Source organism: Paraburkholderia sp. J11-2 (genome assembly GCF_905220185.1).
Lineage (GTDB): Bacteria > Pseudomonadota > Gammaproteobacteria > Burkholderiales > Burkholderiaceae > Paraburkholderia.
On sequence record NZ_CAJMYY010000017.1, the window covers coordinates 1 to 56,965 of the forward strand.

A 56,965-nucleotide genomic window follows, 5' to 3' on the forward strand; every position below is an offset into this window, starting at 1 on the left:
TAGATGACCGAGGCCGACGTGGCCCGCGTGTGCAGTGCGGTTAACGAGATTTGCGTGAAATTCTTAAAATAAGCATTTCTAAATAACTCGCAATCTCCCGTCAAATACGGAACTTCGTCACCGACTCGACGAGCCACGCCGCCTGCTGCCGCAAACTCTCGGCGGCGGCGGCGCTTTCTTCCACGAGCGCGGCATTCTGCTGCGTCGTCTGGTCCATCTGGCCAACAGCCGCCACCACCTGCTCGACGCCAACGCTTTGCTCGGCGCTGGCCCGGCTGATCTCGCCCACAACGGCCGTCACGCGATGAATCGCCTCGACGATCCGGCTCATCGTTGCTCCAGCCTCGCCGGCAAGCAACGAGCCCGACTCCACGCGCGCGACGCTGTCCACGATCAGCGCCTGGATTTCCTTGGCGGCGTGGGCACTGCGCTGCGCGAGGCCGCGCACTTCACTGGCCACGACCGCAAAGCCGCGGCCCTGCTCCCCCGCGCGCGCCGCTTCCACCGCCGCATTGATCGCGAGAATATTGGTTTGCGCGGCAATGCCTTCGATGACGCCGATAATGTCCGCGATCTTGCGCGCACTCTCGTCGATGCCTTTCATGGTCTCGACGACCTGATTCACGACCTCGCCCCCTTGCGTCGCGATCGACGAAGCGCCCGCGGCCAACTCACGCGCCTCGTGCGCGTTTTCGGCGTTCTGCCGGATGGTCGCGCTGAACTGCTCCATCGACGCAGCGGTTTCCTGCAGCGCGCTAGCCTGCAATTCCGTGCGCTGGCTAAGATCGGCATTGCCCGTAGCGATCTGCGCAGAGCCGGTCGCGATCGCCTCGCTGCCGTTGCGCACCTGCTCGACGATCCCGGTGAGCGAGGTGGCCATCGTGCGCATCGCGGCCATGAGGCTATCGGTGTCGCCTGGTCGCACAGGCAGATCGATGTCGAGCTTGCCCGTAGCCATCTCGCGTGCGGCGGCGCGCGCATCGTCGGGCTCACCGCCAAGCTTGCGCGTGATCGTGCGCGAGAACACAACGGCACCGGCAATGCCCGCCAGCACGGTAAGCGCCATCGCACCGGCGCTCGCCAGCATCGCGCTACGCTGCAGGCTTTTCGCTCGCGCGGCCGCGGCGGCGGTCTGCTCGACGATCCTCGCGCCGGTTTCGCGCAGCAGGATCACCGGCTCGCGATCGAGGCCATCCATTGCAAGGTCGCCGACCGCCGTGTCGTAACCCGAGGCCTTGAACCGGTCGATCGCGTTGCGGTACGCAACCCCCATTTGCGCATGTAACGCGTTGAAGCGCTCGATCTTCGTGCGCGCCTCGCCAGGCGGCAGTTCACGCGCGAGTGCCTGGGTCGTGCCCTGGCATGTCGCTTCGAACTTCTGGAACGCTGTCCAGTACTTGTCGAACTGACCGGGGTTCTTCCCGCGCAGCACGATGTCCTTGCCGTTCTGCACCTGGTTCTTGAACGCGACCATCGCCTCGGAGACCTGGCGCGCCTGTGCGCCGTCCACGCCGATCAGCCGCGCGTACGCATCTGCCGCGCTGTTCATTTCGGCGATACCGAACACGCCCGCCGCCGATGCGCTCAGCAGCGCGACGCCCAACGCCAGCGGGAGTTGATGGACCAGCTTCATGAATCACCCCTTCGAATGGTGCAGAAAGCGGCGCACCGGCGCAAACGCCATGCGTTTGCCGTGTACCGCGCCTCCTGAATTTATTTTTCTATTAGGAGTTCGAATAACACTGAATTTGCGGACCCGCGTTTCTCCGCAAGGACGGTGCGTCGCACCGTCCCGCTACCCTTGCGTCACTTCACGAACGCAATGGCGACCGGTGTCGGCACTTCGGCCGACTGCCCGGTATCCGACACGAGGCCCGTTGCGGTGTCGATGCCGAAAACATTGACCTTGCCGCTACGCTGATTGGCGACGAGCAGCCACTTGCCCGACGAATCGATGCCGAAGCCCCACGGCTTCTCGCCGCCCGACGATGTGCGTTGAATTTCCGTCAGTTCGCCCGACGCCGGGTCGACGCGGTACACGATCAGCGCGTTTTCCGCGCGATTCTCGACATAAACGAAACGCCCGTCGGCGCTCACGGCCACTTCGGCGCCGCTCTTCACGCCCTGGAATTCGGGGCTCGTGGTCTCTACCGTTTGCACGAGCGTCAACTGTCCCTGCGAGGCGTCCCAATGCAGCACCATGATCTGCGCGCTCAGTTCGGTCAGCAGATAAACGTACTTGCCGTTCGCGCCGAATGCCAGATGGCGCGGACCGCTGCCCGGCGGCAAGACGAACTGGTGTGCGCTCGCACCGTCCGCAGGCGTGAGCGTGCGCGTGGCGCGATCGAAGCCATACACGAAAACACGATCCGCGCCGAGATCCGGCACGAGCGCGTAGTGGCCCGAGGGATCGACGACAGCGTTGTGCGCATGCGCGCTCGCCTGCCGGCGCGTCGGCCCCGAGCCCGTTTCCTTGACCGTCGAAGTGCGCGCGCCGAGACTGCCGTCGTGATTCACGGCGACGCTCGATACGGAGCCGCCGCCATAGTTGGCCGCCAGCAGCGTCATCGAGGGCAGGTCCAGCGAGAGGTTCGTGGTCCCGCTGCCGCCCGTTGCGACTTCGTTGATTCGCGCGAGCATGCCGCTCTCGCGATCGACGGCATAGGCGGTCACGCTGCCTTCGCGCGAGTTGTCGTCATCGACTGCATACAGCACCGGCAACCGGGGGTTCGTCGTGACCCACGTCGAGCGCGGGCCCGCGCCTACCGCGCCGATCATCGTGAGCTTGCCGCTCGACGTATCGAAGCGCAGCGCGCGCATCTCGCGCTCCTGCGTGCCCACGTAGACGAGTTCGGTTGGTGCGCCGGACGCCGGTGTCGTGGCGCTACCGGGCGCACTGTGAAAAGCCGTCGCAAGCGCGAGCGGAATGAACGCCGCCGTCAATCGGCGCCGCAGGGCAAAACGCTTGGGGAAGCACTGAACCATAGTCGGTGAACGGACGCAATATGAGTGTTATTGTGCGAGCCCCCTTCACGCGGCCAGGCTGCGTGCGGCGGACTGCTGCGGCGAGCGGCGTCTCCTGGCCGCTCACGCGTTCGCGATGCCACGATGATGGCGTCAAGGGCGCCCGTGCGTGACGGACGCCGGCAAGGCAAGCGCGCAGATCAAGCGTAACCGACGTGTGCGCGCGTGTCCCTGCACAAAAGAAGGGTTCGCCAGCACTTTTCTGATGCGCACCTTTATTGCGCCGCGCTTTGGAGCGCAATAAGGGCGGCGGCGCTCGTGGTTGCGTCCTTACTGCGTCTGGGCCCGGGCCGTGACGCGGAACTGGCTCGGCGTGTCGCCCACTTCGCGGCGGAAAAACCGCGTGAAATAAGCGGCATCGGCGAAGCCGAGCCCGAAGGCGATCTGCTCGACCGACATTTCGCCGAAGATGAGATTGCGCTTCGCCTCGGTAATGATGCGCGCACGGATCATCTTCGTGGGGCTCTGCTCCCCCGCGGAAGCGCATGCCGCGCGCAGTTGCACGAGCGACACCGCCATCATCGAGGCGTAATCCTGCAGCGCGAGGTCCTCGCGGTAGTGCTGGTCGATCAGCTTACGGAAACGGTCGACGAGCCGCACGTTGTTGCGCGTTTCGCCTTCGCTGCCGGGCTGATCCAGACGCGCCTCGCGCACGAGCATGAGCAGCAGCGTCGTGAGCAAGGCTTCCGTGCCGATCACATGGCCGACTGCGCTAGATTCCGACTCCTGCTTGAGGCTTTGCACCATGCTGTAGAACTGCTCGCCGCCGTCGGCCATCTCGCCGAGCGGTATCATGCGCGGCGACGTCCACAGTTGAATGAAGTCCTGCAGTTTCCCGTTCACCTGCGCCAGATACGCCACTTCGATCGTCACCACCCAGCGGTCCACGTCGATCGCGTAGTCGAGACCGTGCACGCACTCGGTCGGCAACAGCAACGCGCACGGGGCTTCGAACGGGACAGCACTGCCTTCCAGATTCATCACGCCGCGGCCGCTGCGCACGAAGATGACCTGGCCATAGGCGGGGTGCGCGTGAGGCTCGGTGCGCCAGCGGCCCCGGTCGGTCACGTGCCCGACGTGCACGAACCAGTTTTGTCTCTCGGGGCGTTCAACGTACAAGCGGACTTTGGGTACGGTAGTGCGCTTCGTTCTGGCTTTGCCGTCGCGGTGGCGTTGGTCGGTTGCCATGGCGGTGTGTGTCATAAAGTCTCCTTGGCGGCCCGGTCGTTGCGGTCGCCATTGAAATTCAGAGTTCGCGCCCTGGTTTTCCAGCACGAGTGTCCGCCTGAATTTCATTTTTTTCTGGACGAAGGTACGGCGTCTTCATCCGGTGCACGGAACGCACAATATATCGCAAGCCAGGGTGCCCGGACAAAAGCACAACGATGATACGCGAACGCAGAGGCGCGTTCAGCGCGGTCGACAAAACGGAGGGGACGCTCGATCGTTGTCGAGACAACAAGACACGCTACAGGTGTCTTGCGCAAAGGCGGGAATTTTTTCATACCTTCGGGCAAACCGCGACCTGCGGCTTACCCGAATCCGGGCGCGCGCGGGCTCGCACCCGCGCCGCCGTCATCAGAACGTATGGACGAGGCCGAGCACCACGCCGCGCGTGTCGGCGCCCGGCGCGCCCGCGATGCCGCCATACGCGGTCCCATTGAGCGTGAACTGGGCCTTGTTGCGGTTCTGGATGAAGCCGGCCGACGCATACAGGGTAGTCGCCTTCGAGAAGTAATACTCGTAATTCAGGCCGATTTGCTGGGCGTTGTTGCCCTTTCCGGTGCGGTCGTGCGCATAGCCGTAAAGCAGCGCGACCTGGTTGGCCGGATCGATGCGGTACGACGTGGAGGCTTCGTAGACGTCGCGCTTGACGCTGTTGTCGGTCTGCCGCTCCGTGTGATACGCGAGATAGAAGCGGGCCGCGCCGACGCCGAGCGACGTGCCGGCGTTGAACACCTTCAGTGTCGACGTACCGGCCGCATTCGCAGCCTGCTCATAGCCGGCCGCCGCGCGGAATGTGCCGTTCGTATAGCGCACCGCCGCGTTATAGAACTGGAGTCCGTTACTCGGTTTGGTCGTCGAGTCGCGCATCGCAACCATGAACTGCGCCGTCAGCCCATAAACCGTTGGGGTGAAATACGAAATTGAATTGTTGACCCGAACGGTGAGGCTGTTGAAGTTGTTCATCGGCGAAGCGATGCTCATGACCGCGAGCGGATCGAGTTCGGGGTTCATGAAAATATACTGTGGCGTATTTTGCAGGCCAAAGCGCGTTTCACCGAATGCCCCGGAAAAACCCACCCAGGCCTGGCGATTGAATGCTTCGGCCGCATTCGATGCGGCACCTGTCACGCCGTTGAAGCCCTGTTCGAGCTGGAAGTTGACGTGAATGCCGCCGCCAATGTCCTCGCTGCCTTTCAAGCCGTAACGGCTCGCAAAGAGACCACCCGAAACCGCGCGCACCACCGAACCCGAGCCCGCGTTCTGATATTCGATTCCATTGTCGATGACGCCATACAGCGTGACGGACGACTGCGCATGCGCCACGTTGATACAGCACGCAGCGGCCACACCCGACAAGGAAATCACTGACCTTTTCATTCTGTCTCCATGATGAAATCTTATTGGTTTAACTCCCGTCTTTAATTGCACGGGTTAGCGAATCCGCAGGTTTCCCGTTGCGGCACAACTTTCAGATCGATCGTTCGTATACCTTATTGATTGGAACAACCAAAGGCACCAAACAAACGAATTCGCGAGACGCGCTCGCGTCGTCACCCTCGCTGGAGGGGGCGTTCCATGCGAGAGGCGTCGAAATCAGTCGGGAATAAAGCTTGATAGCGCCGCGGGAGACCGGCGCGCAGCGATGCGAAGGAGGCGACGTGTCCGCGCAACTGCGCGGCGCCAAAGAAGATATCAACAGCCAGAGGGTTCATTCCGGTCAACGCTGTCTCCTTGTCTGACCTCGCCTCTCGATAACCAGGGAAAAACACCTGGCCCTCAAGGCGCGGTCTGTCTTATGGGTCAAGCGTAGGGGACGATGGCGCGCGCGTCCCTACACAAAACGCAGGTTCGCTTGCATTTTTTCAAGGTCATACCGGCTTCGCGCACGGCTGCGCCGACAAAAACTTTCGCGATGCCAGCAAAAAGTGCCAGCGAATCTCATTTTTGTGTAAAGGCAAGCGCCAACGCGCCACTTATATTCCTCACCACCGTAACAGCGTTTTCCTGCGCCGGATGGTTCAACCATACAGCCAGGGCGGGCGGTGCGACCGAATCGGCAGTCGCAATGCGGCTACGCGCCCCGGTCGAAGACATCAACATAAATAGAGTCTGGATGGAGACATGAAAAGCCTAACGCTAGCCTTGCGTGCGCCTGCCCTTGGCGCTGCCCTGTTTTGCTGCCTGGCGCAGTTCGCTCACGCCGAGGTCTTTACCGCACCGAACTCTTCCGCGCCGCCAGAGCGCCAGGAAGTCCCGAACGGCGCCGCACCGCCCCAGACCGTCGGCCAGGCCGACGAACCGCCCGCCATCTGGAACGACACGTTCATCGGCTATCGCTGGGGCACGGATTTTCACTATCCCGGCATCGATTCGACGGTGATGCAAAACATCGGCTACCTCACGACGATCGGCGGATTCCGGTTCGGCAGCTACGCGTTCAACGTCGACTACCTCGTCTCCAACGCGGCCAACCCGGAATCGGGCGGTCCGCGAAGCGGCGGCGCACAGGAGGTGTATAGCGTCGGGCGCGTGCAGTTCAGCGCCGGCAAGATCTTCGGCCGCTACCTCGGCATTGGCCCGATTCGCGACTATGGTTTGACGATCGGCTACGAGTTCGGCGTGAAGAACGATTCGTACTCCGAGCGCGCGCGCATGCTCGTGGTCGGGCCAACGGTCGAGTTTGCGATCCCGCATGGCTACTGGAACCTCACGGCCGGGCTGCGCACGGAAAGCAATCACAACGGCATTGCCGGCGTCGATGTGCGCTTCAACACCGCATGGCACCTCGAAAGTTCGTGGCTCTATCCGTTCCGTGTCGGCCCGGTGCCGCTCATGTTCCGCGGCTTCGCAAGCGTGACCGGCCCCAAGGGACGTGACGGCTTCGGCGTGGAAACCACGACCGAGTTCCTCACGCGCATGGCGCTGCTCGCCGACCTCGGCTCGTTCGCTGGGCACCCGCGTGTGCTCTACGCCGGTCTGGGCTACGAGTACTGGTATCACATGTACGGCACGCCGACGCACGCGGCACCGGGAACCATCACTTCGGTGCCGATGCTCCAGGCTGAAATTCACTTCTGATCCGTTTGCCAGGAGAAAGCGGCCATGGGCGACCCGTCTTGCGGGTTGCGCATGGCCGCTTGATGCATTTCAGCGCGGCGCATTGTCATCACCTGCACGGCCCTCGGACGTGCCGTATGCATTCACATGAAACATCGAGCTGTTCCCTTCCTTTGGAGTACTGATGCAGATTCAAGACCATAGCGCCGCGCATATTCACACAACCGTCACGGCGGCAGCCAATATCGCCGACGACTGGGCTCAGTCATCCGCTCACACGCGCGCGACGCTGTTGCGCGCCCTGGCCAGCGCGCTCGACGCCGAACGTGAGACGCTCGTGCGCATCGCCGCTGAGGAAACCTCGCTCGGTAGCGCTCGGCTTCATGGCGAAATCGACCGCACGCGCTTTCAGCTAGGCGGCTTCGCCGATTACGTCGAGGCGGGCCACGCGTTCGCCCTGACCGACGACCCGGCTATTGCCGAGGCTCCGCCCGCCGGGCGCCCGCACCTGAGCCGCGTGCGTATTCCGCTCGGCCCGGTTGCGATGTTCTCCGCCAGCAATTTTCCGTTCGCATTCTCGGTGCTCGGTGGCGACACCGCGTCCGCGCTGGCGGCGGGCTGCCCTGTCGTGGTCAAGGCGCATCCGGGGCACCCGAAGCTCTCGCGCAAGGTGTTCGAACTCGCGCGCGCGGTCATCGCCGGGCAAGGACTTCCCACCGCGCTGCTAGGCTTGGTGGAGGGCGCGGGCGTCGAGGTCGGCACTGAACTGGTCAATCACCCCGACATCGCGGCTGTGGCGTTCACCGGCTCGTTCAAGGGCGGCGCGGCGCTGTGGCGCCTCGCGAATGCGCGGCCGCGCCCCATTCCGTTCTATGGCGAGCTGGGATCGATCAACCCTGTGGTCGCGCTGCCGGCGGCGCTCGCCACCCAGGCACAGGCGCTCGCGCAAACGCTCGCATCGTCGATCGAATTCGGCTGCGGCCAGGTGTGCACGAGCCCGGGACTCGTCGTGCTGTTCGAAGGTGCGGATGCACAACGCTTCGAAGATACGCTGCGCGACGAACTGCGCGAAAAGCCGACGCATCGCATGCTCACGCCCGCCATGAAGCGCACCTTCGACGCGGGCGTGGCGCGCCTGCTCGGCACGCCTGGCGTGCAGACCCTCCTTGCCGGCAGCGCCGATCACGATGAAATGGCGCCGCCGCGCCCCGTGCTCGCGCGCACGAGCGCGAAGCACTTTATCGCCACGCCGGCGCTGCACGAAGAGATTTTCGGCCCTGCTTGCTTGATCGTGCGCGTGGGTTCGATCGACGAAATCGTCGATGTGCTGGGCGCGGTTGGCGGCAGCCTGACGGTGACGCTGTGGGGCGCGGACGAGGACACGCCCGACGTGCGCCGCGTCGCGCGCCGCGCCACGCAGATCGCCGGGCGCGTGCTCTTTAGCGGCGTGCCGACCGGCGTGGCGGTGACGCGCAGTCAACAGCATGGCGGTCCGTGGCCCGCTTCCACGCAACCGTTCACGACCTCGGTCGGCTACGAGGCGCTAGCGCGCTTCCTGCGGCCGGTCGCGCTGCAGAGCGCCCCCGCGTGGCTCAGCGCGCGCGCCGGGCAGCCCTGTTGAGCACGCGCGGCATGGCATTCGACATCTGACTAACTGTACGCGTACGGCCGCCGCCAAGCCTGCCAACACAGTTGGGCAGCGACCGCGCTCGGTTCCCGAGATATCGCACAAGAGACACACACCCATGGACACCTGCCAGGTCAAGCAGCCGGCAGCCGAGAACCCGTGGAGCATTCTGGTCCTGCTCTCACTCGGCCTGCTGATTTCGTTTGTCGATCGAACGAGCTTGTCTGCCGCACTCGCGGACAAAGCCTTCGTACATGAGTTTTCGCTGTCGAGCGTGCAGCGGGGCTGGCTCAATTCGGCCGTATTCTGGTCGTATGGTCTCGCACAGATGCCCATGGGCTGGATCGTGGACCGTTACGGCGTGAAGCGGCCCTACTCGATCTGCTTCGTGATCTGGTGCCTCGCGGCGGCCGCCACCGGGCTCGTCACGACGCTTGCCGCGCTGATCGTCATGCGTCTGCTGATCGGGCTCGCCGAAGCGATCGTCGTACCCGCGACCTATCGCTACCTCGCGAACAATTTCGAGGAAACACAGAAAGGCACCGCGCTAGGCATCTTTTCGATTGGCGGCAAGATGGGCCCCGCGCTCGGCGCGCCCATTGCGGCGTGGATGATCGTCGCTTATTCATGGAAGGCGATGTTCATGGTGACAGGGCTCATCGGCCTTGTGTGGATGGTCCCCTGGCTTCTGATGGTCAGGAACGACTACCCTACGCGCGACGAATTGAAGGCGGCCGCACGGCGCGCTTCGTCCGTGCCGCTCAGGAATCTGCTCGCGAGCCCCGTGGTTTGGGGTGGTCTCATCAACAACTTCTGCTACAGCTATTTCGCGTTCTATTGCATGACCTGGATGCCGGCCTATCTGGTCGAACAGCGCGGCCTCTCTCTGGAGAAGTCCGGCATCTATACGTTTTTTAGTTTCGCCGGTATCGCGATCGTCGCCGCTCTCGCGGGTTGGTTGGCAGACCGTATGATCGCGCGCGGCAAAGACGCCGTAGTCGTGCGCAAAGCGTTTATCGTCGCGGGATTCATTGGCGGTACGACGGTTCTGCTCGGCGCATACACACGGTCGCCTGGCATGGCGCTGTTCTGGAATGTGCTCTCGCTTTCGTTGCTGGGCCTCGCGACCGCCAATAATCTGGCGCTGTGCAAGCTCACACTGATCCCCAAGCCCGCGGTCGGATTGAATACGGGCCTGCAGCAGGTCGCTACCAGTCTCGCGGGCGGTGTTTCCGCCAGTTTGTCCGGCTGGTTGCTTGATGTTGGCAACGGCAATTACACCTTTGCCATGATGGCAGTCTTCGTGTTCCTGCTGCTGGGCGCAACGAGCACGATGGTGCTGATGCAGCGGAAGTGGGCGCCGAGGGTCAACAACCTCGGCGGCGCTAGCCAATAACGAAGGTACTTCGCGGCTTTCGGGAGATCGATTGCGCACGGTGTGCGGTCAATAAGTGGCGACTCATGCAACGCGAGGCTATTGCCGCTTTATTCGTGGACGCCCTTACTGTAGACATCTGGCATCGAGACAGGATCATGAAAGTTTCGAAACCACGACGAAAGAAGGCATGGCGATATTTGTGAGAAAAATGGTTCACGCTGAACTACACTGCGTGATCGATCACTGTTCGTTTTGACATTCAATCGGCATAACCGCGGCGAGTCATTGCGGTAAATCCCTTTTGAATATTTTCGAGGGCGACGTCGAAGTCCGGAGTTGCGGTTCAGGCAGATGCGTCGCCGATGCGGCAATCGTGCGGCGCGTTATCGAATGAAGCTGTAGCACGCAACGTGGAGGTGGCTCACATGTGTGTTGATCTGAACGACATCACGAAAGGTAGAGTCCTGATGTTGAACCCAGTGAACCTCGCCGGTGGCTATGAAATTGGAGCCTACAAGGGGGTCAACCCGCTGGGCGGCAATTCGCCACATTACTTTATGTGTGTGGGTAGAGACGGCGCCTATAGCTATTGGAGTCCACTCTCCTCGAACAAGAAGCCGACTGGCATAGGCAGTGCCGATGGTCAGGGCGTCATTCCGAAGGAGTCAAGGGCCGGGTTCACCCACTTCGCCAGCGGGCAAACATGGTATGACACGAAGCAGGTTTGGAAAATACAGAACGACTTCGTGATCCATGCGGCGAACACCGAAAGATCCAACAGAAGAGAGGGAGAGATATTTAACCAGATTGCATCCAGTTTCATTGACAGCGTTTTTTCAGGGGCGCGCGAACTAAAATAATAGATTCCGCCATGGTCCGTCTGACACAGGATGGTGTAAAAACTGACAACTTCAAGATGGAATTGACATGTGCACGCCAACTAACGTCATCCGCATACCCAGAGGGTTGTCACATTCCTGCGATGCCGTTGCGTCGTTTTATTTGCATGACAGGACCCCTGCCCAGCAGAAGCTGTTCCAGACCGCTGACGTCGAGTTCTTTCAGAAACGACAGGATCTGATAGAGAGGCTAAAAGAGGCCGCATATCGGGATCACAACGTGAAAAGTACGCTCGACATGTGGCTATGGGGCAAATCTCGCGTGACGGAAATCTGGACCGAAAGAACGCTCGCGTCGTTGCAAGGCGATCTGCAATCGGTTGCGACAACCGATGGAACGCAGTGGTCGCTTCAGCTACTCCCTCAATCATTTTCCCAGGCCGGGCATCATATGGCTTTCGGGAAATCGCCGAATAAGGTCAATTGGTGGCTCCTTGATCCGGCTACGGCTATGTATACTTTTGACAAAGTCGAAGACCTTGCGTGCTTTGTTCAAAAACATCTCACCGAATCTGCTGGCCTCAATGCGGCGACACGCACGGTACTCTTGAGAATCGACTAACATTTTTTGCAGGGTAGTTCCGCACCCACGCGCCAATGGTGTTCAGCCGCTGGTTAGGGCCATGACTAGCGGTCCACATGCCTGCAACACGCAGCATATCGATGCCGGCGGAACAACAGCTAATGCGACGCAATTTCCTTTGCCCTATTTACCGTCGCCCTCCGAAGTGGCAAGCAGTGGCAGCGCGCGTTGGAACTGCAACAGATCGTCCTGCAGCAATGGGTCGGACAGCGCCCTTCACCGAATATTGCCAGGAACCATATAAAAGCACCGCGCCCAAGCGCGGTGCCTTTGCCCTATCTGCCTGAAAAACAGCCTTACTGTTTGGGAATATAAAGCGGCATCGAATCTTCCCAGACCGTGTCAGTAATCGCATGCCGATCGCTGCCGTCCGCATTCATCACCCAGTTCTGGCCGTCGGGCTGGAACGTCTCGTCATAGAGCGAAAGCTCGTCGCGGAAGCCATATTCACCGGAGCTGTACGCAATACGACCGTCCCACGTCCAGGTCGCATGAGCCTGATTCGAACCCTGCGGCGTCAAACGCTTCACATCCGTACCGTCCGGATTGATCGTATACACGTCGTAGTGGAACTTGTTGGGGTCGTCCTGATTGATCTCCTTGCGCGTGAACACGATCTTCTTGCCGTCCGGCGACCAGCCCGGCAGGTTATCCAGCCCGGTGGTCAGGACCGTGGTCTTGTGCGTTTCCAGGTCGAGAATCCGCAGGCCGTTGTCCGTGTCGCTCCACACGCGGTAGACGATCCTCGTGCCGTCCGGCGAATAGCTCGGGAAGCCCGCATTCTCCTTGCCGTCAGTCAGCACTTCCGGCTTGCCGTCCATGCTGCCGTCGGCCTTGATCCGCATGATCTGGCCTGGCATGTGGTTGCGCGTGAAGAACCAGCCGCCCACGCCGAAGGCCACCCATTGCTTGTCCGGCGACCAGGTCGGCTGGAATGCGCCCGCGAGCCCCATCTTGATCAGCTTCGGATCGAGCCCGCTGGTGAGCGGGTCGTAGATATGGCGCGCATCGCTGAAGTCGGTATTCGCCACCACGATCGACGAGCCGACCGCCTTTTCCGTGTACACGAGCGACTTGCCGTCGCGCGAGAGTTGTGGGAACACATCGACGAAACGGTAGTTCCATTGCGGATCGAAACTGTAGAGCGGCGTGGCGTTCGGGTGGAACGGCTTGCCGTACACCACCTTTTCGTAGACGACCTTCTTGCCGTCCGCAGAGTAATGCGGCGAGCGAATGCCGCTGCCCGCCGTGGCATGCGAGGCACCGTCCGTCGTATAGAAGCCTTCCTGCCCGCCATTCTTGATGTGATACGCGACGTCGCTCGCGCCCACATATTGCGGGAACACCTTGAATCCCGGCGTGTCCGTCAGGTCCTTGCGCTCGCCGGTGGCCACATCGACCTGCACGATTTGCGAGCTGACCTTGCCGATCGCCTCGGGACGGTGCGCGCCCCACGTCGATTCGACCGGCGTTTCGTAGAACACCACGTGCTTGCCGTCCGCGGACCACGACGGCGAGCCTTCGGCGAAGCCAGCGCGCGCGGTGATCTGCTTGAAGCCCGTGCCGTCCGGATGGATCTCATAGATGCCGCTTTCCTGGGTGCGCTCCCAGCCGACCGGCAGGTTGTGACCGCGCCAGTCGGTACCGATATCGGAAGAGAGCGCGATCCACTTGCCATCCGGCGACCACGAAGGCCGGAAGAAACTGTGCGGCTTGTCCGCGTCGAACTTGATGTTGCCGGTTACGTTGTGCAGCGCGCCGGTCTTGATGTTGAGCGTCCAGATGTTGGTCGTGCCGTAAGTGGACTTGCCGCGACGCGACGACACGAACGCGATCACATTCGGATTGGCCGGGTTGTAGACCGCGCTGTCGCTAATGCCGACCCAGTCAGTCAAACGTTGCAGCCCCGTGCCGTCCACACGCACGCGGTAGAGGCTCGCATGACCGAGACCGTCACGCTCCGAGGTGAAGACGATCCATTTGCCGTCCGGCGAGAAAGAACCGTGATAGTCGAAGCCATCGGACGGGATCAGCCGGTGTTCGTCGCTGCCGTCGGCATTGGCGACATAGAGTTCCGAGGTCGTCGGGCCGATGCGATAAATCAGCAAGTCGCCCTTGGTCGCCGTTGCGGCGCCCGCGCCCGGTACGAACGTGGCGACGGCGGCAATGGCGACGCAGGACAAAACACTCTTTTTCAACTGAAGCGAGGGACGCACAATACTAGTCTCCATTTTTTATTCGCATCACTGCAATCTTTTAACCGTCGACCGGCATGCCGGCCGACGCACATGCTCATTGACCGAGACTGCCGGTCACATCGTCGAACAGCTCATCCACCGAAAGCCGGTGCGGAATGATCTTCTGGTCGAGCGCCCAGTCGATGGCAAGCTGAATGCCCTTGCGGTTCGCTTCGAGCCCGATCGGCGGGAACACGGCCGGCACGCCGCCTTCGGTCTGCGCGCGGCTTTCCACGATCATGCGGTAAATTTCGCGCACAACGTCCGGTCGTTCCTTCGACACCCGCTCGTGCACGACGAACATATGGTTGATCGGCACGACGCCTTCGCGCGCGAACCAGCTCTTCGCTGCCGCCTGCGCGTCGGGCACGAGCGTGCGCACGCGCGGGTCCTTCGGCATGTCTTCGCCAAGGAGCGCGGCGGCCAGCTCGCCGTCGAGCATCATCTGCGGAATCGACGAACCTGCGGGCAAACGCTGGCAGTTGCCCGGATCGCTGTATTCGGCGAGGTGGCCCTCGCCGAGCGTCATCCACGTGACCTTGTCCAGATCGACGCCGTATTCGTGGCGCAAGATGCCGCGAATCCAGAGCGCCGTTGTCTGGCTATAGGTCCGCACGCCGACCTTCTTGCCCTCGATGTCCTTGGGGTCGAGCTGCCCGAAGTCGATGTTGAAGCCCGCGCAATGATGCTGGAAGCGGCCCGAGATCGGCGCGGGCAGCAGCACATAGGGCTTGCCGTAAGCCTTGGCCTGCAGGAACGTGACGATCGCCAGCTCGCCGGCGTCGAAGGCATTTTCGCGCACCATCGCCTTGAAGCCGTTGTGGGCGGGCGTGGGGCCGCAAAAGTCGAGCGTGACGAGGTCGGATTTTACCCGGCCGTCGCGCAGGGCCTTGGTTACCGCATATTCGGCCAGGTTGGTGCGCAGCGTCGGCACCCCGGTCAGCGTAGTCATTGATGCCACTCCTTATGCATGATTGGCGGGTATTGCTTTTTCAGTTTCATCAGGATTGCAGACGAACTTCGATCAGGCACGGACCACTCTCGCGCACCGAGTCGGACATCGCCTTGTGGAAGGCTTCGGCCGTGTCCACGGCGACCGAGCGCACGCCCATGCTTTTGGCCATGGCCTGCCAGTCGATGCGCGGACGATCGATGTCGATCATCGAGAGCGCGCGCTCACCCGGTGTGCCCGCGCCCATATTCGCGTACTCGGCCTTGAGAATCGCGTAGCTGTTGTTCGCGAAGATGATCGTCGTGACGTTCAGGTTCTCGCGCGCCTGGGTCCACAGCGACTGGATCGTGTACATCGCGCTGCCGTCGCCGACCATGCAAAACACGCGGCGGTCCGGGCACGCGAGCGCCGCGCCGGTCGCAACAGGCGTGGCATAGCCAATCGAGCCGCCCATGTTGTTGATGAGGTCGTGGGGCGCCGCGCCCATCGTATAGCCCATCGTCTCGCGGCCCGTCGTGAGCGATTCGTCAACCACGATGCAGTTCTCGGGCAATGCCGCGGCGAGCGCATGCGCGATGCTCACCGGATTGAGCGCGCCGGTCGGTGCGGCCGTTTCGACGCGCGGCTGCACGAGCGGCGCCGTCGCGTTGGCGCCGAGCGCTTCGAGCAGCATCTCGAACGCGAGCGCGCTGTCCTCGTCGGCCTCGACGAGCGGATGCACGAGTGTGCCCTCTTCCTTGAGCAGGCTCGGCTTGTCGGGGTAGCTGAAGAACGCGACCGGCTCGCTCGTCTCGACCGTAATGATGTGCTTGAAGTCCTTCAAAAATGCACGCGCGGGCGCGACCGCATACGGAATGCGGGCAAGCGGCACGCGCCCCGCGCCGCGCTCGATGCGCGCAGTGAAGAACTGCGAGCCCAGGCGCGCGCCAGTCGCAGCCGCCACCTTGCCCGCGCGTTCGAGCGCGAGACCGCGCGTTGCCTTGTTGCCGAGAATAATCAGCGCAGGCTCGCCCGAGCGCAGCACACGCGCCACGTGCTCGATGCGCGCGGCGTCGGGCGTCCTGCGCGCCGCCGTTTCGCGCGGCGGCACGATCGTCGTGCCTGCTTCGCGCCACGACGTGTCGCCGGGCAGAATCAGCGTCGCGATCTGGCCCGGATGCTCCGAGGCCTTGTCCACCGCTTTCGCGGCGTCCCAGGCGATCGCACTCGCGGAGTCGGCGCGGCGCACCCAGTGGCTCAACGGCCGCGCGAGTCCTTCGATATCCGAAGTAAGCGGCGGATCGTACTTCAAATGCGAAGTCGAATGTTCGCCGATGATGTTGACCATCCCCGACGACGCGCGCTTCGCGTTATGAATGTTCGCAAGCCCGTTGGCAAGACCCGGCCCCAGATGCAGCAGCGTGGAGGCCGGCGTGTCCTTCATGCGATACCAGCCGTCCGCGGCGCCCGTCGCCACGCCCTCGAAAAGGCACAGCACGCTGCGCATCTTCGGGTTTTCGAGCGCGGCGAGAAAATGCATTTCCGACGTACCCGGATTGGCAAAACAGATGTCGACGCCCCGATCGACGAGCGTAGCAACGAGGCTTTCTGCACCGTTCATTTAGTACCCTGCCATCTCGCGCGCAAGGCCCACGACACCGTAGCTGCGCGACGGCGCCGACATCAGCATGCGATAGCCCTCTTCGATCAGTCGCTTGTGATTCTTGGCCGTCACGTGCGGATGGCCAACCACGACATTGTGCTTATGGCAGGTCTCGACGATCTTGCGCATTGCGTCAAGCACGATCGGGTTTTCGTAGTCGCGCGGGCAACCCAGTTCCTGGCTCAGGTCGCCTTCGCCGATCAGGATGAAGCCGATGCCGGGCACGTTCGCGAGAATGTCGTCCAGGTTCTCGATCGCCTGGGTGCTCTCACACATCAGGCCGACGAGAATTTCGCCCTGCGGCGCGAGCGGCCACACATCGGCCTTCTTGTAGTAGTCGGCCATGGTCAAGCCCCAGTAACGCGAAGCGTTGGCCGGGCCGTCGCCGCGCACGCCCTTCGGCTCGTAGAGCGGCGCGCCCTTCGGACGCGCATAGCGGCACGAGGCCACCGCGTTATAGGCCTGCTCGACCGTCGAGACATGCGGCCAGATCACGCCGTAAGCGCCGCGATCGAGCACCTGCTTCGCAAACGACTGGTTCATTTCCACGCCGTTGGCGGGAATGCGCGCGATCGGCGTCACGCGCGGGGCGACCGAGCCCGACTCGGCAATCTGCTTGCGGCTCAGCATGTATTGCAGCGCGTCGCCGAGCGCGGCCACGTCGTAGGGGTTGTGCTCCATCTCGAAGACGATGCCTTCATACGGCGCGTCGCTCATTTCGATGGCGTTTTGCTTGTCGAGCTTCGAGAACGCGGTGAAGGCCGGCTTGCCGGATTCGAACGCGCGAATGATGCTGTTCAGACGGGTGTCGCTCATGATCTTTCTCTCGTTGAATTGGGTTGAAGCGGGCTCAGTCGGCTTTCCAGTACATGAAGCCCATGCCTTCGCCGGTCCCGGCGGGCGTGCGCCAGCACGGCACGTAGTCGACGAGCGTCATCTCGGCGCCGGTTTCCTGCAGTGACTTCATCACGCTCGCGTAGAGCTTGATTTCCGAGGTGCCCGACTGGTACGAGCGGTTGTCCACGGCGGCGAGGCCGTCGTAGTCGTACTCGGCCAGCATCTTCATGATGCGATGATCGAATTCCTCGTCGTTGACGAAGTGGGACAGGCCGCCCGACGCGAAAATGCCAACGCGCACATCTTCGGGCCACGCCTCGATTGCATCGCGCAGCACTTCGCCGAACTCGATGCAGCGCGACATGGAGGGCTGCGTCGGCGGGTAGAAGCAGTTCATGATGACCGGCACATGCGGCGGCGGGTTGTCGCCCATGATCTGGTGGTAGACGAAGCTATAGGCGTGCGGCACCACCGGGTACTCGGGCAACGGCTTCATCCACACGTTATCGGGCCACGCGAACAGATCGGTCAGGTCGAAGCCTTCGTTCTGGAAACGCTCAACGAGATACGTCGCGAGCTTCGGATGGCACTGGTGCGTGACGTGATGGTCAGGCGCGTAAACCGCGCGCTGCGGCGGCCCGTTGTGCACTTCCTCACCGGTGTAGATGGCGATCGACGGCGAGAAGTCGGTGAAGATCTCCTTCTGGTCCTTGCCGAGAATGATCGCGACATCGATGCGCGCTTCGCGGTAGGCGGCGGCCATCTTGTCGAGCGCCGCACGGCAGCGGGCGGCGCGCGCGGTGCGCTCCTCCATCGTGAGGAAGGGCTCGAACGCCGCTTTGCGATGGGCTTCGAGTTCCGGGTAGGTCCACGTGCGGTTCTGGAACCACAGTTCCGGGTTGTTCCGGTCCCGCTCGCCGTTCTTTAGCCAGTCCTCCGGTGCCTGCCCGAGCATGCCGCTGTGCGGCACGGCCATTCCGAATACGATCTTCGCCATGTGTGATTTCCAGTCAATTACCACCGGCCGTGCCGGTTGCCTAATATTGGGTGTTTCTTGAAGCTGTTTATTACTTCGGAATACAGATCAAATCGAATAGAGGCTTCGATCTCGTTCGTCTTCGATGTCGCGGTGCTCAGGCCTCCTGAAGCGACGCTTTCGGGTCCGAGACCTTCGGCGCCCATTCCGGACGGAAGAGCACCGCGGTCGCCGTCGCTCCGATGAGCAGGAAAACGAGGATCACCATCATCGGCAAAACGTAGTTGTGGCTAACGTGCAGCAGCCAGCCCGAAAGACTCGCGGCAACGCCGCCCGCCAGACTCGTCGCGACCTGCTGCACCCCGGTCACGAGGCCGATCGCCTGCTTCGGGATCAGCGTGAGACGCGAGAGCACGAGGTTGTTCGCCGTTGTCATGCCGAGCAGCGAGAGCGACAGCACGTTCCAGAACAGCGCGCCTTCGAGCGTATGGGCATACGCACCGAGCAGCACCGTGCAACCGCCCACGAAGCCCGCGATCGTGAACGATTTGCGCACGAGGATCGCGTTGTAGCCCGCCGCGACGATCCTGTCCGCCGCCCATCCCGCCACGGCCGCCACGATCGCGATGCCGGCGAAGCTGAAAAACGTGTAGATACCCGAGCGCTCGAGCGACAGGCCACGCTGCTCGACCAGATAGGAAGGCATCCAGGTCATGCAGTAGAACGTGAAGTAGCCGTAGCAAAAATTCGTGATCATGCCGCCCCAGACCACCGGGCTCGACAGGATGCTCGCCAGCGACACCGTGCGGGCACTGCGGCTTGCCTGCTTCAGCGCGGCGCGCGACGGAAAGTCGTTACGCACGAGCAGCAACCACGGCACGAGCCAGAGAAGACCGACCAGCCCGGTCACGATGAACATCAGCTGCCACGAATAGTTGACGATGAACCAGGCGCCCACCGGCGCGCCGAACGCCGGGCCGAACTTGTTGCCCATGGCGAGGATGCCTACGGCGAGCCCGTTCTGGCGTTCGTCGAAGTTGTTGCGAATCCAGCGGTAGCTCGCCGGAATCACGATCGCCTCGGTCACGCCGACGATCAGGCGCATGACGATCAGACTTTCGAGCGCCGTGACCGCGCCCATCAGCGTCGTGGCGATACACCACAGCGCAAAGCAGATCGCATAGGGCCATTTCACGCCGTAGCGGTCCGCCACCCAGCCCATCGGCACCTGGAACACGCCATAGGACCAGAAAAAAGCTGCGTTGATCCAGCCGCGATCGACGCTGCTGAGATCGAATCCGTGAATGAAGCCCGGGTCCGCGAGCGCGCTGGAAATGCTCGTGCGATCGACGAACGAAATCAACACGCCGAGTGCCAGAAGCGCAAGGACGCTCCATCGGCTTGCTGTCACGCTTCGCTCTGGTTGAGTTGTCTCCATCTGCTTCTTCTTTCTCGATCAAACGCTTTGTTACTCAGCCAACGCGGCACATGCATGCGCCGCGGCAGCTGCCCGGATGCATCGCTTCAGGCCAACGCCGGATAAAGCGCGAGCGCTGTCTTGCCGAAAATCCACTCGCGGTCCTGCTCGCTCAGGCTTTGCAACCCGGCCTGTGCGGTCGCGAGAATCTCCGAAAGCTTGCCCGGCGACGTCGGGAAATTCGAACCCCATGCCATGCGCTGCGCACCGAACGCCTCGACCACGCGCGGGAAGAACGTCTCCGCGCTCGCCTTCTCCTTCTTCACGTCGCCGAAAATGCGCGGCGTGAGTTTCAGATAGATGTTCTCGAGCGAGGCCAGGTCGAACAGGCTCTGCGCCTTCGCGTACGGTACACCGTCCGCGACCTCGGGACGGCCGAGGTGATCCAGAATGATACGCACGGTCGGGAACCGGCGGGCGAGCGTCGTGATCTGCGGCAAGCCGACCGGACCGGTCTGAATGCACATCGGCAGATTGAGTTCGGCGCACAGCTCCCAGGCCGGGAACGAGCGCGGGTCGTCCAGCTCGCTCGGATCGAACTCCTTGGTGCTGCCGCCCGTGAAGAGACGCAGGCCGCCGAGACCGCGATCGGTCCACTCGCGAATGCGCTGCGGCGCATCCGGTTGCAGCACGTCCACCGAGCCGACCGCGACGAGACGGTCCGCGTACTTCGCGCAGCCGTCTACGACATAGCTGTTGTCGAAACCGTACGTGGTCGACGAATGCACCACCGCAGCCTTGGCAACGCCCGCCTCGTCCATCGCGGCGATCAGCGTTTCGACCGTGGTCGGACGCTCTTTCGACCACTCCGAGCGCTTGCCGAACAATGGCGCGGGCGGATAGCGCGTTTCGTCGTCCGAGATGATGTGAGGATGAATATCAACGATTTGAGAAGCCATGCGTGCCTCTGTACTTTTCCGTTTCTGCGCGGCTCGCGCCGCGCTTGTTAACCACGCTTGTTAATCGCGCTTACTTGCCGCGCGCCTTCAGGCGGGCGTCGAGGCGCGGATACACGCGGCGTGCGTTGCCTTCGAAGATCTTGTAGCGGTCTTCGTCGTTGAGCGCCGGGCACGCGTCGATATAGCGCTTCGTGTCGTCGAAGTACTGGCCCGTGATCGGGTCCTTGCCACGTACGGCGCCGATCATTTCGGAACCGAACAGCACGTTGTCGGACGGAATCACCTTCGTGAGCAGCTCCACACCCGGCTGGTGATACACGCACGAATCGAAGAAGATATTGTTCAGCAGTCCTTCAAGCGGACGCTCGCGCATTTCCAGCGACATGCCGCGATAACGGCCCCAGTGATAAGGCACCGCACCGCCGCCGTGCGGAATCACGAGACGCAGCGTCGGGAAGTCCTTGAACAAGTCCGACTGCAGGATCTGCATGAACACCGAAGTGTCCGCGTTCAGATAGTGCGCGCCCGTGCCGTGAAAGCACGGATTGCACGAGGCGGCCACGTGAATCATCGCGGGCACGTCGAGATCGACGAGCGCTTCGTAAAGCGGATACCACTCGCGATCGGTCATCGGCGTGCCGGTCCAGTAGCCGCCCGAGGGGTCCGGGTTGAGGTTGCAGCCGATGAAGCCCAGTTCCTCGACACAGCGGCGCAGTTCGGCAATGCTGTTCTTCGGCGCGACGCCCGGCGACTGCGGCAACTGGCACACCGGCGCGAAGTTGTCCGGATACAGCTCGGTCACGCGGTACACGAGGTTGTTCGACACTTCGGCCCATTCGAGGCTCGTGCGCTCGTTGCCGAGGTGGTGGCTCATCAGGCCCGCGATGGGCGAAAAGAGCGTGAGGTCGCTGCCACGCTCTTGCTGCAGCTTGAGCTGGCCGTTGCCGATCGCGTCGCGAATCTGGTCGTCGCTCACATGGGCGCCTTCGAGCGACGGCGCGTTGGCCGGGTCGTTGGCAAATTCAACCTGCTTCGCGCGCCAGTTGCGAAACGATGCAGGCACGGTCGTGAAGTGGCCGTGGCAATCGATAATCATGATGTCTCCGTTCGTATCAGCGGGCCAGCGGGTCGACGAAAAGCTCGTCGATCGCCATGCGGCGCGGCGTGAGGCCCTGCTTGAACGCGGTCTGCTCGAGCGCCTCGATCGTTTTCAGGTTTTCCGCGAGGCCGTACGGCAGCGGGTCGTTGCCGACGATCTTGCGCAGCGCGAGGTACTTCTTGTCGCCTGCGGTCGTCGCTTCGCCGGCATCGAGGCGGGCAAGCCACTGCTTCTTCGCTTCGGCGAAGGCGTCGTAGATCGACTTCGCGATCCACGGATGCTCGGCGAGCACCGAATCCTTCACGACGATCGTGCCGTGCATCGGGTAGATGCCGGTGCGCGCGTAGTATTGCGCTTCGAGTTCGGCTGCGTTGGGCAGCAGGTCCGGGTAATCCGCCTCGACTTCCTTCCAGCCGCCCGTGGGCGCGCCGGTGCGGCCAATGCCGGCTGCGGCGGCAAAGCCTCCCACCAGTTCGCCGGTGGCCATCATGTCGGCAAGCGACTTGCCCTCCGGTGCGTGAATCACGTTCGAAGGCAGCTTGAGCTGCGTGACGTGTTCTTCGTCGTCGACGACCCACGTCACCTTCGACGAATCGAGCCCGAACTCGTCGATCAGCACCTGGCGCGTCCACACGCCCGTCGTGACCGAGTAGGCGCGCACGCCAACCTTCTTGCCTTCGAGGTCCTTCGGATGGCGAATGCCCGCTTCCGGGCGCACCAGCAGCCCGCTATGGTGGAAGCGGCGCACCACGAAAATCGGCAGTGCGACGAACGGCGCGCCGTAAGCGCGGGCGATGATATAGGTCGTCGGCGCGAGTTCGCACACGTCGAATTCGACGTCGCGCACCATGCGGCGGAACGCGCCGATTTGCGGTTGTACGGTGACAAATTCTGCGTCCACGCCCTCGATGGGAATGGAACCATTGCGAATGGCCGACGTGTGCGGATGCTCAGCGATTGCGATCTTGAGCGGGACTTTCTTGGTCAACATCCTCTCCTTTGGATTGCGCGGCGCGGCTTACCCGATGGATTTCGCTGCGCCGGACGTATCGTCTCGATGGAGTGAGAATAGGGGAGGCGCCAGGCAGCGTCCCTATACAAAACGCACATTCACTGGCACTTTTGTCGAAGCCGCCCTGCCTGAATCCCGGTCACTGCAAAGCGTTGCGGCCGACACGCGCAACGGACGAACCGGCGATCGCGGCGCAAGCGGCGCGAGTGGCGACTTGATCGCACCCCGGGAAAACCACCATTGCGCAAAGGCGCCCGCGCCGCCCTTCAGTTCCCTCGCGGCGCGCCGTAAACATGTCCTGAGCGTGTTCAGTGCTTCGCCGTCTCGCGCGCGAAGGCACTGCCGTTTTTCTGCAACATCGCCCCTCGCGTTCTGGAGCCATCCTCGTGTTTGCACGACTCTCTATCTCTGTCCGTCTGCGCATCGCGGTCGGGGTGCTGGCCTTGCTGATCGTGGCAGCCGGCGTTTCCGGCCTCGCGGGCATGTCGCGCACCAATACGGCGCTCGGCTATGCCTACTCGAACCAGCTCGCCGCCGCCATCAACATTGGCAAGACGAACCTGAATCTGACCATCGCGCGCACGACGCTCGACCGCATCCTTTTGCACCCGGACACGCCCGACACTCAGGCCCTGCTCGACAAGGCGCAGACCTACCTCGCCACCTCGAACAAGGCGTGGGACGTCTACCGCTCGCTGCCGCACGCCCCCGAAGAACAGGCGCTCGCCGACGACGTTCAGACCGCCCTCACCGGCATGCTGGAGCAAGGCATCCAGCCGCTCATGGCCGCGATCAAGCAAGGCGAACGGCAGGCCCAGGATGACATTGCGATGAAGCGCATTCCGCCGCTCTCGGTTGCGCTCACGAAGGCCTCGAGCGCGCTCGAGGCATGGCAGAAGGCGCATGGCGAGCAGGCGTTCGACCACGCGCAGGACCGCTATTCATCGCTGCGCGCCGGCAGCATCGCCCTGATCGTGCTCGGACTCGCCGTGGCGCTCGTGTGCGCCGTGGGCCTGCACCGCGCGATCGCAGCGCCGCTGGAGAACGTGCAGGGCGCGCTCCAGCGCATTGCGGACGGCGACTTGACCGCGAACCTCGACACGCGCTCCAGCGACGAAATGGGCCGCCTCGTGACGAGCCTGAAGGCCATGCAGGACGCGCTTGCACACACGGTGCGCAAGGTCAGCCATAGCTCCGAGTCCATTTCCACGGCAACGCGCCAGATCGCCGCCGGCAACGACGACCTCTCTCAGCGCACCGAAGAGCAGGCGGCCTCGCTGCAGGAAACGGCCGCGAGCATGGAGCAGCTCACCGCCACGGTGAAGCAGAACGCCGAGCACGCGCGTACCGCGCAAACACTCGCCAATAGCGCACAGGAAGTCGCCGATCGCGGCTCGCAGGTCGTGAGCCACGCCGTGCAGACGATGGAGCGTATCGACGGCAGCTCGCAGAAGATCGCCGACATTACCGGCATCATCGAAGGCATTGCTTTCCAGACCAATATTCTCGCGCTCAACGCGGCGGTGGAAGCCGCGCGCGCGGGCGAACAGGGCCGCGGATTCGCCGTTGTCGCGAGCGAAGTGCGCTCGCTTGCGCAGCGTTCGGCGGCGGCCGCGAAAGAGATCAAGACGCTGATCGCCGAATCGGTCGAGCACGTTTCCTCGGGCTCGGAGTATGTGCGCTCGGCGGGCGTGACAATGAACGAAATCGGCGAATCCATTGGCCGTGTGACGACCATCATGCACGAGATCGCGAACGCGTCCGAAGAGCAGCGCGACGGCATCGAACAGGTGAATCTCGCGGTCTCGCAGATGGACCAGGTCTCGCAGCAGAACGCTGCCCTGGTGGAAGAAGCGGCCGCGGCCGCCATGGCGCTCAGCGAGCAGGCCGACGCGCTGCGCGATGCCGTTGGCGCTTTCAGGCTCGCGCGCTAAGGCGCAGTCGAGGCGCTCGCGGCAACGATCGATCGAGGTGTGCCCCGCGAACCGGCCACCTCAATTCCTTAGGATGACCTTACAGTTCGCCATACGGGCACGCTCGCACGTATAGCCCTGCGCGACTCAACTCGCGCAGGCCAGCGCCCGCATCCGGCGCGACGCATCGAAGTCCCGCGCTTTCATAGCGGCCGCAGCGCAGCCCCGCTTGTCCAGCCGCTCGGCGAGCAGCCAGCAAAACGCGTCCAGTTCGGCCCTGCCGTGCGTCGCAATGAATTCGCGCATGACTTCATGCACGGCGCTTTCCTGTGTCGCCGCCGAAAGCATGCTGGAAATGTGCGACGCGCCGCGCGCAAGTTCGAGCGAATACGCCGCTTCGTAGTAGTACAGGCCGCCTTGACGCGGCTTTTTTTGGGTCTTCTTCATGTTTCCCCCGTTTGCCCGAATCTCGCAGGCGCCTGCATCTTTGCAGGTGGCGCATGACGCGGCAATGAATCGGCGGTGCCTGAAGCCAAATCTGTCGTTACGTCTCAAATACTTGTTGTTTTGTCTCACGCGCGCTTGCACGACACGCGCGTTTCATGCTCAACGCATCAAGGCCATCCAGTAGCGCCAGTCGTCCACGCCGGACTCTTTCGCGAGTTCGGTCTCGCCATTGAGCGCCAACATACGTACCGCGCGTGGCGAGAGGCCAATCGAGCGGCGAAATGCGCGCGTGAAATTCGCGGCATCGGTAAATCCATGCGCGGCGGCAATATCGGCAATCGACATGCTGCGTCGCGCCGGGTCGGCGAGCATGGCGCGGCAACGCCGCAAGCGGCGCTCGCGCACGTAGGTCGCGAAGCCGCCCTCCTGCTCGAAAAGCCGGTACAGCGTGGCGCGCGACATGCCGAATGCGCGCGCAACCCGCTCCGCGCTTAAGTGCGGATCGGTCAGGCGCTTCTCCACATACCGGCATATCGATACGAACGCGCATTCCTGCACCGCCGGCATGTGTTCCGGGCTCACGCTCGCATTGAGCGCGCTGGCCGCGAGCTGAAGCGTGGCAGGCATGACGGCCTGGGCGTTGGCGAGCGTCATTTGCGGGGCGTGCCGGTAAAGCGCGCCCAGATGCTCGCGCAGCAGCGCGACCGTGGGATCGGCACCGCGAATCACACGCATGCCCTGCTGGTCCGGCGCATGCAGCAAAGGTGCGAGCAAGCGCCGCGGCACCGCCAGATTCAGGAATTCGCTTTGGGTGGTTTCGGTCGCGAGCGGCTGCGCCGCGTCGACGATGAACATGTCGCCCGGTTGCGTACACCCTTCCGGACCGCCGTCGCGCACCCGGCATTGGCCGCCTAGATAGAACTGCAGAACATATTGATCGTGGCCATCGCGCCCGATCTTCGCGTTCGAGCGGTCGTAGCGCTGCGCGCCCGTGCGTATCGAACCCAGCACTACATCGCCGAACAGGTAGCCGCTCACGGCGGAGCCAAAACCGGCATCGCGCGATTCGGCGGTCTGCGTGTCGAAGAGGACGTTCACCGCCTCTCGCCACGCGGAAAACTGCTGATCGCGTGGCAAGACGCTCGTATCGAACGCGGAATGCGGCAGGGAATTAGGCGTTGGGCTCATGGGCCACCTCGGTATGCGAAATGACTACGGGATCGGAATCCTCCACTCGATTACTGCGCTATCGGTTGCGCGCGCATATTCTTTAGGGTGCGCGCGGCAATGTTTGCGGTCAGTTCACGGAACGCCCCGCGCGGGTTGCAGTGCACAACGTTCGCCACCGTCTTCGAACAAGAGGAGAAAGGTCCGATGAGCCCGCTTCATTCGCTTCATTCCGTTGGCTGTCCATGCTGCGGCGGCCTTCTGCAGGGTGCCTTCACGCGTCGCCAGTTCCTCGCGGCAACCGCCGCCCTCGCCGCCGCGCCGGCCTTCGGCCAGACGCAAACGGTTCCGTCCATTGCTTACGATTCCATTCCCAACCCGGTTCGGCTACCGGTGGACATGTATTTCGGGGAATGTTCGGGCGTCGCGGTAAATTCGCGCGGGCACATTTTCGTGCTCTCGCGCGGCAATAGTATTGGACCGGCCTACGGCGCCGCAGCAGCGCAATTGCTCGAATTTGCGGCAGATGGACGGTTTGTCAGGGAAATCGGCCACAACCTGTACGCGTGGTCGTTCGCGCACACCGTGAAGATCGATCGGCAGGACAACATCTGGGTGACGGACAAGGGCTCGGACATGGTTATCAAGTTCACGCCGGAAGGCCGCGTGGCAATGGTGTTCGGCCGCAAGCAGGAAGCCGCGGACGAAGAAACGGGACCGCTCAAGCATCCGAACCCGCCCTTGCCTTCCGAGCCCGGACGCTTTCGCCAGGTCACCGACGTCGCATGGGACGCCGCCGGCAACACCTACATCAGCGACGGTTATATCAACTCGCGCGTGGCGAAAGTCGACAAGGACGGCAACTGGCTCAAGTCCTGGGGCGACCGCGGCACCGGACCCGGACAGTTTCATACGCCGCACAGCATTGCCGTCGATGCGCAGGACCGTATTTATGTGGCAGACCGAAGCAACCGGCGCATTCAGGTGTTCGACGCGGATGGCAAGTTCCTGAAACAGTTCACGATCGACGTACCGGTGCCGCAGGGCGCGCGTCCCGCGATTGGCAACGTGCCGGACGAAGCGACGATCGCCGCGGGCACGTTCGCGCCGGGGTCGCCGTGGGCGATCTGCATCTCGCCGGGTCCCGACCAGGTGCTATACAGCTCCGACGCTTTCCCTGGGCGCATTTACAAATTGAGCCTCGATGGCGAGTTGCTCGGTGTATTGGGCGAATCGGGCAAGCAGCTGAAGCAATTTGGCTGGATCCACGAAATGGCGTGCCCCGCGAAGAACGTGCTCTTCGTCGCCGAATTGCTGAACTGGCGCGTGCAGAAGCTGGTGCTTCACGCTTAACCCGACGGCGCGCTCATGCACTCAAGCGCGCACCACCGTCACGCCCGCCGCCTCGATTGGTTCGATTAGCTTCGCGTCCGTCGAGCGCTCGACAACGATGGTCTGCGCCATGCCGATCGGGCCGATGCAGTAGGGCGAGGCGGCATTGAGCTTCGCCGCCGAGGCCAACACGACCGTTTCCGCGGCGCGCGCGGCCAGTGCGCGCTTTACATAGGATTCCTCGAAATCTCCGGTGCTGAGCCCCGCTTGCGCGTGAACGCCCGTCACGCCCATGAAGTACAGGTCCGCGTGAATGTGCGCAATCGCCTCCACGGCCGCCGCGCCCACCGTGACCACCGAGTGCTTGTACAGCTTCCCGCCGATCAGCACGACTTCGATGGTGGGATGCTCCGCGAGCGCGACCGCCACGCCGGGGCTATGCGTGACGACGGTCGCCCGCAGGTCGCGCGGCAGACACTCGACTAGCAGCGCGGAGGTCGTCCCGCCATCGACGATCGCCACCTGCCCCGGCGCGATCATGCCTGCGGCCTTTTGCGCAATGCGCCGCTTGGCCGCCACCTCCATGCCACGCCGCTCGGCAATGGGCGCCACCGCCGGCGAAGCCGGCAGCGCGCCGCCGTGCACGCGTTGCAACAGGCCTTCGGCCGCCAGCTCGCGCAGATCGCGCCGCACCGTGTCCTCGGAAACGCCGAACTTCGCGCTCAGTTCGCCCGCGAGCACCTGGCCTTCGCGTTTAAGGGCTTCGAGTATCGCTTTCTTTCGTTGATCTGTGAGCATGAGAATCGCACCAATCTGCTTGCACGAATTTTCTTGATTTTGCACGAAACTGCACGATACCATGAATGGCGAATCCTGACCAATGGGGAACGAGATGACGGCAATTGCAACGAAAGACCGTGTGCGGATGATCGAAACCACCGTGCTGTCCGACGACTGGTATGTGCTGCGCAAGGTGACCTTCGACTTCCTGCGCAGCAACGGCAAATGGCAACGCCAAAGCCGCGAAACCTACGATCGCGGCAATGGCGCGACCATCTTGCTGCACGACCCGCAAAGCGGCAACGTCGTGCTCACGCGGCAATTTCGCATGCCGACCTTCGTCAACGGGCACGACGGCATGATGATCGAGGCGCCAGGCGGCCTGCTCGACGACGCCGCGCCCGACGAGCGCATTCGCGCCGAAGTCGAGGAAGAAACCGGCTATCGCGTGCGCAATCTGCGCAAGGTATTCGAGGCGTACATGAGCCCGGGCTCCGTGACCGAGAAGCTTTACTTCTACCTGGGCGAATACGACCCCGCCGAGCGGCCCGGCGCGGGCGGCGGCGTCGAGGAGGAAGGCGAGGATCTGGAAGTGGTCGAAGTGCCGCTTGACGAAGCGCTACGGATGATCGAGCGCGGCGAGATCGTGGACGGCAAAACGATCATGCTGCTGCAGCACGCTGCGTTGCGCGCAACACGCAAAGAGGTCGCGGCATGACGCCTCAACTCATTCTGATTGCGGGACCGTGGCGCGGCGGCACCCACGGCGACCCGGCGCTCATGGCCGCGAACCTCACCAGGCTCGAAGCCGCCGCACTGGACGTTTTCCGCCTCGGCCATACGCCGATCGTTGGTGAATGGCTGTCGCTTCCCCTCGCCGCCCAGGCGGGCTCGAAATGCGTTGGCGACGCCATCAGCGAAGCGTTCCTGTATCCGGTGGCCCACCGCATGATCGCGCATTGCGATGCCGTGCTCCGCATACCTGGCGACTCGCGCGGCGCCGACGCCGATGTTGCGCTCGCCCGTGAAGCCGGCAAGCGCGTGTATTTCGACCTGGCTGAGATACCATACGCGTCTTGCGCCCTCTCCGACCAGACGCCGCCATGTACATCGTTTCCCTGACCTACACTGCCCCGCTCGAGCGCATCGACGACGCCCTTCCCGCGCATCGCGCCTACCTCGATGCGCAGTTCGAAGCGGGCAATTTCGTCGCCGCCGGTCCGAAAATGCCGCGCGACGGCGGCGTGATCATCGCCTCGCATATGCCGCGCGAGCGGCTCGATGCGCTGCTCGCTGCCGATCCGTTTGCGCAGCAAGGCGTCGCCGGCTACGAAGTGACGGAATTCAAGGCCACGCGCCTCGCGCCCGGCCTCAATCTGCCGCGTCCCGAAACGCCGTGAACGCGGCCGTTGCGGGTTTTTCAGCTCGTTGAGCCCGCAATCGGCGCCACCATGCCCGACCAGACGATCTCCAGCTCCACGGCAATGGATCGCGCGAGCCCGTCGAGCCCCGGAAACAGCGACGCATTCGTGATGTTCATGCGGTAGAGCCACTTCATCGCATCCATGCGGATGCGCTCGGGCAGCACGATCTTGTGCAGCAGCTCCTCGTGGCTCTCGTAGCCTTCGAGGATGGCCTGCAACGGCTTGTCGATCACGCCCGGCACGACGAAGGTGCCCGACTGCGCGACGAGCCGGTCGTCCATCTCCGTGGGCTCGCCCGACCAGAGAATTTCGTTCGTGTTGCTAAAGAAGTAGCGTTCGAAGTTGTCGTGCGCGCGCGGGTCGATCACGTCGCGAGTCAGCGTGGGATTGGTCTTGGGCAACGCGCGGCTGTTCCAGAGCGCGGGCGTGTTCAGCGCGTAGACGGCCGCGTCGCCGGTTGCGCGCTCCAGCGCGAAAAAGGCCGCGACAAACGGGCTTTTCGTGAAATCGAGCAGCCGCGTGGGCGCACCGTGGTGCTGCATGAGCGCGAGGCAGCGCAGATCGTCCTTGAGCAGGTCGGGATGCGCAAGGAAGTTGTGCGCCTTGCGGCGAAACACGCGAATGGCGCGCTCCTCGCGCTGGCGCCATTGCAGCCGGTCGCCCACGTAGTCGCGCATATAGCGCGTGAGCGAGCTTTCGAGGTGCCACTGCGCGTTCTGCTGGCCTCGAAACGCCCAGCCGTCGAGCTGCGTGGTCAGCGCCATGAACTGCTGCCAGTCTGTGAGTACCGTGGTCTGCATCGTTGTTCCGGAAGCGTTTGTCTTTGCGTGGCGACGGGCCCATGAAGCGCGCGCCGCGCAGAGCACGCTAGCACATCGACAATGACAACATCACGAAGCTTGCGTCACGCGCCTCGGGCAAGCTCAGGCGAATGCGCGCAGCATCGCGATCTGCTCGCGCCAGCGCGTCAGTACGCGATCAGGCTCGTAGAGCCGGAACGTCACGCCGCTGCGCACCTCGGCATATTTCGCGCGATGCTCGGTGACAGACTCGATTTCCACGCGAAAGACGCTCAGTTCGAGCGCCATTTGCCGTTGCGCCACGGCGTGAGCGCGTGCGCGTATCTCCAGCAGTGCGCCGTCGTGGACGAGCGAAAGCGTGAGGCGCGCGTCGCGCACGAGATTGGCCGTGGTGCTGGACTGCGGCCAGAGCGCGATGAGCAGCGTGTTGGCGTTCACGGCCAGGATCTCGCCCGCGCTCAGTTGCGCGCCGTGCGGCCAGCCGTCCTCGCTTACGGTCGAAAGGCGGATCGCATCGGAAAGGTGCGCTTCGAGGTGGTCGCCGTCGAATTCGCGCACGAGCGCGGCGGGCAGTTGCGTGGCGGGCTGGATGGGCCGCGGGGTCGGTTCGTTGTGCTGCATGGGGCGTTCCTTGCGGGCGTGACTTGCGTCGGGTCTCCCGAAATTGGACCGTAGCGCCGCGCCGAAGTCAAATCGCCCCGCCTTTCATCAACCGTTCAGCCCTTGGTCGCGCCGAACGTGAGCCCCGCCACGAAGTGCTTTTGCATCGCGAAGAACATCATCACCGAAGGCAGGGCCGCGAGCACCGATCCCGCCGAAACGAGGTTCCATGCCGTCGTCCACTGCCCCTTGAGGGCCGCAACGCCCACGGTGATCGGCGCGGCGTCGTCGCCCTGGGTCAGGCACAGCGCCCAGAAGTAGTCGTTCCACACGAACGTGAACACGAGAATGGCAAGCGCGGCGAGCGCCGGTCGAATGAGCGGCAGCACGATGCGCACGAACACGGTCCATTCGTTCGCGCCCTCGATGCGCGCGGCCTCGACGAGTTCGAACGGCAGTTGCTTGATGAAGTTGCGCAGGAAAAGTGCGCAAAAGCCGGTCTGAAACGAAAGATGAAACAAGATCAACCCGCCCACCGTGTTGTAGAGCCCGAGCTTGAGCGTGAGATCGCGCACCGGAATCATCAGCACCTGGATCGGCACGAAGTTGCCCGCCACGAAAGTCGCGAACAGTGCCGAATTGCCCGGAAAGCGGTAGATGGCCAACGCATAGCCCGCCAGCGCCGCGAGCGCGATGGCACCGGCCACGGCGGGCAGCGTGATCTGCACGCTGTTCCAGAAGTAATGCAGCATGGGCGAAGTCGTGAGCGCGTCGCGATAGTTCTCGATCATCGCGAAGTGCTTCGGCCAGCCCCAGTAGTTGCCCTCGCTCAGCTCTTCGGTGGAACGTACTGAGGTGACCAGCACCGCAATGAGCGGCAGCAGCCAGATGATGAGCGCCACGGGCAGCGAGAGTTTGTACAGGCGGCGCGACGCGGGCTTCCATTTGTCGACCGGAATCGGAAACATGTGCGGCTCCTCGTGGCGGATTCAGTGCTCGCTGCGCAACAGGCGGCGCAGGTGATAGACGATATAGAGCAGCATAATCGCGAACAGCACGACGGCAATCGCGGCCGAATAACCGAGCCGGTAGTATTTGATTGCCTGGTCGTACATGTAGTACGCGAGCACCGTCGAGCTTTCGAACGGGCCGCCGCCCGTCATCACGGAGATGAGGTCGAAACTGCGCAGCGCGCCAATGACCGTGACCACCACGGCCATGAACGTGACGGGGCGAAGTTGCGGCAGGATCACGTGCCAGAGCATGGTCCAGCCCTTCGCGCCTTCCATGCGCGCGGCCTCGATCTGCTCGCTGTTGAGCGTGGTGAGGCCGGTGAGGTAGAGGATCATGCAGTACGCGGTTTGCGGCCACAGCGCCGCGAAGATGATGCCGGGCGTGGCGTAATTCGGGTCGCCGAGCACGGGTATGCCGCGGCCCAGCATGAGCGCGAGCAGGCCGAACGTGGGGTCGTAAAACCACGAGTAGATGAGGCCCACCACCACGCCCGAAAGCACGAATGGCGCGAAGAACAGCGACTTGACGATGCGAATGCCGCCCACCGCCTGGTTGAGGTACAGCGCGATCGCGAGGCCCATGGGCGGCGCGAGCAGGAACAGCACCAGCCAGATCACGTTGTTCTTGAGCGCCGTGTAGAACGTGGGCGCGTGGAACAGCTCGACGTAGTTGGCGAGGCCCACGAAGCTCGCTTCGGTCATGCCGTCCCAGTTGTAGAGCGACAGACGCAGCGTGGAGAGAATCGGCCAGATCACATAGACCGCGAACATGATGACCGCGGGCGCGAGAAAGAGGCACGCGGCACGGCGCTGGCGCCGTGCGGTGGGCGACACGCGGCGGCGCGGTTGAATGCCCCGCCCGCTTGCGTGCGGCATGCCGCCGTTCTCGCCACCCGCCGGTGCGGTTGCGTCCGCGCGATGCGCAACGGTGTGAGTCACTGCCTGTCTCACGGCAAAAACCTCCTGTCTACCTGCACGTAGGGCAGACGGCGCAAGCATGCACCGCCCGCCCCACTTCGAACTCCTTACTTCTTGTAGATCCGCTGACGCGTCTGCTCCAGCTGCGCAAGAATCGAGTCCAGCTTCGTCGGATCGGACACGAACTGCTGCATGCCCTTCATGCCTTCGTCGGCCATTTCCTTCGTCATGTCGCGATCATAAAACTGCGCAATGCCGCCCTTCGTGTTCGAAAGAATCTGGAAGCCGATCTTCGAAATCGGGTCTTCCGGCTCCGGCGACTTGCTGTTGGCCGAAAGCGAGCCCAGGCCCTTCGCGAGTTGCGCGCCCACTTCCGGCGTCTCCGCAAACGCGAGGAACGCACGCGCATCGGCCTTGTTCTTCGCCTTGCCCGGGATATGCAGCGATTCGACCGGGCCATCTTCGGCGGTCGGCACGTTCGGGTCGATGATCGGGAACTGGAAGTAACCCATCTGCTGCTTGACCGTCGGGCTGAAGCCGCCCGTGATGAAGGTGCCCATGAGCATCATCGCGGCCTTGCCCTGGAACAGGAACGGCTGCGCCGCATCCAGATCGTACGAGAGCGAATTGGCGATGAAATCGCCGTCGTCGAGCAGTTGCTTCCACGTGACGTAGACCTTCTTCACGCGCGGGTCGGTGTACGGGACTTCGCCCGCCATGAGCTTCTGGTGGAACGCGTTGCCGTTCAGGCGCAGGTCCAGATAATCGAACCAGCCGGCCAGCGTCCACGCGTCGCGACCAGCCACCGCGATCGGCGTGATGCCGGCGGCTTTGAGCTTCTTGCAGGCGTCGAGGAATTCATTCCACGTCTTCGGCTCGCTCTTGATGCCCACCTTGTCGAACAGGTCCTTGCGATAGAACATGCCCCACGAGTAATACACGGTGGGCGCGGCGTACTGCTTGCCCTGGTAGGACGAGGCCTCCTTCGTCGAGGCGTACATGCTGTCCCAGTTGTTCTTCTTCCAGTCGTCCGAAAGGTCCGCGAACAGGCCGCGCTTCGCGTAGTAGGCCATGCGCTCACCGTCGTGCCAGTTCACGATGTCGGGCGGCGCGGTCGTGAGCCAGTTCGGCAACTGCACCTTGTAGGCTTCCTCGTCGACGAACGACACCTTCACGTCGGTGCCGGGATGCGTTTTCTTGAACTCGTCGATCACCTGCTCCCACACGGCGCGCTGGCTTGCGCCCTTGTAGGCAATATTCATTTCGAGCGTGCCGGCCTGCGCTGCGCTTGCGAACGTGCCTGCAAGCGCGCCCGCCGCCAGCGTCGCCGCAACGAGCAGGGTGCGTGGTCTGAAGGTCTTGCCGATCATGCGTGTCTCCTTGGTTATACGTCGTTGTCGATGCTGCATCGGAAGGAACTGCGCAATGCGTCTGTTTCTCGTCCCGGCTTCTCGTCCCGGCTTCTCGTGCATTACGAACGGTAGGCGCTCACGCCCTGCGGTTCTATCGTACGCGAGCCGATTACGATTGCCTCGTCGGGAATATCCGCAGAAAGCGTGTGCGTGCCCGGCCCATAGTTGAATACCCAGGTGAAGCCGCCGCGCCGGCTCACGCGTATTGCGTCGCCGAGCGGCTGCGGCATAAGTCCCGCTTCGCGCGCCACACGCGCAAAGAGCGCCTGCGTGCTCGCCTCGTCGAACAGGCTGGCCAGGTAGTGGACCGCGCCGCTCTTCACATAGGCGGGATGGCCGTCGCTGAACGTCGCGCGCACTTCCGGCACGGCCCATTCGCTTTCGCCGGCGACGCTCACCACCGCACCGAGTTCGATCAGATCGCGCCAGTGGCGCGCGTGGCCTTCGTGCGCGTCGTCCATGTCGAAGCGCACCGGCTCGCTGATATTGGGCCGCAACGACTCCACGCGCCACACGCGCAGCGGCAGCAACGCCGCGAGCGGCCCCGGCGGCAGGTTGGCGGGAATCTGCAAGTCGACGGTTTTCGAGCCCGTACGCGGCCCGATCACCACTTGCGCGCCCGAACTGACGAGGCGCTGCGCGAAGTCGTCGGGGACAATGGGCAGCGGCGGCACGACCACGAGACGGTAACCGTCGAGCGGCGCGTGCACCGAAACGATATCCACATCGAAGCCGAGCGCGCGCAGCGCCGAGTAGTACTCCACAGCAAAGCGCGGATAGTGGAAGTCGGCGCCCTGCGGATGAATCTCGAAGAGCCACTTCGCCTCGTAGTCGAGCACGAGCGCAACGGGCGTCTTCACGTCGAAGTCGCGGCCGCCCTTTGCCGCCGCGAGCACGGCCTCGATTTCCTCGGCCACGCGTGCCGCCTCCGCACTGCCAAGGTCGGGGCGGTTGTCGGGCGTATTCAGGCCCGCGTGCATCTGCTCCTGCGCGAACGGCGCCTGGCGCCAGCGGAAATACGACACGCAGCCCGCGCCATGCGCGAAGGCTTCCCAGCTCCAGAGGCGCACCATGCCAGGCAGCGGCGCGGGGTTCCAGTGCGCCCAGTTCACGGGGCCGGGCTGCTGCTCCATGACCCAGAACGGCAGCTTCGACATGCCGCGATACACGTCGTGATTGAACGAGGCGAAGTCCGGGTGCCCCGTGCGCAGATAGCGCGCCTTGACCTCGGGCGCGAACCACTGCTGATCGAGCGCGCCGAGCGGATAGCTGTCCCACGTCGCGACGTCGAGATCGGCGGCGACCTTGTAGTGATCGAACTCCATGAAGAGCTGCATGAAGTTGTGCGCGATGGGCCGCCCCGGCGAATGCGCGCGCAGGATATCCACCTGCATGCGGTTGTAGCGCCGCACTTCATCGGAAGCGAAGCGCTGGTAGTCGAGCCGGTGCGACGGATGCGCCTCGGTCACGGTGCCAACGGGCGCGTCGATTTCGTCGAAGCTGCGGTACTCCATGCTCCAGAACACCGTGCCCCAGGCGGTATTGAGCGCGTCGATACTGCCGTAGCGCGCCTTGAGCCATTCGCGAAAGCGTTGCACCGCCGCGGGCGAATAGCTGACCACCGTTTGATGGCAACCGTACTCGTTATCGGTCTGCCAGTACGCGACGGCCGGATGCTGGCCATAACGTGCCGCAACCGCCTCGCAGATGCGGCGCGAAGCCTCGTAATACACCGGCGACGAAAAATCGTAATGCCGCCGCGAGCCGAATCCGCGCACGCGGCCATCGGCGCCCACGGGGAGAATCTCGGGATGCCGGTCGATCAGCCACTTCGGCGGTGTGGCCGTGGGCGTGCACATCACCACTTGCAGGCCGGCGGCGCCGAGCGTGTCGATGGCGCGATCGAGCCAGCCCCAGTCGAACTCGCCGGGCGTGGGCTCGATGCGGCTCCACGCGAACTCGGCGATCCGCACCTGCGCGATGCCGAGCGCCTTCATGCGCGCGGCGTCGTCTTTCCACATGGCCTCCGGCCAGTGCTCGGGGTAGTAGCAAACTCCAAGACGCATGCCTGTGTCCTCGTTTGTTGTTTTCATGCGGGTTGATCGGCGGTGGCGAGCGGCGCAACGGCGAAACCGTCTTCCGCAAACAGATGACAGGCGTTGGCGCTCGCACGGAACTGCGCGGCGTCGCCGCTAGCTAGCCGTGCGTCGCCGGGCGCCTTGGCGACGAGCACCGCCCCGCCCGGCTGATCGAGGTGCACGTAGCTGTGCTCGCCCAGTTCCTCGACCAGCGTGATGGCACGTGTGATCGTCAAGGCATCCTGATCATTGCCCGACGTGCGTGGCACAACCCCTTGCCCCACCAGTTCGAGATGCTCGGGCCGCACGCCGAAGGTGACAGGCGCGCCCACAGCAAGCCGCGCGCCCTGCACCGGCAGCCGCAGCGTTTCGCCGCTTCCGTCGAGCGCGATGCTCACGCCGTTGGCCTCGATGGCCGTCACGCGCGCCGGCAGAAAATTCATGCGCGGCGAGCCGATGAAGCCCGCCACGAAGCGGCTCGCGGGCCGATGATAAAGCTCGAGCGGCGCGCCGACCTGGGCGATGCTGCCGTATCGTTCGGTATCCTTACCACTGTGCAGAAGAACGATCTTGTCGGCGAGCGTCATCGCCTCGATCTGATCGTGCGTCACGTACACCACGCTCGCCTGCTCGAACTGCCGATGCAGGCGTGCAATCTCGATACGCGTCTGGCCGCGCAACGTTGCGTCGAGATTGGAAAGCGGCTCGTCGAACAGGAACACGCCGGGCTCGCGAACGATCGCGCGGCCAATCGCCACGCGCTGCCGCTGGCCGCCCGAAAGCGCCTTGGGGTGGCGCTCGAGCAGCGCTTCGAGTTGAAGAATGCGCGCAGCTTCGCGCACCTTGCGATCGATCTCGGCCTTCGGCGTTTTCGCGAGCTTCAGGCCGAACGCCATGTTCTCGTACACAGTCATGTGCGGGAACAGCGCGTAGCTCTGGAACACCATGGCCACGCCGCGCTGCGCGGCGGGCACGTCGTTCACGAGCTTGCCGCCGATCGAAATATCGCCGTCGGTCACGTCTTCCAGGCCCGCGATCATGCGCAGCAGCGTGGACTTGCCGCAGCCCGATGGGCCGAGAAATACACAGAACTCGTTCCTGCCGATCTCCAGATCGACGTTGCGAATCACCGGCGCATTCTCGCCGTATGCCTTCTGAACGCCGCGCAACGAAATGCTCGCCATCGTCCCGTCTCCATGTTCTAATCGGCACGACACGGAGATTAAGCGCTTAATCAGCAGGCCATAAAAAAGCGATCGCGTGTGCGATCTGGCTGCCTTGTCTCCGGTAATCGTTTTGATTGTCGGGCCAATGTTGCAGTGCCCGTCACAATCATGCAAATGTTGAATCGCCTTCCCATATTTTGAGATCGCATGCCGACCCTCAACGAAGTCGCGCGCCGCGCCGGTGTGACGCCCGCCACCGTCTCGAACGTCTTGCGCGAGCGCGGCCGCGTGGGCGAAGCCACGCGCCAGCGTGTGCTCGAAGCAGTCGAGGCGCTCGGCTATCGCCCGCATTTGTCGGCGCGCGCGCTCGCCGAAGGGCGGCCGCCGACCATCGCGCTCATGGTGTCGAGCATCGCGAACCCGTTCTACCCGGAGTTCGCGCTCGCCGTGGAAAATGCGCTGCGGCGCAGTGGGCGCTTTCTCATCATCTGCAATACGGACGGCGACCCGCAAACGGGCCGCGCCTACCTCGAACAGATCGCGGGCACGCTCTCGGCGGGCGTGCTCGTGATGAACGCCAATCTCGACTTCTCCGACCTGCGCGCCACCGTGCGGCGCGGCGCGCCGGTCGTGCTGTGCATGTGGGAGCGCCCGCTCGACCCGCCTGGCCTGCCGTGCGTGGCCGTGGATTTCCGCCGCGCGGGGGAGCTTGCCGCACAGCATTTGCTGACGCTTGGGCATCGGCGCATTGGCGCGATCGTCGGCAGCAAGGTTTCCGGCATTCACGCGGCGCGCTATGACGGCTTCGTCGCGGCCATGCAGGCGGCCGGGCTCGACGGCGCGGGCGCGCCCGTGCGTTATGCGCCGGACACGACGCAAGGCGGCTACGCGGCCACGAGCGAATTGCTGGCGCGGCACCCCGACCTCACCGCAATCTTCGCGACCAACGACCTGCCCGCGCTCGGCGCGATGCAGGCCGCCGCCGATCTCGGCCTTCACGTGCCGCGCGAGCTTTCGGTGGTCGGGATCACCGATATTCAGCTTGCGCGCGAATCGCGGCCCGCGCTCACGACCGTTGCGGTCGCAACGATCGAGGCGGCGGAACTGGCCGTCGAGTTGCTGACGGAGCTGGTCGAAGCGCCCGATTCGGCTGCGGGCGCGGCTGCACGCGTGTGCGTGGTCTCGTCGCCGCGGCTGGTCGTGCGGGCGTCCACGGCTGCGCCGCGAGCGAAAGCTTGACGAAAGAATCAACACACGCAAACCGCATCCAGCGCAAAGAACCAATAAGCAAATTTAAGGTTCCGTTCCAACCATCCGTTAAACACGATGGCGCTGCACCTGTGCATCGCTACGAAAAAAACAATCGAAGATGGCTGGAGAATAACGAACGTGAAGCGAATAACGTTGAATCAGAAAGCCTGGAGCATCGTCGGGCTGCTTTGGATCTCGCTCGTCGTGATGGTGGTGGCCAACGCCTTTATGACGCGCTCGGGCATGGTGACGGACCGCAAGAACCTGGTGGAGCAGGAAACGCAAACCGCACTGGGCGCGGTCTCGTACTACCAGAAAGAAGCGGACGCCGGCCACATGAGCGCCGACGACGCGAAGCGTCTCGCCATCGCCACGCTGCGCGGCATGCGCTACGGCGACGACAAGAGCGGCTACTTCGGCATTTACGACAGCAACGCCATGGCGCTGCTCGTGCCGCCGAAGCCTGAAATGGAAGGCAAGAGCCAGGCGGACCTGACGGACCCGCGCGGCACGCATGTGGCGCTCGAGATCGTCAAAAGCTCGTCCGCGGGCGGCGACGGCTACAGCAGCTACTGGTGGCCGAAGCCGGGCAAGAGCGCGCCGGTCGAAAAAATCAGCTATTCCGTCCTCGTGCCGGGCTGGGACTGGCACCTCTTCACCGGCATCTATACCGACGATATCGACGACGCCTTCCGCAGCGCGCTGATCAGCAATCTCCTGCTCGTGACGGTGATCGGCGCAGCCGTGACGCTCGGCCTCATGTGGCTCATCCGCACGATCCGGCAAAGCCTTGGCGGCGAGCCGGAATATGCCTCGCAGATCTGCCAGCGCATTGCCGAAGGCGATCTCACGGCGCATGTGAACCTCGCGCCCGGCGACCAGCACAGCCTGCTCCACTCGATGCAGCAGATGCAGCGCCAGCTGGTCGAAACCGTGCACCGCATCCAGACTTCGGCTGAGTCGATCACGACGGGCGCCAAGGAAATCGCGGCAGGCAACCTGGACCTTTCCTCGCGCACCGAGGAACAAGCCGCCTCGCTCGAAGAAACGGCCGCCAGCATCGAAGAACTCACGACCACGGTCAAGCACAACACCGACAACGCGCGCCAGGGCAATACGCTCGCCGTGAACGCATCGGAAGTCGCCGCGCGCGGCGGCGAAGTCGTGCGCCGCGTGGTCGAAACGATGAACGAGATTTCGAGCAGCTCGCAGCGCGTGGAGCAGATCATCGGCGTGATCGACGGCATTGCCTTCCAGACCAATATCCTCGCGCTCAACGCGGCCGTGGAAGCGGCGCGCGCCGGCGACCAGGGCCGTGGCTTCGCCGTCGTGGCGGGCGAGGTGCGCAGCCTCGCGCAGCGCAGCGCGACAGCCGCCAAGGAGATCAAGGACCTGATCGGGCAGTCGGTCACGCAAGTATCGGAAGGCACCAGGCTCGTTGACGAAGCGGGTAAGACGATCGACGAGGTGGTGATTTCGGCACGCCGCGTGGCTGACCTGATGGGCGAAATCGCAGCGGCTTCCGAGGAGCAGCACACCGGCATCGAGCAGGTGAACCGCGCCGTCGCGCAGATGGACGAAGTGACGCAGCAGAATGCGGCGCTCGTGGAAGAAGCATCGGCCGCGGCGCAGTCGATGGCGGCGCAGTCCAATGGGTTGCGCGAGGTCGTGACAGTGTTCCGGGTCGGGGCGCAGGCTGAGCCGGCGCTTGCTTCAACGGTTAGAGCGCCTGCTCAAAGCGCGCGTGCCGTGCGCCCGGCAGCACCGCTCAAGCGCCCTGCCCCTGCCCGTGCTGCGAAGGCAGTGGAAACCACGCCGGCACCCAAGACCACGAACGCAGCGGCAAAGGCGGCAACGGCCAGCCCCGCGACCACCGCGTCCAACGAAACCGCAGACTGGGAAACGTTCTAAGGGCGGCCTGGAACGGCATCACGCAAGGCTCGCGCCCTCACCCGGCGCGCCTTGCTGCGCCCGCCACGCAGCAAACGTAATCAGCCCGGGCACAAGGCCCGGGTCGTCGATCCGCGTCCAGCTCGTATATGTGTCGTCGAGTCCCGGCACCGGCTGCGGCGTCGCGAACTCCACGCGGGACATGCCGGGCCGGTACGCCTCGTTCGGCCAGAAGACCGGCATGATACGGCGCGCCGCCATTTCCTCGCGCAGCGCTGCGGGGCCGCCTTCGTCGGCCACGACATCGCATTGCGCCGCCCAGTCGTGGCTATCCCACGCGAGAAACACACCGGCGTTGCCCGCAGCGTCGAACGTCAGCACGGCATTCTGCTCGGGCCGCCAGTAGTACTCGACAATCCGCTCGCGCAGCGCGACTTCGTGCAGCACATCGGCAATACGCCGGTTCGCGTAGATCGCGCCTACGCCATGCACGCCGATATGGCCGCGCCGTGCGCAGAACTTGCGCTTGGCATCGTCGATCGCGCCGCGCAACTTGCGGGTCATGGCCGGGTCGGACTTCTTCACGTAGAAGTCGATCAACCCCGCGTTGAACGCCTCCACCGCATGCGATTCGTCGGCCGTGGCCGTGAGCAGGATGCGCGTGCACGCCACGTCCTTCGCGGCGGCGAGAAACTCAACGCCGGTCATCTCCGGCATTTCGTAGTCCACGACGAGCGCGGCGATATCGCCAAAGCGCGCCGCGTCGGCCATCACGTCCTCGCCCAGCGCGTTGCCGCCCCGCTTCTCGAACTCCGACCATGCAGCGCCCGCAGCGGGATTGCGCGCGCTCTGCCGCGCTTCATGCGAGGCGACGAAGGCCAGCGCTTGTGCGGCGCTCGTGAAGTAGCGGTCCGTGCCCGCGCCCGGAAAGAGGCCGCGCAACGCGTAGAGAAAGTCGGGACTGTCGTCGAGAAACACGACGGAAACGGGATGAAAGACCGGCTGTCTGACGATGGAACTCATGCTGGATCTCGGTTAAGCACACTGCGCCTCATGCGGTGCGCCCGATACCCGGAGCTGCACCGCGAGGAAAACATATCGATTATGCGGCGTGTCGCCTGGACACAGCAACCCGAAGCCGCAACGGTGCGTTCAGCGCAGGCATGCGCAAACGTTATCGCAGCCAGCGAGCATGAAGCGGTTCGCGTATGTGGGGAGCACGGTTCTGGATGAAGAGGAACACGAAGAGAATGGTGCATGCCTCCTTCTCAGCGGAGGCACGCGCGGCTGCCGCCTGCAGTCCCTATCTGGAGTTACTCTGATGTACGCACGCGAATCCATTCCCGCCGTCCTGTCCCGTGGCACCGCCGGATTCTCCGACGAAATCATGGAAGCTACGCCGACCAAAACGTTTCATCACGTCATCGATATTTACCTGAAGGACTCGAACGCGTTCATGAACACGTATTTCGCCCGCTATTTCGAATGGCAGGGCATTTGCCGCGAACGCTGGTTTCACGAGTGCATTCACAACAATCTGCTCGCCTCGGGCGGTGTGTTCGTCACCAAGCGCGCCCACCAGGAATACGTGCAGGAAACCTTTCCGTTCCAGCGCGTGGATTGCTACCTCAACACCTTCCAGGTGCGTCAGTGCTCCGCGTATCTCGTGTTCCGCTTTTGCGTGGACGGGCGGCCCGTTTCGCTCGGCTATCAGCAGATTCTCTTCGCCGGCACCGACAAGCGCATTCGCCGCTTTCCGCCCGGCATCATCGAGCGCGTGAAGGAATACGAGCTGGTCCTGCCTTCGGGTTCGAACTAAGCGCGCATTGAGCACGTTCAACCCGGCTACATGAACTAGCCTGCGAAATCCTGCCCCGCCGGAAAACGGCGGGGTTTCGCCGGTGCGTCGTGCAGCGCGCGGTCAGCGCTCGTGCCGGGCTCCGGCAGGCGGATCGTGAAGGTCGTGTGGACGTGCGGCTCGGACTCGCACGCAATCGTGCCGCCCAGCGCTTCGGCCACGCGGCGGCAGAACGTGAGGCCCATGCCGGCGCCGCGTCCGTGCGCCTTGGTCGAATAAAACGGATCGAACACGCGCGGCAGAATATCGGCGGGAATACCGCAGCCGTTGTCGGTAAAGCGCAGCACGCAAAAGCCCGCTTCGCTCGTCGCGCTGATCTCCACGCGGCCCACGTAGTCGCTGATCTTGTCGCTTCGTTCGGCGATTTCCGCGTGAATCGCAAAGAGCGCGTTCTTGAGCAGATTGAACAGCACGAACACGACCAGCGAATCCGAGCCCGAGAAACTCAGCTGGGCGTCGATAGGCGCCACCTCCACCATATCGCGCTCGCCGGTGCGAAACGGAAAGCGCTCGAGCGCGGCGTTCACGCATGAGCGCACGGGGTAGGTCTCGAAGCTGCGCCGGTCGAGCCGGTCGAGCGTGAACGAAGCGAGCGACATTTCGACCACCGTGCTCGTGCTGTCCACCTGGCGGCGTATCGACGTGGCAAGCGAGGAAAGGCGCTCCGACTGCCCCGGATAGAGTCCGTCCACGCACAACTGGTGCTGCACGGCCAACTGGTAGCCACGCATGAGCTCGGGCAGCACGTTGCCGATTTCCTCGGCATGCATGCCGATGGCCGCGAGCGGCGTGGCAACCTCGTGCGCCACCGTGGCCGCGATGAGGTACGGGCGCATCAGGCCGAACCGCACGATCGTGACCGCGAGTATGCCAAGGCTGATCGCGATGAACACCGCGCCCACGGGATAGAACGCGAGCCCGTAATTCACGGCGTAGTCGGTGGCGGCAAGCGCGTACAGGCCGAGGCTCACGAAGCACAGGTCGAGCAGCTTGCGGCGGTCGTGCGCCTGGGTCTGGCGGCGAGCGGCATACAGCAGCCATGCGCTGCGGCACGCGAGCAGCACTGTCTGCGCCACATGCACGGGATGCAGCATGCCCGCCTTCGGATACTTGCCGAAGAAGAACGTGCCGTAGCCGTCCACGACGGCATCGCTCAACAGCAACAGCGCCGCGAGCAGCACACTGAGCAGGTAGGACGCGATGAGGAGCGGGCGTTCGCCGCGCCGGGCGCTCACTTCGGTCACGAAGTGATAGAACGTGGTGGGCAGAAAGAGGATGAAGAAGTAACCGGCCTTGACGAGCACGGCCGACAGATCGGGGTCGGACGTCTGGAACAGAAACGCCCAGGTGCCCTGCCAGAAGAACGTGGTCGCGCACATCAAGGCGAACGGCACCGAGAGGCGCGTGAAGCCCTCAGTCAGGAGCACGTAGACGCCGAATCCGAGAAATAATGCGGACACGAACGCTGGCAGGATCGAATACATAGTCTGTCGCGTGGGTTCTTGTTCTTACCAGCCTGGTTGGCGCGGCGCGTTGCCTTCAGCGTCCCCGTGCGCCCAATGTGCGATTCGCGGGCCGCATCTCGCAGCCCATACGCCGCCCATGCATGGCGCATGAAATGCGCGCCGATCGAATCGATTTTGCCGATTATCGCCGCTAATCCCGGGTTGCGGCGAAATTTTCCGGTTGACGGCAGTGCCGCTATGCGCCGTGAATCCCCGATGGCCCAAAATCGGTCGAATTGGCAGAAAACAACGGTATCCGTCGATTGAGGACAACCCTGGCGCCGCCCAGAATAGAGGTCATCACCCACCCGACGGAGCACCCCGATGACCCCGACCCTCGCCGATGTCGCGATTCCCGACAGCAAACTCACCCGCGAAATTACCGAACTCGTGCGCGATACCGAATCGCCGCTGCTTTTCCATCATTCGAGCCGTGTCTATTACTTTGGCGCGCTGGCCGGCCGGCGGCTCGGCCTGAAGTTCGATCGCGAACTGCTCTACGCGGGCGCCATGTTTCATGACATGGGCCTCACGCATGCGCACAGCAGCGACCATGAACGCTTCGAAGTGGACGGCGCGAACGCCGCGCGCGACTTCCTGCGCGGCCACGGCATCTCGCAGCACGACATCGACCTCGTGTGGACCGCCATCGCGCTGCATACGACGCCGGGCATTCCCGAGCACATGCATCCGGTAATCGCGCTCGTCACGGCGGGCGTCGAAATGGACGTGCTCGGCATTGCCTACGACCGCTTCAGCGACATCGAGCGCGAGGCCGTGGTTCACGCACACCCGCGCAGCGAGCACTTCAAGGAAGACATCATTCAGACGTTCTATGACGGCATCAAGCACAAGCCCGCCACCACCTTCGGCAACGTGAAGGCCGACGTGCTCGCAGACAAGGACCCGCATTTCCACGCCGGCAACTTCTGCAGCGTGATCCGTCATTCCGCCTGGCGCGGTTGAGTGCCGCCCTGGGCGCTCCGAGCCCTGTGAGGCGGCGTTCGGCGCGGTTCTCACGCGCGATGCTATGCTCATCGCGATGCCCGGAACCGCGCCGCCGGGCCACGCCGCACCGCGATGCGCGCGCGTCCATTCGCTGTCCCGGGGGCTTCATGCAGCACACGCCTGGCCGCACGCGGCCGCACGGTTTTTCCAGCATGGTCATGAAACGCCCGCACCTCGTGGTGACGGTGTGCTTTCTCGCCGCCATGGCGCTGGTGAGCGGCGTGGGCCTGCGCCAGCTCTACCAGATGACGCGCAACGACTTGCATAGTCGCCAGCGTGACCTGGAGGTGCGGGCCGTGGGCGTGGACGCGCTGATCTCCGCAGAGCGCCGGCGCCTGCTGTTCCTGCGCGACTACGCGGAACACGTGCTCGCCTCGCCGAGCCAGCAGCGCGCAGGTCTCCTCGATCCGGCCGTGCAGGCCGCGCTGCGCAACAGCGACAAGCTCGCATGGCAAGTCCCCGGCGCGATGGACGGGCCGCTCGTTTTCGGCACCAACGCACAAGGACTCACGGGAATCGAGGGCTTTCACCGCGACACGGCCACGCTGCCCGCCGACATCGTCCTCGCGCGCTCGATCAGCCCGCTGCTTGCGATCAGCCAGCACGCCGACGCGGTGCAAAGCACGGTCGCGTACATCTCGGCCAACGGCCTGTATGTGCTCTCGCCCGAGCGCCCGGACGCGCCCGCGCCCGAATTGTTGCGGCGCTTCAGCACGATGCCCTACTACCGCCTGCATCTGTCCGGCCGGAATCCGGGAAACGGCATCGTCTGGACTCCGATCTATACGGAAACAAAACGAAGCGAGGCGATTTCCACGCTCAGCGCGCCTGTCTACGCCAACGGACGCTTTCGCGGCGCCGTGGTGATGGACGTCGCGCCCTCGCGCCTGCTCGCGCTCCAGCTCGCCTCCACCAACCTGACGGAGGACGAGGAGCCTGCCGAATTCGGCCTCCTGAACAAGAACGGCGACCTCGTCTATTTCGTCGATGGCAAGATCACGGCACAGCATCCCGCAAGCTTCGATCCGTATCTCATCGACATGGCGCGCGCACAGGCGGCGGACTGGATGCAACGAGGCCAGGGCTACGCTCAGCGAGGCGGGCGCTACCTGCTCTTCCAGCACGTGGGGGACACGCACTGGATCCTGCTCGCGAGCACGGACGACTCCGCGCTCACGCTCGCGGCGGCGCACCGCGTGTTCAGCAGCCCGCTGATCGTCGCGTGGCTGGCGATCGCCGTGCTGCTCGTCGGCACGCTGTTCATCGTCAAGAACATATTCGGCCAGTACGTCGAGGCAAGTTCGCGGCTCGAAACGCTCGCGCGCAGCGACCCGCTCACCGGGCTCGCGAACCGGCGGCGCTTCCAGGAGGTCTTCGACGAGACGCTGGAGCGCGCCGCCCGCGAAGGCGGCAGCGACGCGGCCACGCCCGCCGTGGCCATGCTGATGCTCGATATCGACTACTTCAAGCGCGTGAACGACCGCTTCGGCCATGCGGCGGGCGACCGCGTGCTCGTGATATTCGCAGACATCCTGCGCAAGAACCTGCGCAGCGCGGAAATGCCCGCGCGCGTGGGCGGCGAGGAGTTCGCGGCGCTGCTGCCCGGCGCCGATCTCGCCACGGCGGCGGCCGTAGCCGAGCGCATCCGCCGCGCGGTCGAAGCGCACGCGGCCAGCGCGCCGGGCGACGCCGCAAATCAGGACGCCGATGCGATCGCATTCACCGTTTCGATCGGCGTGGCGGCCAGTCCCGCCGATTGCCTCGCCCACTACGAAGCGCTCATGTCGGTGGCCGACCGGCGGCTTTACGCCGCGAAGGAAGGCGGGCGCAATCGCGTCGTTGCAGAGGATTCCCGATCGATCGATCCGGCGCGAGCCTGACGATTGCGCAGGCCACGTTCATGCGCCATGCATGAGCGGGAGAGCCGGCCGCCCTGCGAGTGTGCTCCCGCACCGCACAGCAGCGCGTCGCCGCCATCGGAAAGACGCTACCATCGGCAACGGCGAACGTCGAAGGCCGCGCGTCGCCCTCGTTCGCGACGCCGGAGCCCGACCGTCCATCATGAGCAGCCGACTCACCGCCCTGACGACGTTTTGTGTCGTGGCGTTCGCCGTCCTGGCAACGCTCATGGCCGCGGTGTACGCGTCGGACGCCGTCGACGAACGCCAGAAGCGCGACCAGGTCGATGTCTTTTCGAGCCGCGCGCTGCTGCGCGCCGAACTCGTGACGGCCGAAGCCGAATCTGCGCTGCACCAGCTCATGCCATACGGCGACGATCCCTGCACGAGCGACCACCTGCAGCGGCTGCGTCATGTCGAGGAACAGTTTCGGTACATTCGCGAAGTCGTCTGGACCGATGGCGCGCGGCTGCGCTGCAGCTCGCAACGCGGCGACGTCGATACCGCGTTGCCGCCACCCGAATGGACCTACGCCGACGGCTTCACCGCCTGGCATAGCGAAGTCGGCAAGCGCGACAACGAGCGGCGCATGCTCAACTTGCGTCTCGGCAATCACGTCGTGGTGATCGATCCGCGCTTTTACCTCGACATCGTGCCGCTCGACGACGCCATCCAGCTGGCCGTGCTCGAAACGCAGGACGGCGGCATCATTACAAGCTGGGCACACGTCGACGATGCGATTGTTCGCGCAGCACTCAAGCGCACCAGCAACAGCCAGTATTTCGAGGGCCGCTATTACGTCGTGGAGCGCTCGAGCCGCTTTCCCATTGCCGTGGTCGCGTACGAGCCCGAGAACCGCATGCGCCGCGACCTGCCCGCGCAACTCCAGACGCTGTTGCCGCCGGCGCTCGTCCTGAGCGTATTCGGCACGTGGCTCGTCATGCGCTGGCGCCGCAAGCTGCGCACGCCGCGCAGCGCGATACTGGAGGGCATTCGGCGGCGCCAGTTCGTCGCGTGGCTGCAGCCGCTCGTCTCGCTGGAAAGCGGGCGCTGCGTCGGCGCCGAAGCACTCGTGCGCTGGAAGCTCGAAGACGGCTCCGTCGTCGCGCCGGACACGTTCATTCCCATGGCGGAATCGCTCGGTCTCGTCGAGCCCATTACCGACCAGGTCGTGCGCTCCGTGTTCGAGAGCGTGGGCGCCGTGCTGGCCCGGCGCCGCGATCTGCACGTCTCGCTGAACCTCGCCGGCAAGGATCTCGCCGGCACGCGCGTGCTCGAAACCCTCAAGCCCGTTCTCGGAAAATATGCGGTGCGCCCCGAGCAGATCTGGTTCGAAGCGATCGAGCGCACGCTCATCGACACAGCCGGCTCCGCGCCCGTTATCGAGGCGTTTCGCGCGGCGGGCCACCGCATCTTCATCGACGACTTCGGCACGGGATATTCGAGTCTCTCGTATCTGCAGGAACTGCCGGTGGATGGCATCAAGATCGACCGCTCGTTCATCCGCTCGTTCGCGAGCGGCGAGGAAATGAACAAGATCGTGCCGCACGTGATCGACATGGCCCGCAGCCTCGACCTGCTGATGGTCGCCGAGGGTGTGGAAACCGAAGCGCAAGCGCAATACTTGCGCGAGCACGGTGTGCAGTACGCGCAGGGCTGGCTCTATGCGAAAGCCATGCCCGCCGACGAATTCCTGCGCTATCTGGAACGCGAAGCGGCGCGCACGCACAAGGCGTGAGGGTGGCGCACGCTCAGACGAGCGGGCCCGGCGACGTGCAGTGCCGCAACGCGCCGGGCAGGTGTGCAAACTCCACGCTGCAACGCGCAGCCGCGGCTTTGCTGAGTACGGCGCTGTCGTAGCCACGGCCGGCAAAGCGCACGACATCGACGAGACTGAAGCCTTGCGCGCGATAGAACGCGATGAGGTGGGCGGCGGGAAACGGCGTGTCGAGCGCGAGCTGCGTGTAGCCGCGCGCAGCCGCCCAACGCCCCGCGAAATCGAGCAGCGCACGGCCAATGCCGCGGCTTTGCCATTTAGGCTCGATACCGAACTGATGCACCGAAGCCACGCTGCGCTGGCGATAATGTTCGCACTGCGAATGGCTATCGTGACCTTCCACCGTGAGCGTGCCGATGATCCTGCCATTGCAGAGCGCAACGAAGCAGTCTCCCGCCAGCGCGCGTTCACGCGTGAGGCTCGCCGCCTGGTCGGCGCAGGCGCAATGCAATCCGAGCGATGCGAGCCGCGAGAACGCGCGATGCAGCAAACGCGTAAGCGCTTCCCACGAGTCGTGGCGCGGATCGAAGCGCCTCAGCACGAGCCGGCCAAGGCCGGGCAGCACGGAGGTGACCGGCTCATCCGGGCGCTGGGTTGCACGCGAGATCGACATGGCGTCTCCTGTCGTTTCGATGCAGCCAGTCTAGGGATTGCCCGGAAGGGTCACAAGAAAAAATGTCGTAAAAACCGGTGCAATGCGCGTGAACGCCGCGGTGTATGCGCCCTAGCCTTGTGCCGCCATGCGCTCCACAACGGCGAGCACGATGCGCTTCGCCGAATCGATATGCGCCACGGTCAAGGCGCGCGCGCTGCGCGCGTTGCGGGCGAGGCACGCTTCGAGAATCGCCTCGTGTTCGTGCTGAAAGGAGGGGGTATCGGCAAGCAGCGTATTCTGCAGCCGCTCGTAGCGTTCCACTTGCGCGCGCAGTTCGCGAATAGCCGCCAGTTGGCGAGCGTTGCCGCATGCGCCATAGAGCAGCTCGTGAAACTCGCGGTTGAGATCGCCCTGCTTTTGCGTGGCGGCCGCCTCGCCCAGCAGCCGGTGCACGAGTTCCGCGCGTGCGAGCGTTTCGTCGTCGATGCGCTTGACGCTGTGAAAGATCGCGTCGCCTTCGAGCAGCACGCGCAAGCCGTAGATCTCCTCCACGTCGTGCGCCGTGAGCATGCGCACGACCGCGCCGCGATTGCGGAAAATCTCGACGAGCCCCTCGCGCGCGAGCCGCTGGATGGCTTCGCGCAGCGGAATGCGGCTCACCTCGAAACGCTCCGCGAGGTCGCGCTCAACGAGGCGCTCGCCACCGCCCAGCTCGCCGCTGACGATCAGATCGCGCAACCCGGACGCAACCGCGTCCGCTGTAGAGTCGAATCGTGTTTCCATGTGTGTCTGGCCGGTTCCTGGCTGGTTTTTCATTTGGGCGATTTCGGCATAATGGTATACCAAAATGCCGAAAGCGTTCATAATGACGTACCCTTTTCGATGCAACACGGAGAGTCAGCATGGCGCATGGCGAACACACCTACCGCGTTTCGGTGCAATGGACAGGCAATCGCGGCACGGGCACCTCGGGTTATCGCGACTACGACCGCGATCACGTGATCCGCGCGAGCGGCAAGCCGGACATTCCGGGCTCGTCGGATCCGGCCTTTCGCGGCGACGCCGCGCGCTGGAATCCCGAGGACCTGCTCGTGGCTTCGGCCTCGGCGTGCCATAAGCTCTGGTATCTGCATCTGTGCGCGGAGGCGGGCATCGCGGTGCTCGCCTACGAAGACACGGCCGAAGGCACGATGGCCGATACGCCGCAGCGCGGCGCGTTCACGAAGATCGTGTTGCGCCCGCGCGTGACGATCCGCGCGAGCGACAACCGCAGCCTCGCCGAACGGTTGCATCATGCGGCGCACGAGCAGTGCTATATCGCCAATTCAGTGAACTTCCCCATTCTCTGCGAGCCCGCCATCGAACTGGCCGCGTAGGCGCCCGCATTCTTCTGAGGCGGCTCGGGCAGCCGCGCCGCCTCCCTGACGCGCCGCCCCAAAAGGGCTCGATCGAGAACGATCACTCAAACGATCGATAACGTCTCAGCGCACGATTCTCTCCCGAAGCAACCCCATATAAATCGTATGCGATTTAATCTTATGCGCTTGACAAAGCGAAATCCCTCGTCCATTATGCATCGCATGCGATTCGATCTTATGCGACGCATAGCACTAAATCCCTGATTTCATTGAGGAACGCATCATGGCAACGATCGACAAAGTCCTGTTCTCGGGCAACACCCACACCACCGTCAACCACGACCCTGCGGCGCAACGCGGCGAATTCGGCGTGGTCGACCTCGAGCTCACGTCTTCAAGCGGCGAAACGCTCGACATCGTCGGCACCGAACCGCACCCGCGCGCCGAACAGCTGTTCGCAGGCGCGTGGTCTGCCTGCTATATCTCCGCGCTCGGCATCGCGGCTTCGCTGAAGAAAGTCACGTTGCCGCCCAACGCGGCGGTGGACATCCAGGTCGATATCGGCCAGACCGGCGCCGCCTGGTTCCTCGGCGCGCACTTCACTGTCACGCTGCCGGGCGTCGAACAGAACGTGGCGGAGGCCATCGCGCGCAGCGCCCATCAAATCTGCCCGTACTCGAAGGCCGTGCACGGCAACATCGACGTGAGCCTGAAGGTTGTGACCGCGTGAGCGGCAAACGCAATGACCGCGTTCACCGAAACCCACTGAACTTCACTTAGCGAGACATCATCATGAAAACCCGACTCATCGCCACGCTCCTCATTGCCCTCTCGGCTAGCGCAGCCGCCCCCGCATTCGCCAGCGGCTATGGCCCGGCCCCGGCCTATCGCCCCGAAGTCGGCGCACCGGCTTCGCAACGCGGCCAAAGCGTGCAAACGCTCGCCGCGGAGCGCACCGAAGGCGGCAGCGCAGCCACCGCGTTCGGCGGCATGGCCGATGTCGGCACGGACGCGGGCAGCCGCGTCTCAATGGAGCGAAACAGCCTCTTCGCCCACCATTGATCGCGCCACCGCGTGGTGGCTGTTTCGCCGCGCATCGCAGTGGCGGTGTACGGCGAAACCGGTGTCGGCCTACGATATAATCGCAAGCGATTTATTCAAGTTTGCGAGCCATTGAGGCCTTCGTCTGAAGAGGATGACCATGAAATCGACGGATCACCCGGCGCCGGGCGCCAAGCCCGCGCCGCTCGCAGACTATCTTTGCTTCGCCGTGTACTCGACCAATCTGGCCTTCGGCAAGGCGTACAAGCCGATCCTGGACGAACTCGGGCTGACCTATCCGCAGTACATCGCGATCATCGCGCTCTGGGAGCAGGACAACCAGACGGTGAGCGGCCTGGGCGAGAAGCTCTTTCTCGAATCCAACACCCTCACGCCGATGCTGAAAAAGCTCGAAGCGATGGGGTATGTGGAACGGCGGCGCGATCCGGAGGATGAGCGCCAGGTGCGTGTGAGCCTGACCGCCAGCGGCCGCAAGCTGCGCGAAAAGAGCCTGAAGATCGCGGATCTCACCGAAGCCACCGGACTGGGTCCCGACGACTTCATGAAGCTACAGAAGGCGATCGTGAACCTGCGCGCCAATCTGATTCGTTCGCTCGACACCGAATAGCCATTGCACCGGCGCGCGCAGTTTTTTGCAGCCCGGCTTCTAGCGTAAATAGTTAGGAATACGACGCATACCTTGTTTGCCGAGGTGCGTGCGCACGCCTGATGTTTCCTGCCCACCACGGTACAACATCTCTATCAGGAATTGGCATGTCAAACGATCTTCATCCCGCACCTCTTTCGCGCCGGCGCTTCATCGGCGCCGCAGCAACGCTGGCCGCAGGTGTCGCAATGAGCCGGCTCGCCTTCGCAGAATCGAAGCCCTCCGCGAGCGGCATCACGCAGATTGCTGCCGGCGATCCGTCTTCCATTCGTTCGCTTCGCGTGCACGTGCCGGAAGCGGCGCTGACCGATCTGCGCCGCCGGATCGTCGCGACGCAATGGCCGGAGCGCGAAACAGTGGACGACGCATCGCAAGGCGTGCAGCTCGCAACCATGCAAAGGCTCGCCAATTACTGGGCCACCGACTACACCTGGCGCAAGGTGGAAGCGAAGCTCAACTCACTGCCGCAATACGTCACGGAAATCGACGGGCTCGACATTCACTTCATCCATGTGCGCTCGAAGCATGAGAACGCGCTGCCGATCATCGTCACACACGGCTGGCCCGGCTCGATCATCGAGCAGTTGAAGATCGTCGAGCCGTTCACCAATCCGACCGATCATGGCGGAAGTCCGTCCGACGCGTTCCATGTCGTCATTCCTTCGCTTCCCGGCTACGGCTTTTCGGGCAAGCCGACGAAGACCGGCTGGGACCCCCAGCGTATCGCTCGCGCCTGGGCCGTGCTGATGAACCGGCTCGGCTACACGCGCTACGCGGCGCAAGGGGGCGACTGGGGCAACGCTGTGACGGAACAGCTGGCGCTGCTCAAGCCTGCGGGACTCGTGGGCATTCACACCAACATGCCCGCAACCGTGCCCGACGCTATCGCCAGATCGCTCAAAGACGGCACGCCGCCTCCCACCGGACTTTCGCCGGAGGAACAGCACGCATACGACCAGCTCGATTACTTTTACAAGCACGGTCTGGGCTACGCGCTCGAAATGGCGAACCGCCCGCAATCGCTCTATGGCATCCAGGATTCGCCAGTGGGCCTCGCTGCGTGGATGCTCGACCACGACGCGAGCGGACAGGCGCTGATCGCACGCGTATTCGCAGGCCAGCCCGAAGGCCTGACGAAAGATGACGTGCTCGACAACGTCACGCTCTACTGGCTGACGAAGACGGCGGTCTCCTCCGCGCGCCTGTACTGGGAAAACAAGCTCAACTTTTTCGAGCCCAAGCACGTGGAGCTGCCCGTTGGCGTGAGCGTATTCCCGGACGAAATCTACGCCGCGCCCAGGAGCTGGACGGAACGCGCCTACCCCAAGCTCATCCACTACAACCGACTCCCTAAGGGCGGCCATTTTGCGGCATGGGAACAGCCTGCTGCGTTCACGGAAGAAGTTCGCGCGACGTTCAGGACGCTGCGCCAGCCGGCCTGACGCAACAGGGCATGCGTGAGCTTTCGAGAGTCCGGCGATTTTATCAAGGACTCCGAATGCTCACGCCACCCCGCTGGCTGAAAGAACCCCGATCACCGCGCGTTCGAGCGCCTGCCACGGACGCCTCCCTTCCCAAATACTGTTCGGCGAGTCGCCACCAGCGCCGCTCAAAGGGAAAAACGGCGCATATTCCAGCGCTTTTCCACGAATCGAAGTTCTCGCGCTTCGAGGACAATACCCGTCATAGCCGGATTTGCGGCTATCTCAACCGTGCGCCCGCAGGCGCAAACCAAACTTCGATGTCAAAAAAAGAAAGGTGATTGTCTTGTTTGCCCGCATTTTCCTGCTATGGATTGCGTCGTTGATGCTGTTGCAAGCCGGTTTTCGATATCTCGATGCCGACTCGCCCTTGAATTTCGGCAAAACGGCATTCGATCCGGCCGCCGCGACGCACGCCTCACAGCAGCAGGAAGCCGAACTGCAACTGGAACTGGCCGCGCAAGGCGCGAGCGTGCGTGGGATCGCCCCGTTGGTGTCGATCAAACCGACCATTGTCGACCTAGGCGGCGAGGCGTCGCCGCATTTGCGCGATGCCATTTGGGCACCGCATGCGGGGGCGGCGCCGAACGGCTCGTATCTGCGCGAAGCCTGCTCGTCCGGCGTCACGCGCCTGAAAACAGTCGCCCGCTGGTTCGATGCGCGATTCGTGGCGCTCATGGCGGCGCTCTGCGTGGTTCTGCTCGCGCTGCGCGCCTGGTGGCTACGGACGGTACGCCATGATCTGCTCGTCATGATTGCGACGCTGCGCATCGCGACGAGCGGCACCGGGCCCGCCCCCACGCTCGTGGACTGCCCGCGCAAACTGCACGGCCTCGCCCGCGCGATCGGCGATCTGTTGTGCCGCCGCAGCGGCACGGTCGAAGACCAGTCGGCCACGTTCGCCGCCTTCCTGCGGCAGGTCGAATCGCGGGTTGCGCGGCTGCGCGCTTATGCCATGACCGTCACGCGCTGGAATCTGCGCGTGGCCCTCGTCGAGGACATCGATCTCTTTCAGGATCTCGCGCGCCAGTTCGTCGACACCGCCGGCCAGGGCGGCGCGAATCATGCGCCGGTGAACGTAGACGCGTATCTGAGGGACCGGTTCGTCTACGGCGCGAACGCGGACGCGAGCATCGTGCTTCGCCTCGACGCCGGCGAGGCGTTCTCGCTGCCGCGCTCCGCGCTCGTGCGGCTCGTTGACAATCTCGTCGGCAACGCGCAGGCGCACGGCGAGCCGCCCATCGAAATCTGCACGGCTCGCGGGCCGCGCTCCTGGACCTTGAGCGTGCGGGATCACGGCGAAGGCACCGGCGCGAACCTGCCCGAGGGCGGCACGCTGGCGCCGCCGATGCTCGCCTCGCGCGCGGCAAGCCTCGGGCTCGACTCGCACTGGGGCATGGGCCTGTCGATCGTGCGGCGCCTTGCGCGCCTGTGCAACGCGAAGCTCAAGATCGGCAATCACCCCGAGGGCGGACTCTGGGTGCGCGTGATCGTGCCGATGCACAAAACCCGTCAAGCCTGACGGGCATCCTCTCGCCTCAAGCCCCGAGCAGCACACCGCTGCGTATCGGGCGCGTGCCCGTCACGCGGCCAAGCGGCGCGCCGGCCGTGACAAAGCGAATCGCCCTTCGCATATAGAACACGCCTTCCGCGGTGCTCTTCACCGTCTGCGTCTCGCCTGTCATCGGGTCGACGATATCGAAGAGCGGGTCGTTCTCGCGGATCCAGTCGCCGATCTTCGCGCGGTGCACGAGAATGCCGCTGCGCGGCGCATAGAATTGCGCGCTGCCGGCGAGCGGCGTGGCCGGCATCAGCAGTTCCGGCAGCGGCTTCACGTCGCCGCCGACGAGCGCGCCGCGCCAGCGCAGGTAGTCGATCAGCGCATCGGCGTCCTGCTGCGCGCTTTCCCACGACACGTCGCGCTGGCCGCGGCACTCGACCGTCACCGCAGTGGGGCCGGCGGGCACGGGCTGCGTGGCCGGCATCTGTTGACGCAGTTGCCACCACAGCAGGCTATGCGCCTCGTCGAATGCCTGCGCGCCGGAGTCGGTCGCCAGCAGCTGCGCGCGCGAGCCGAGGTAGCGGGCGAGCGGCTCGACATCGGGCCAGCCGGCCTCGCTCGTGTACACGTGCATGACTGCTTCGAGCGAGCAATGCAGGTCGATGATGAGATCGGCGTCGTGCGAGAGCCTCAACAGCGCCAACTGCAGCGAGTCGAATTCCGTGAGCGGCGCCTGCGCGTCCAGCGCTTCGCGCATCAGCTGCCGGATCAGATCGCGGTTGCGCTCGACGTCCGCCCCGAGCGTCTCCTTCGCGCGTGCGAGCAGCTTGGGAAACGCGTGGAAATGGCGGTTGAAGTTCTTGCCGCTCGCAAGATCGAACCGGCCGATGAACTGGCCGAGCACGTGCTGATTCAAACCCACGGGATTGGCGAGCGGCACGAGCACCACTTGCGCGGCGAGTGCGCCTTGCGCCTCGAGTTCCGCCAGCTGCGCGCGCAACAACACTGCCGCCAGCATGGCGGGCGTTTCGTCGGCGTGAAGCGACGCCTGGATATAGATCTTCTGGTGCGCGTCGGCGGGGCCGAAATGGAAGCTGGTCAGTTCGCGGTGCGTGCCCGGCGTGGCGCTCAAAAGCGGAGTCGATTGCTGGTTCATGGA

Annotated in this window: 50 protein-coding genes; 22 read left to right on the forward strand and 28 right to left on the reverse strand. The window is 63.9% G+C overall.

Annotated features, from left to right (window positions below):
• Positions 1-100 precede the first annotated feature (100 nt).
• From U5A57_RS23305 to U5A57_RS23320, 4 genes are all read right to left on the reverse strand, one after another.
• Positions 101-1,633 carry a methyl-accepting chemotaxis protein gene (locus U5A57_RS23305; protein ID WP_321913995.1) on the reverse strand — a complete coding sequence of 511 codons (1,533 nt, stop codon included), beginning with the start codon at positions 1,631-1,633 and terminating at the stop codon, positions 101-103.
• Between the two features lie 173 nt (positions 1,634-1,806).
• Positions 1,807-2,943, reverse strand: coding sequence for a lactonase family protein (locus tag U5A57_RS23310; RefSeq protein WP_321913996.1), 1,137 nt, complete (start codon positions 2,941-2,943; stop codon positions 1,807-1,809).
• Positions 2,944-3,294: 351 nt separating this feature from the next.
• The gene (locus U5A57_RS23315; protein ID WP_321913997.1) at positions 3,295-4,227 is read right to left on the reverse strand and encodes a helix-turn-helix domain-containing protein; all 933 of its coding nucleotides are present in this window, start codon (positions 4,225-4,227) and stop codon (positions 3,295-3,297) included.
• Positions 4,228-4,602: 375 nt separating this feature from the next.
• The gene (locus tag U5A57_RS23320; RefSeq protein ID WP_321913998.1) at positions 4,603-5,628 is read right to left on the reverse strand and encodes a porin; all 1,026 of its coding nucleotides are present in this window, start codon (positions 5,626-5,628) and stop codon (positions 4,603-4,605) included.
• Between the two features lie 744 nt (positions 5,629-6,372).
• On the opposite strand from U5A57_RS23320, the gene U5A57_RS23325 reads away from it, so the two are divergent.
• The 5 genes from U5A57_RS23325 (at position 6,373) to U5A57_RS23345 (ending at position 11,774) form a co-directional block, all read left to right on the forward strand.
• Entirely contained in the window at positions 6,373-7,329 is a 957-nt protein-coding gene (locus tag U5A57_RS23325) for a hypothetical protein (RefSeq protein WP_321913999.1), read from the forward strand.
• A 163-nt stretch (positions 7,330-7,492) separates the two neighbouring features.
• Positions 7,493-8,929, forward strand: a complete 1,437-nt coding sequence (locus U5A57_RS23330; RefSeq protein WP_321914000.1) for an aldehyde dehydrogenase (NADP(+)) — start codon at positions 7,493-7,495, stop codon at positions 8,927-8,929.
• A gap of 124 nt (positions 8,930-9,053) precedes the next feature.
• Positions 9,054-10,331 (forward strand): MFS transporter, encoded by a 1,278-nt coding sequence (locus U5A57_RS23335; protein ID WP_321914001.1) that lies wholly within the window; start codon positions 9,054-9,056, stop codon positions 10,329-10,331.
• A gap of 407 nt (positions 10,332-10,738) precedes the next feature.
• Entirely contained in the window at positions 10,739-11,173 is a 435-nt protein-coding gene (locus tag U5A57_RS23340; protein ID WP_321914002.1) for a hypothetical protein, read from the forward strand.
• Between the two features lie 67 nt (positions 11,174-11,240).
• A complete protein-coding gene (locus tag U5A57_RS23345) occupies positions 11,241-11,774 on the forward strand; it encodes a hypothetical protein (RefSeq protein ID WP_321914003.1) in 534 nt (177 codons plus the stop codon).
• Positions 11,775-12,091: 317 nt separating this feature from the next.
• On the opposite strand, the gene U5A57_RS23350 is transcribed toward U5A57_RS23345, so the two are convergent.
• The 9 genes from U5A57_RS23350 to U5A57_RS23390 all read right to left on the reverse strand — a co-directional run bounded on the left by U5A57_RS23350 (position 12,092) and on the right by U5A57_RS23390 (position 22,905).
• Positions 12,092-14,026 (reverse strand): hypothetical protein, encoded by a 1,935-nt coding sequence (locus U5A57_RS23350; RefSeq protein ID WP_321914004.1) that lies wholly within the window; start codon positions 14,024-14,026, stop codon positions 12,092-12,094.
• Positions 14,027-14,087: 61 nt separating this feature from the next.
• Positions 14,088-14,984, reverse strand: a complete 897-nt coding sequence (locus tag U5A57_RS23355; RefSeq protein ID WP_321914005.1) for a phosphate ABC transporter substrate-binding protein — start codon at positions 14,982-14,984, stop codon at positions 14,088-14,090.
• 49 nt (positions 14,985-15,033) lie between these two features.
• The gene (locus U5A57_RS23360) at positions 15,034-16,584 is read right to left on the reverse strand and encodes an acetolactate synthase large subunit (protein ID WP_321914006.1); all 1,551 of its coding nucleotides are present in this window, start codon (positions 16,582-16,584) and stop codon (positions 15,034-15,036) included.
• Positions 16,585-17,442 carry an HpcH/HpaI aldolase family protein gene (locus U5A57_RS23365; protein WP_321914007.1) on the reverse strand — a complete coding sequence of 286 codons (858 nt, stop codon included), beginning with the start codon at positions 17,440-17,442 and terminating at the stop codon, positions 16,585-16,587.
• A gap of 34 nt (positions 17,443-17,476) precedes the next feature.
• Positions 17,477-18,460 carry a protocatechuate 3,4-dioxygenase gene (locus tag U5A57_RS23370; RefSeq protein WP_321914008.1) on the reverse strand — a complete coding sequence of 328 codons (984 nt, stop codon included), beginning with the start codon at positions 18,458-18,460 and terminating at the stop codon, positions 17,477-17,479.
• Between the two features lie 136 nt (positions 18,461-18,596).
• Positions 18,597-19,877 (reverse strand): MFS transporter, encoded by a 1,281-nt coding sequence (locus tag U5A57_RS23375; RefSeq protein WP_321914009.1) that lies wholly within the window; start codon positions 19,875-19,877, stop codon positions 18,597-18,599.
• An 86-nt stretch (positions 19,878-19,963) separates the two neighbouring features.
• Positions 19,964-20,815 (reverse strand): amidohydrolase family protein, encoded by an 852-nt coding sequence (locus U5A57_RS23380; protein WP_321914010.1) that lies wholly within the window; start codon positions 20,813-20,815, stop codon positions 19,964-19,966.
• Between the two features lie 70 nt (positions 20,816-20,885).
• Positions 20,886-21,911 (reverse strand): amidohydrolase family protein, encoded by a 1,026-nt coding sequence (locus U5A57_RS23385; protein WP_321914011.1) that lies wholly within the window; start codon positions 21,909-21,911, stop codon positions 20,886-20,888.
• A gap of 16 nt (positions 21,912-21,927) precedes the next feature.
• Positions 21,928-22,905, reverse strand: coding sequence for a PhnD/SsuA/transferrin family substrate-binding protein (locus U5A57_RS23390; protein ID WP_321914012.1), 978 nt, complete (start codon positions 22,903-22,905; stop codon positions 21,928-21,930).
• A gap of 407 nt (positions 22,906-23,312) precedes the next feature.
• Here U5A57_RS23390 and U5A57_RS23395 point away from each other — a divergent pair, with 407 nt between their 5' ends.
• Positions 23,313-24,860, forward strand: a complete 1,548-nt coding sequence (locus tag U5A57_RS23395) for a methyl-accepting chemotaxis protein (RefSeq protein ID WP_321914013.1) — start codon at positions 23,313-23,315, stop codon at positions 24,858-24,860.
• Between the two features lie 126 nt (positions 24,861-24,986).
• Here U5A57_RS23395 and U5A57_RS23400 read toward each other — a convergent pair whose 3' ends face one another.
• Positions 24,987-25,415: a hypothetical protein gene (locus U5A57_RS23400; RefSeq protein ID WP_321914014.1), complete on the reverse strand. Its 429-nt coding sequence runs from the start codon at positions 25,413-25,415 to the stop codon at positions 24,987-24,989.
• A gap of 30 nt (positions 25,416-25,445) precedes the next feature.
• On the reverse strand, positions 25,446-26,474 hold the full coding sequence (locus U5A57_RS23405; protein ID WP_321914015.1) for a helix-turn-helix domain-containing protein: 1,029 nt from the start codon (positions 26,472-26,474) through the stop codon (positions 25,446-25,448).
• Positions 26,475-26,660: 186 nt separating this feature from the next.
• Between U5A57_RS23405 and U5A57_RS23410 the strand changes: the two genes are divergently transcribed.
• Positions 26,661-27,806, forward strand: a complete 1,146-nt coding sequence (locus U5A57_RS23410) for a peptidyl-alpha-hydroxyglycine alpha-amidating lyase family protein (RefSeq protein WP_321914016.1) — start codon at positions 26,661-26,663, stop codon at positions 27,804-27,806.
• A gap of 21 nt (positions 27,807-27,827) precedes the next feature.
• Here the strand turns inward: U5A57_RS23410 and U5A57_RS23415 are convergent, their stop codons facing one another.
• Positions 27,828-28,646 carry a DeoR/GlpR family DNA-binding transcription regulator gene (locus U5A57_RS23415; protein WP_321914017.1) on the reverse strand — a complete coding sequence of 273 codons (819 nt, stop codon included), beginning with the start codon at positions 28,644-28,646 and terminating at the stop codon, positions 27,828-27,830.
• A gap of 31 nt (positions 28,647-28,677) precedes the next feature.
• On the opposite strand from U5A57_RS23415, the gene U5A57_RS23420 reads away from it, so the two are divergent.
• From U5A57_RS23420 to U5A57_RS23430, 3 genes are read left to right on the forward strand one after another with little or no spacing between them, the layout of a single operon-like run.
• Positions 28,678-29,283, forward strand: coding sequence for an NUDIX domain-containing protein (locus tag U5A57_RS23420; RefSeq protein WP_321914018.1), 606 nt, complete (start codon positions 28,678-28,680; stop codon positions 29,281-29,283).
• Entirely contained in the window at positions 29,280-29,687 is a 408-nt protein-coding gene (locus U5A57_RS23425) for a DUF4406 domain-containing protein (protein WP_321914019.1), read from the forward strand. Before U5A57_RS23420 ends, U5A57_RS23425 begins: the two co-directional genes overlap by 4 nt.
• Positions 29,669-29,965, forward strand: a complete 297-nt coding sequence (locus tag U5A57_RS23430) for a YciI family protein (protein ID WP_321914020.1) — start codon at positions 29,669-29,671, stop codon at positions 29,963-29,965. Before U5A57_RS23425 ends, U5A57_RS23430 begins: the two co-directional genes overlap by 19 nt.
• Before the next feature lie 20 nt (positions 29,966-29,985).
• Here U5A57_RS23430 and U5A57_RS23435 read toward each other — a convergent pair whose 3' ends face one another.
• From U5A57_RS23435 to U5A57_RS23465, 7 genes are all read right to left on the reverse strand, one after another.
• Complete coding sequence (locus tag U5A57_RS23435) at positions 29,986-30,789, reverse strand: FRG domain-containing protein (protein WP_321914021.1); 804 nt, start codon at positions 30,787-30,789, stop codon at positions 29,986-29,988.
• 123 nt (positions 30,790-30,912) lie between these two features.
• On the reverse strand, positions 30,913-31,410 hold the full coding sequence (locus U5A57_RS23440; RefSeq protein WP_321914022.1) for a pyridoxamine 5'-phosphate oxidase family protein: 498 nt from the start codon (positions 31,408-31,410) through the stop codon (positions 30,913-30,915).
• Positions 31,411-31,505: 95 nt separating this feature from the next.
• A complete protein-coding gene (locus U5A57_RS23445; protein WP_321914023.1) occupies positions 31,506-32,357 on the reverse strand; it encodes a carbohydrate ABC transporter permease in 852 nt (283 codons plus the stop codon).
• A gap of 21 nt (positions 32,358-32,378) precedes the next feature.
• Complete coding sequence (locus U5A57_RS23450) at positions 32,379-33,278, reverse strand: sugar ABC transporter permease (RefSeq protein ID WP_321914155.1); 900 nt, start codon at positions 33,276-33,278, stop codon at positions 32,379-32,381.
• A gap of 149 nt (positions 33,279-33,427) precedes the next feature.
• Complete coding sequence (locus tag U5A57_RS23455; protein ID WP_321914024.1) at positions 33,428-34,690, reverse strand: ABC transporter substrate-binding protein; 1,263 nt, start codon at positions 34,688-34,690, stop codon at positions 33,428-33,430.
• A gap of 101 nt (positions 34,691-34,791) precedes the next feature.
• Entirely contained in the window at positions 34,792-36,798 is a 2,007-nt protein-coding gene (locus U5A57_RS23460; RefSeq protein WP_321914025.1) for a beta-galactosidase, read from the reverse strand.
• Between the two features lie 23 nt (positions 36,799-36,821).
• Positions 36,822-37,994 carry a sn-glycerol-3-phosphate ABC transporter ATP-binding protein UgpC gene (locus tag U5A57_RS23465; RefSeq protein WP_321914026.1) on the reverse strand — a complete coding sequence of 391 codons (1,173 nt, stop codon included), beginning with the start codon at positions 37,992-37,994 and terminating at the stop codon, positions 36,822-36,824.
• Positions 37,995-38,183: 189 nt separating this feature from the next.
• On the opposite strand from U5A57_RS23465, the gene U5A57_RS23470 reads away from it, so the two are divergent.
• Both U5A57_RS23470 and U5A57_RS23475 read left to right on the forward strand, forming a co-directional pair.
• Positions 38,184-39,215 carry a LacI family DNA-binding transcriptional regulator gene (locus tag U5A57_RS23470; protein WP_321914027.1) on the forward strand — a complete coding sequence of 344 codons (1,032 nt, stop codon included), beginning with the start codon at positions 38,184-38,186 and terminating at the stop codon, positions 39,213-39,215.
• A gap of 150 nt (positions 39,216-39,365) precedes the next feature.
• Complete coding sequence (locus U5A57_RS23475) at positions 39,366-41,138, forward strand: methyl-accepting chemotaxis protein (protein ID WP_321914028.1); 1,773 nt, start codon at positions 39,366-39,368, stop codon at positions 41,136-41,138.
• An 18-nt stretch (positions 41,139-41,156) separates the two neighbouring features.
• On the opposite strand, the gene U5A57_RS23480 is transcribed toward U5A57_RS23475, so the two are convergent.
• Positions 41,157-42,140 (reverse strand): response regulator, encoded by a 984-nt coding sequence (locus tag U5A57_RS23480; protein ID WP_321914029.1) that lies wholly within the window; start codon positions 42,138-42,140, stop codon positions 41,157-41,159.
• 298 nt (positions 42,141-42,438) lie between these two features.
• Here U5A57_RS23480 and U5A57_RS23485 point away from each other — a divergent pair, with 298 nt between their 5' ends.
• Entirely contained in the window at positions 42,439-42,936 is a 498-nt protein-coding gene (locus U5A57_RS23485) for an acyl-CoA thioesterase (RefSeq protein ID WP_069265858.1), read from the forward strand.
• A gap of 35 nt (positions 42,937-42,971) precedes the next feature.
• Here the strand turns inward: U5A57_RS23485 and U5A57_RS23490 are convergent, their stop codons facing one another.
• On the reverse strand, positions 42,972-44,459 hold the full coding sequence (locus U5A57_RS23490; RefSeq protein ID WP_321914030.1) for an ATP-binding protein: 1,488 nt from the start codon (positions 44,457-44,459) through the stop codon (positions 42,972-42,974).
• Between the two features lie 345 nt (positions 44,460-44,804).
• Between U5A57_RS23490 and U5A57_RS23495 the strand changes: the two genes are divergently transcribed.
• The 3 genes from U5A57_RS23495 (at position 44,805) to U5A57_RS23505 (ending at position 49,124) form a co-directional block, all read left to right on the forward strand.
• Positions 44,805-45,446, forward strand: coding sequence for an HD domain-containing protein (locus U5A57_RS23495; protein WP_321914031.1), 642 nt, complete (start codon positions 44,805-44,807; stop codon positions 45,444-45,446).
• Between the two features lie 200 nt (positions 45,447-45,646).
• The gene (locus U5A57_RS23500) at positions 45,647-47,368 is read left to right on the forward strand and encodes a diguanylate cyclase (RefSeq protein ID WP_321914032.1); all 1,722 of its coding nucleotides are present in this window, start codon (positions 45,647-45,649) and stop codon (positions 47,366-47,368) included.
• Positions 47,369-47,549: 181 nt separating this feature from the next.
• Positions 47,550-49,124 (forward strand): EAL domain-containing protein, encoded by a 1,575-nt coding sequence (locus tag U5A57_RS23505; protein ID WP_321914033.1) that lies wholly within the window; start codon positions 47,550-47,552, stop codon positions 49,122-49,124.
• A 13-nt stretch (positions 49,125-49,137) separates the two neighbouring features.
• Here U5A57_RS23505 and U5A57_RS23510 read toward each other — a convergent pair whose 3' ends face one another.
• Positions 49,138-49,776, reverse strand: coding sequence for a GNAT family N-acetyltransferase (locus U5A57_RS23510; RefSeq protein WP_321914034.1), 639 nt, complete (start codon positions 49,774-49,776; stop codon positions 49,138-49,140).
• A 111-nt stretch (positions 49,777-49,887) separates the two neighbouring features.
• On the reverse strand, positions 49,888-50,541 hold the full coding sequence (locus tag U5A57_RS23515) for a GntR family transcriptional regulator (RefSeq protein WP_321914035.1): 654 nt from the start codon (positions 50,539-50,541) through the stop codon (positions 49,888-49,890).
• 119 nt (positions 50,542-50,660) lie between these two features.
• Between U5A57_RS23515 and U5A57_RS23520 the strand changes: the two genes are divergently transcribed.
• The 6 genes from U5A57_RS23520 to U5A57_RS23545 all read left to right on the forward strand — a co-directional run bounded on the left by U5A57_RS23520 (position 50,661) and on the right by U5A57_RS23545 (position 55,827).
• Positions 50,661-51,134 (forward strand): OsmC family protein, encoded by a 474-nt coding sequence (locus U5A57_RS23520; RefSeq protein WP_321914036.1) that lies wholly within the window; start codon positions 50,661-50,663, stop codon positions 51,132-51,134.
• Positions 51,135-51,399: 265 nt separating this feature from the next.
• Positions 51,400-51,846, forward strand: a complete 447-nt coding sequence (locus U5A57_RS23525) for an Ohr family peroxiredoxin (RefSeq protein WP_321914037.1) — start codon at positions 51,400-51,402, stop codon at positions 51,844-51,846.
• A 62-nt stretch (positions 51,847-51,908) separates the two neighbouring features.
• Positions 51,909-52,178, forward strand: coding sequence for a hypothetical protein (locus U5A57_RS23530; protein WP_321914038.1), 270 nt, complete (start codon positions 51,909-51,911; stop codon positions 52,176-52,178).
• A 139-nt stretch (positions 52,179-52,317) separates the two neighbouring features.
• The gene (locus tag U5A57_RS23535; protein WP_321914039.1) at positions 52,318-52,785 is read left to right on the forward strand and encodes a MarR family transcriptional regulator; all 468 of its coding nucleotides are present in this window, start codon (positions 52,318-52,320) and stop codon (positions 52,783-52,785) included.
• Between the two features lie 146 nt (positions 52,786-52,931).
• Positions 52,932-54,266 (forward strand): epoxide hydrolase, encoded by a 1,335-nt coding sequence (locus U5A57_RS23540; protein WP_321914040.1) that lies wholly within the window; start codon positions 52,932-52,934, stop codon positions 54,264-54,266.
• Positions 54,267-54,591: 325 nt separating this feature from the next.
• Entirely contained in the window at positions 54,592-55,827 is a 1,236-nt protein-coding gene (locus U5A57_RS23545) for a sensor histidine kinase (RefSeq protein WP_321914041.1), read from the forward strand.
• A gap of 16 nt (positions 55,828-55,843) precedes the next feature.
• Here the strand turns inward: U5A57_RS23545 and U5A57_RS23550 are convergent, their stop codons facing one another.
• A complete protein-coding gene (locus tag U5A57_RS23550) occupies positions 55,844-56,962 on the reverse strand; it encodes a succinylglutamate desuccinylase/aspartoacylase family protein (protein WP_321914042.1) in 1,119 nt (372 codons plus the stop codon).
• Positions 56,963-56,965 lie beyond the last annotated feature (3 nt).

What these genes read in the sequence shown, in the direction of transcription:
- U5A57_RS23305 (WP_321913995.1), bottom strand. Translation starts at nt 1,633, where the DNA reads ATGAAGCTGGTCCATCAACTCCCGCTGGCGTTGGGCGTCGCGCTGCTG.
- U5A57_RS23315 (WP_321913997.1), bottom strand. Translation starts at nt 4,227, where the DNA reads ATGACACACACCGCCATGGCAACCGACCAACGCCACCGCGACGGCAAA.
- U5A57_RS23320 (WP_321913998.1), bottom strand. Translation starts at nt 5,628, where the DNA reads ATGAAAAGGTCAGTGATTTCCTTGTCGGGTGTGGCCGCTGCGTGCTGT.
- U5A57_RS23325 (WP_321913999.1), top strand. Translation starts at nt 6,373, where the DNA reads ATGAAAAGCCTAACGCTAGCCTTGCGTGCGCCTGCCCTTGGCGCTGCC.
- U5A57_RS23330 (WP_321914000.1), top strand. Translation starts at nt 7,493, where the DNA reads ATGCAGATTCAAGACCATAGCGCCGCGCATATTCACACAACCGTCACG.
- U5A57_RS23335 (WP_321914001.1), top strand. Translation starts at nt 9,054, where the DNA reads ATGGACACCTGCCAGGTCAAGCAGCCGGCAGCCGAGAACCCGTGGAGC.
- U5A57_RS23340 (WP_321914002.1), top strand. Translation starts at nt 10,739, where the DNA reads ATGTGTGTTGATCTGAACGACATCACGAAAGGTAGAGTCCTGATGTTG.
- U5A57_RS23345 (WP_321914003.1), top strand. Translation starts at nt 11,241, where the DNA reads ATGTGCACGCCAACTAACGTCATCCGCATACCCAGAGGGTTGTCACAT.
- U5A57_RS23350 (WP_321914004.1), bottom strand. Translation starts at nt 14,026, where the DNA reads ATGGAGACTAGTATTGTGCGTCCCTCGCTTCAGTTGAAAAAGAGTGTT.
- U5A57_RS23355 (WP_321914005.1), bottom strand. Translation starts at nt 14,984, where the DNA reads ATGACTACGCTGACCGGGGTGCCGACGCTGCGCACCAACCTGGCCGAA.
- U5A57_RS23360 (WP_321914006.1), bottom strand. Translation starts at nt 16,584, where the DNA reads ATGAACGGTGCAGAAAGCCTCGTTGCTACGCTCGTCGATCGGGGCGTC.
- U5A57_RS23365 (WP_321914007.1), bottom strand. Translation starts at nt 17,442, where the DNA reads ATGAGCGACACCCGTCTGAACAGCATCATTCGCGCGTTCGAATCCGGC.
- U5A57_RS23370 (WP_321914008.1), bottom strand. Translation starts at nt 18,460, where the DNA reads ATGGCGAAGATCGTATTCGGAATGGCCGTGCCGCACAGCGGCATGCTC.
- U5A57_RS23375 (WP_321914009.1), bottom strand. Translation starts at nt 19,877, where the DNA reads ATGGAGACAACTCAACCAGAGCGAAGCGTGACAGCAAGCCGATGGAGC.
- U5A57_RS23380 (WP_321914010.1), bottom strand. Translation starts at nt 20,815, where the DNA reads ATGGCTTCTCAAATCGTTGATATTCATCCTCACATCATCTCGGACGAC.
- U5A57_RS23385 (WP_321914011.1), bottom strand. Translation starts at nt 21,911, where the DNA reads ATGATTATCGATTGCCACGGCCACTTCACGACCGTGCCTGCATCGTTT.
- U5A57_RS23390 (WP_321914012.1), bottom strand. Translation starts at nt 22,905, where the DNA reads ATGTTGACCAAGAAAGTCCCGCTCAAGATCGCAATCGCTGAGCATCCG.
- U5A57_RS23405 (WP_321914015.1), bottom strand. Translation starts at nt 26,474, where the DNA reads ATGAGCCCAACGCCTAATTCCCTGCCGCATTCCGCGTTCGATACGAGC.
- U5A57_RS23410 (WP_321914016.1), top strand. Translation starts at nt 26,661, where the DNA reads ATGAGCCCGCTTCATTCGCTTCATTCCGTTGGCTGTCCATGCTGCGGC.
- U5A57_RS23415 (WP_321914017.1), bottom strand. Translation starts at nt 28,646, where the DNA reads ATGGTATCGTGCAGTTTCGTGCAAAATCAAGAAAATTCGTGCAAGCAG.
- U5A57_RS23420 (WP_321914018.1), top strand. Translation starts at nt 28,678, where the DNA reads ATGACGGCAATTGCAACGAAAGACCGTGTGCGGATGATCGAAACCACC.
- U5A57_RS23425 (WP_321914019.1), top strand. Translation starts at nt 29,280, where the DNA reads ATGACGCCTCAACTCATTCTGATTGCGGGACCGTGGCGCGGCGGCACC.
- U5A57_RS23430 (WP_321914020.1), top strand. Translation starts at nt 29,669, where the DNA reads ATGTACATCGTTTCCCTGACCTACACTGCCCCGCTCGAGCGCATCGAC.
- U5A57_RS23435 (WP_321914021.1), bottom strand. Translation starts at nt 30,789, where the DNA reads ATGCAGACCACGGTACTCACAGACTGGCAGCAGTTCATGGCGCTGACC.
- U5A57_RS23440 (WP_321914022.1), bottom strand. Translation starts at nt 31,410, where the DNA reads ATGCAGCACAACGAACCGACCCCGCGGCCCATCCAGCCCGCCACGCAA.
- U5A57_RS23445 (WP_321914023.1), bottom strand. Translation starts at nt 32,357, where the DNA reads ATGTTTCCGATTCCGGTCGACAAATGGAAGCCCGCGTCGCGCCGCCTG.
- U5A57_RS23450 (WP_321914155.1), bottom strand. Translation starts at nt 33,278, where the DNA reads ATGCCGCACGCAAGCGGGCGGGGCATTCAACCGCGCCGCCGCGTGTCG.
- U5A57_RS23455 (WP_321914024.1), bottom strand. Translation starts at nt 34,690, where the DNA reads ATGATCGGCAAGACCTTCAGACCACGCACCCTGCTCGTTGCGGCGACG.
- U5A57_RS23460 (WP_321914025.1), bottom strand. Translation starts at nt 36,798, where the DNA reads ATGCGTCTTGGAGTTTGCTACTACCCCGAGCACTGGCCGGAGGCCATG.
- U5A57_RS23465 (WP_321914026.1), bottom strand. Translation starts at nt 37,994, where the DNA reads ATGGCGAGCATTTCGTTGCGCGGCGTTCAGAAGGCATACGGCGAGAAT.
- U5A57_RS23470 (WP_321914027.1), top strand. Translation starts at nt 38,184, where the DNA reads ATGCCGACCCTCAACGAAGTCGCGCGCCGCGCCGGTGTGACGCCCGCC.
- U5A57_RS23480 (WP_321914029.1), bottom strand. Translation starts at nt 42,140, where the DNA reads ATGAGTTCCATCGTCAGACAGCCGGTCTTTCATCCCGTTTCCGTCGTG.
- U5A57_RS23485 (WP_069265858.1), top strand. Translation starts at nt 42,439, where the DNA reads ATGTACGCACGCGAATCCATTCCCGCCGTCCTGTCCCGTGGCACCGCC.
- U5A57_RS23490 (WP_321914030.1), bottom strand. Translation starts at nt 44,459, where the DNA reads ATGTATTCGATCCTGCCAGCGTTCGTGTCCGCATTATTTCTCGGATTC.
- U5A57_RS23495 (WP_321914031.1), top strand. Translation starts at nt 44,805, where the DNA reads ATGACCCCGACCCTCGCCGATGTCGCGATTCCCGACAGCAAACTCACC.
- U5A57_RS23500 (WP_321914032.1), top strand. Translation starts at nt 45,647, where the DNA reads ATGAAACGCCCGCACCTCGTGGTGACGGTGTGCTTTCTCGCCGCCATG.
- U5A57_RS23505 (WP_321914033.1), top strand. Translation starts at nt 47,550, where the DNA reads ATGAGCAGCCGACTCACCGCCCTGACGACGTTTTGTGTCGTGGCGTTC.
- U5A57_RS23510 (WP_321914034.1), bottom strand. Translation starts at nt 49,776, where the DNA reads ATGTCGATCTCGCGTGCAACCCAGCGCCCGGATGAGCCGGTCACCTCC.
- U5A57_RS23515 (WP_321914035.1), bottom strand. Translation starts at nt 50,541, where the DNA reads ATGGAAACACGATTCGACTCTACAGCGGACGCGGTTGCGTCCGGGTTG.
- U5A57_RS23520 (WP_321914036.1), top strand. Translation starts at nt 50,661, where the DNA reads ATGGCGCATGGCGAACACACCTACCGCGTTTCGGTGCAATGGACAGGC.
- U5A57_RS23525 (WP_321914037.1), top strand. Translation starts at nt 51,400, where the DNA reads ATGGCAACGATCGACAAAGTCCTGTTCTCGGGCAACACCCACACCACC.
- U5A57_RS23530 (WP_321914038.1), top strand. Translation starts at nt 51,909, where the DNA reads ATGAAAACCCGACTCATCGCCACGCTCCTCATTGCCCTCTCGGCTAGC.
- U5A57_RS23535 (WP_321914039.1), top strand. Translation starts at nt 52,318, where the DNA reads ATGAAATCGACGGATCACCCGGCGCCGGGCGCCAAGCCCGCGCCGCTC.
- U5A57_RS23540 (WP_321914040.1), top strand. Translation starts at nt 52,932, where the DNA reads ATGTCAAACGATCTTCATCCCGCACCTCTTTCGCGCCGGCGCTTCATC.
- U5A57_RS23550 (WP_321914042.1), bottom strand. Translation starts at nt 56,962, where the DNA reads ATGAACCAGCAATCGACTCCGCTTTTGAGCGCCACGCCGGGCACGCAC.